Origin of the sequence: Streptomyces sp. NPDC002580, assembly GCF_042889485.1 — a bacterium.
GTDB lineage: Bacteria > Actinomycetota > Actinomycetes > Streptomycetales > Streptomycetaceae > Streptomyces.
Genome location: NZ_JBIAQZ010000007.1, coordinates 240114 through 297784, shown reverse-complemented (window position 1 = coordinate 297784; position 57671 = coordinate 240114). Strand labels below are relative to the sequence as shown.

Genomic DNA, 57671 nt, shown 5'->3' with positions numbered 1-57671 from the left:
GGACGGTCTCGCCGCCGGGTGCGCCGGCGGCGGGCGTACCGGCGCCGCGCGGCCGGGACGGCAGCGTGACGCGTCCGCAGCCCGCGTAGAGCGCGGCGAGCAGCGCGACGATCCACCAGGGGACCCGGAGGTGCGACAGGGGGGCGAGGCAGGCGACAGCCAGGAGAACGACACAGGCCACGTACGCACGGGCCCACGCCGGAACCGAACCCATCTCCTCGTACCTCCCCCGTCTCAGGCTCCGGAGCCTAGGGCGGGGCAGGTGGCGCGGGAACGGGTATGGCCCGATCCGCGGGCTCTGGGCCCGCGGATTAGCACGTTCGGGTGATTTACGGTCGGCCTGCGCCGGTCCTCACGGACATCGGCGGGCGCGGGAGGTCAGGACTCCTGGGCCGTCACGGTCACGTCGTGCTCGGGCACGGCCTGACCGGAGCGGATCAGATCGATGCGGCCCATGACCTTGGCCCGCAGATCGGTGGGCACGTCGTCATGGCCGCAGCACCGCTTGACCAGCTTCTTGACGGCCTGCTCGAGGCCGTACTTCTCCAGGCACGGGGAGCACTCCTCGAAGTGGACCTCGAACTTGGTGCAGTCCGCGTCCGGCATCTCATGATCGAGGAACTCGTAGAGATGGTCGAGTACCTCACTGCAATCCGTCTCGTGCGGCTCTCCGCAGCTCATGAGCCCGAGCCTTTCGCTTCGTTCGACTCTCCGGCGCCGGCGGGGACCAGCCCGCGGTCACGGGCGTAGTCCTCCAGCATGCCGCGCAGTTGGCGACGGCCCCGGTGCAGCCGGGACATCACCGTACCGATGGGTGTCCCCATGATGTCCGCGATCTCCTTGTACGCAAAGCCCTCTACGTCCGCGAGATAGACGGCGATGCGGAATTCCTCGGGGATCGCCTGCAGCGCTTCCTTGACGTCCGAGTCGGGCAGGTGGTCGAGCGCCTGCGACTCGGCGGAACGCAGCCCGGTCGACATGTGCGACTCGGCACGCGCCAGCTGCCAGTCCTCGATCTCCTCGGCCGCGCTGCGCTGGGGTTCACGCTGCTTCTTGCGGTACGAGTTGATGAAGGTGTTGGTGAGAATGCGGTACAGCCACGCCTTGAGGTTGGTGCCCTCGCGGAACTGGTGGAAGGACGCGTACGCCTTGGCGTACGTCTCCTGCACCAGGTCCTCGGCGTCGGCCGGGTTGCGCGTCATGCGCAGCGCGGCCGAGTACATCTGGTCGAGGAACTCGAGCGCGTCCCGCTCGAAGCGCGCGGTGCGTTCGGCGGATGTCTCCGCCGTCGCGTCGCTCGTGCCCCGGCCCTCGGGCTGCTCCGCCTGGCCGTTGTCGGTCCCTGCGTCGGTCCCAGTGACCGGACCCACCTCCTCCAGCGACGTAGCGAGACCGAGACCGGTCCCACTGGAATCGGAGGATAGACGACCTTCGGTCGGGGAGGGATGTACTTCTTGTCCGCCCGCCGCCCGAATCGGGGCGTTCTTGCCCGCGTGCAGCACCGTCCAGTCCAGGTCAGCGCGGCTGCTGCGCCTCGGGCAGAAGATCGAACCCATGCGGCGGACTTCCTCTCGTACCAACGGTGCAGCACGCTCCGTGCTGTCTGCTCGGCACAACAGAAGTCCCTGACTCTGCATTCCCGGGTGTCACCCGAGTGACGCGGCCCACCGCGCTACGCCGTCCGTGACGATCCGCAGCGCCTCCTCCTGACCGGGCCGGGCGCGCTTGGGGACGGCGAAGCCGTGATCGGCCCACGGCACCTCGATCAGCTCGTACGGGCCCGGCGGGAACTCCTCCGGCTTCCCGAACGGGTCGTTGCCGCCCTGGACGACGAGCGTGGGCACGCCCGCGCCGAGCAGTTCGGCGGCGCGGGACTTCTCCGGCCTGCCCGGGGGGTGCAGCGGAAAGCTCAGCGCGAGCACCGCCGCGGCGCCCAGCTCCACCGCGGTCCTGCACGCGACCCGGGCGCCCGCGCTGCGGCCCGCGGAGACCACGGGCAGCCCCTGCCGCTCCAGCGCCGGCCACAGGCCCCGCCATCCCACGTCCAGCGTCCTCGGCGCGGGTGCCATCTTCTTCCCCGCCACCCGCCAGGGCTGTTCGACGAGGGCGACGCTCACCCCGTGGGAGGGGAGCACCTCGGCGAGCGCCCGGAGATCCCGGGCCTCGATGCCGCCGCCCGCGCCATGGCTCACGGCGAGGACGAGCCGCGCCTTCGCCGAACGGTGCCAGGTGACGCGGGCGGTACCGGCGTCCGTCCCGATGGTCTCGACCACATCAGACTCGATCACATCAGAAGAGTGTGCCCTCCTCGGGCCCCTCCAGTTCGTTCAGCAGCTCCGGTCCGTTGTTGCGGACGTTGCTGACGGCCGTGGAGACGGGGAACGCGCGCATCAGTCCGGTGGGCGGCGGCGCGAGCAGGTCACGGACCTCGTCCGGGTCCGTGCGGGACGGATCGAGCCAGCTGTCCCAGCGGTCGGGGGTGAGCATCAGGGGCATCCGGGGGTGGATGTCGGCCAGCGAGCGCGGCCCCTCGGCGAGGGCCACCGCGAGCGGCGTCGCCTCCGCCTCCGTCGTGATGACCGAGCAGGTCGCCCACCAGGCCAGCGGGTGCTCGTCCGGAAGCGTCCGGTCCCGCCAGAACTCGTACAGTCCCGCCATCGCGAAGACCGAGCCGTCCGCCGGCGTCACGAAGTACGGCTGCTTGCGCGGCCGCTTCTTCCTGCCCTCGACCTCCAGCTCGCGTTCGGCGCCGCCGGTGACCCACTCGTAGTAGCCGTCGGCGGGGACGATGCAGCGCCGGGTGGCGAAGGCCCGGCGGTACGAGGGCTTCTCGTGCACCGTCTCGGCGCGGGCGTTGATCATCCGGGCGGCGCCCTCGGGCGTCTTGGCCCAGGACGGGACGAGTCCCCACTTGAGTCTGCGCAGCTGGCGAACCGGTCTCGGGCTGTCCGCGTCCTTCACAGGGCGGTCGAGGACGACGTAGACCTCCTTGGTCGGGGCCACGTTGTAGTCGGGTGCCAAGGTCTCCTCGGGATCCCACTTCTCGACCTCAAAGGTTGCTGCGAGATCCTCGGGTCCACGACTGGCTGCATACCGTCCGCACATACGTGCCACACTGCCAGATTCCGCGTCACGAGAGGGAGCCACCGCCGACAATGGACAGCACCGCATCGACCTCGCTGGCCTCGCTCGCCTCCCTCTGGGACGAGGTCTTCGGGAGCCAGCCCGACCCCGACCTGTGGGTGGTGATCGCCACCATGGTCGCGGCCCTCGCGGCGATCGTCCCGCACGGCGTCTGGCGCGTCTCCCGCAACGCGATCACCATCGCGCACGAGGGCGGCCACGGCCTGGTTGCGCTGCTCACCGGGCGCAGCCTCAGCGGCATCCGGCTGCACTCCGACACCAGTGGCCTCACCGTCAGCCGCGGCAAGCCGACCGGTCTCGGCATGATCCTGACGGCGGCGGCGGGCTACACCGCTCCCCCGCTGCTCGGGCTCGGCGGCGCCGCGCTGCTCGGCGCGGGTCACATCACCCTGCTGCTGTGGGTGGCCACGGCCCTGCTGATAGCCATGCTGGTGATGATCCGCAACGCGTACGGCGCGCTCACCGTGGTCATCACCGGCGGCACCTTCCTGCTCGTGTCCTGGCTCGCCGGACCCCAGGTGCAGGCCGCGTTCGCGTACGCCGTGGTGTGGTTCCTGCTCCTCGGCGGCGTCCGCCCGGCCTTCGAACTCCAGGCCAAGCGGACACGGGGCAACGCGGGCGACTCGGACGCGGACCAGCTGTCCCGGCTGACACACGTACCGGCCGGCCTGTGGCTGTTCCTCTTCCACGCCGTGTCGCTGTGCTCCCTGATGGGCGGCGGCCGGTGGCTGCTGGGGCTGTGAGCGACGGTTCACCGGGGGGCCGGGCCGCGGGCCGCGGCCGCCGCGGCTGAACGCCACGGCCCACGGGCCACCGGCCGTGAGCGAGGGACAGCCGGAGCGATCGGCCGCGGGCCACGGCCCGCTGAACCTCCGAACCGGGCGTGCCGCCGGGCCGCGCCTCGCCGAACGCCCGGTCGTGAGCGACGCGTCGACAGGGTGGGGGGCGCACTGGCCGCCGCCGGGCGCCACGGACCACCGGACCTCCGAACCGGGCAAATCGCCGAGGGGCCGCGCCTCGCCGATCGCCGCCTGTGGGTGGCGCGTGGCCGGGCGATGGGTCGCGGGCCGTCGCGTGGAGGGCACCGAGCCGTGCCGTGTACGTCCCGCGTGCTCCCGGGACACCTCCCGTGCGGCTCCCCCGGCGGGCGTCACCGACGGTGACGGACCCGCGGGCCGCCCGGCGCCCTGCCACTAAAGTGGGGCCCATGACCGCGAACCCCGCCCACACCGCCCTCTGGCCCGCCCCGCACGCAAGCGGAGCCGTCGACGCGACGGTTCACGTGCCGGGGTCCAAGTCGGTCACCAACCGCGCCCTCGTGCTCGCCGCGCTGGCCTCCGAGCCGGGCTGGCTGCGCCGCCCGCTGCGTTCGCGCGACACCCTGCTGATGGCCGGCGCGCTGCGCGCGATGGGCGTCGGCATCGAGGAGACGGTCGCCTCCAGCTCGACCGTCGCGGCCGGCCCGGAAGCCTCCGGCGAGGCCTGGCGGGTCATCCCCTCGGGCCTGCGCGGCCCGGCCACGATCGACGTCGGCAACGCGGGCACCGTGATGCGCTTCCTGCCCCCGGTCGCCGCGCTCGCCGACGGTCCCGTCCGTTTCGACGGCGACCCCCGGTCGTACGAGCGTCCGCTGCACGGCGTGATCGACGCGCTGCGCCTGCTCGGCGCCCGGATCGACGACGACAGCCGGGGCGCGCTGCCGCTCACGGTGCACGGCACCGGCGCCCTGGACGGCGGTCCGGTGGAGATCGACGCGTCCTCGTCCTCCCAGTTCGTCTCCGCCCTGCTGCTCTCCGCCCCGCGCTTCAACCAGGGCGTCGAGGTCCGGCACACCGGCTCGACCCTCCCCTCCATGCCGCACATCCGGATGACCGTGGACATGCTGCGCGCGGTCGGCGCCCAGGTGGACACGCCGGAGTCGGGCGGCGAGCCGAACGTCTGGCGGGTGACGCCGGGCGCGCTGCTCGGCCGCGACCTGATCATCGAGCCCGACCTGTCGAACGCCCAGCCGTTCCTGGCGGCGGCGCTGGTGACCGGCGGCAGGGTCGTCGTCCCCGACTGGCCGGCGCACACCACCCAGCCCGGTGACCGGCTGCGGGAGATCTTCACCGAGATGGGCGGCTCCTGCGAACTGACGGAGGCCGGACTGGAGTTCACCGGTTCGGGCGCGATCCACGGCATCGACGTGGACCTGGGCGAGGTCGGTGAGCTGACCCCGGGCATCGCGGCGGTCGCGGCCCTCGCCGACTCCCCCTCCACACTCCGGGGCGTGGCCCACCTGCGCCTGCACGAGACGGACCGGCTGGCCGCGCTCACCAAGGAGATCAACGAACTCGGCGGCGACGTCACCGAGACCGCGGACGGCCTGCACATCCGGCCGCGCCGGCTGCACGGCGGCATCTTCCACACGTACGACGACCACCGCATGGCGACGGCCGGCGCGATCCTCGGGCTGGCGGTGGAAGGCGTCCAGATCGAGAACGTGGCGACGACGGCGAAGACCCTGCCGGACTTCCCCGACCTGTGGACCGGAATGCTCGGGAACTGACGGGCGGACCTGGGATCATGCGGCGTTACAGCAAGAACACCGACGAGGACGACATCCGCCAGCGGCCGAACCGCAAGGGCAACCGTCCGCGTACGAACATCCGCCCCAAGCACGAGGAAGCCGTCGGGGGCATGGTCCTCACGGTCGACCGCGGCCGGCTGACCTGTCTCGTCGAGGGCCGCGTCGTGATGGCGATGAAGGCCCGCGAACTGGGCCGCAAGGCCGCCGTCGTCGGCGACCGGGTGGCCATCGTCGGCGACCTGTCCGGCGAGAAGGACACCCTCGCCCGCATCGTGCGCATCGAGCCGCGCGGTTCGGTGCTGCGCCGCACCGCCGACGACGACGATCCGTACGAGCGGGTGGTCGTGGCCAACGCCGACCAGCTCGCCATCGTCACCGCCCTCGCCGATCCCGAGCCGCGCCCCCGTCTGATCGACCGGTGTCTGGTGGCGGCCTTCGACGGCGGTCTGACCCCGCTGCTCGTGCTGACGAAGTCGGACCTGGCTCCGCCGGACAAGTTCCTGGAGCTGTACGGCGCGCTGGACATCCCGTACGTGGTGACCAGCCGCGAGGAGCTGCGCAGCGAGGCCGCCGCCGACCTGGTGCGCGAACAACTGGACGGCAGGATCACGGCGTTCGTCGGCCACTCGGGCGTCGGCAAGACGACCCTGGTGAACGCGTTGGTGCCGCCCGAACAGCGCCGGACGACCGGCCACGTCAACGCGGTCACCGGACGCGGCCGGCACACCACCACCTCCGCGCTGGCCCTGCCGCTGGCGGGCAGCGCCGGCGGCTGGGTCGTCGACACCCCGGGCGTCCGCTCGTTCGGCCTGAACCACGTCGATCCGTCCCGGGTCATCCACGCCTTCCCCGACCTCGAACCCGGTACCGAGGGCTGCCCCCGGGCGTGCAGCCACGACGAACCGGACTGCGCGCTGGACCAGTGGGTGACGGACGGTCACGCGGACCCGCAGCGGCTGTACTCGCTGCGTCGGCTGCTGGCCACCCGGGAGCGCCGCGACGGCGACTGAGGCCGCCCGCCGGGCCCCGGCGTGAGGGCGACCTGTGTCCCGGGTGTTTGCGCGCCCCCGCCGTCGGTAAGGGCTTCTCCCGGCCGGTGAATGCATAATCGCACCGAGCCGGATCGGGCCAGCCGAAGCAGTCGACGTGCGGACGTGGGAGGACAAGACATGGCGTGGCTGCTGGTCGTTGTGGCGGGACTGCTCGAAACCGGCTTCGCCGTCTGCCTGAAGCTCTCGCACGGCTTCACCAGACTCTGGCCCACGGTCGCCTTCTGCGTCTTCGCCCTAGGCAGCTTCGGTCTGCTGACCCTCTCGCTGAAGAAGCTCGACGTCGGTCCCGCCTACGCGGTGTGGACCGGCATCGGCGCGGCGGGTACCGCCATCTACGGCATGATCTTCCTCGACGACCTGGTCTCCGTCCTGAAGATCGTCTCGATCAGCCTGGTCATCATGGGCGTCATCGGGCTCCAGCTGTCCGGGTCGGCGCACTGAGCACGCGTCCCGGCGTCGGCCTCAGACCCCGAGTCGCAGGGGCGGCGCGAGCGCGGCCCTGACCAGCCCGGTGACCCCGCCCCGGGCAGGCGGCGCCACGATCCCCGACAGGGCGAGCCGGACCACCAGTTCGCAGGCCCGCGCGGCCTCGGGGGTGTCCGCCCTGGACATGACGAGAGCGGCGACCGCGCGGTCGCGGACGAGCGCCACGAAGTCGGCGGGCGAGGGCAGGGGCCCGTCCGCGCGCCGCTGCGCGGGCACCGCCGACGACGAGGGCACCGCCGACAGCGCGGGCGAGGGCAGCCGATCGCTCCAGCATCCGGTCAGCATCGCCCGCACGAGCGCGTTGCTGCGCGCCGCCGAGGCGGTCCACTCCGCGGCCGCGACCAACCGCTCCCGCGCGTCCGTGTGAGCGGCGAGCGCCCGGTCGACCCCGGCGAGATAGGCGTCGGCCTCCCGCCGTACGAGGGCACGCGCGAGTCCTTCCTTGCTCCCGAACTCGTTGTAGAGCGTCTGGCGCGACACCCCGGCCACGGCGGCCACGTCGACCATCCGCACGGCGGACCACGCCCGGCGCGCCAGCGCCGTGTAGGCGGCGTCCAAGAGGGATTCTCGGGCTGCGGGCACCATCGCCTCCCCGGGCGAGCGACTCTGCAGCCAGATTTGACTCGTGCGCGGGCACTGTCAAGGGTTCGCGGCGGCTTCCGGGTGGCGGGCACCCGAAAGCCGTACGCCGCCGGGAGCGGACCCGCGCCCCCGCGAGGTCGCCCCGGGACCCCGCCCGCGGCGGGAGCGGGCCGGCACCGGTCCGCTCCGGTCGGCGCCGCGATCATCCCCGGTCCTGTGTAGCCCCGTCCCGACGCGGGCAGATACGGTTCGGTCATGCCCGACTATCGCGATGACCTGCGCCTCGCCCATGTCCTGGCGGACGCCGCCGACGCCGCGACGATGGACCGGTTCAAGGCGCTCGACCTCAAGGTCGAGACCAAGCCGGACATGACCCCGGTGAGCGAGGCGGACAAGGCCGCCGAGGAACTCATCCGCGGTCATCTCCAGCGCGCCAGGCCGCGCGACGCGATCCTGGGCGAGGAGTACGGCATCGAGGGCACGGGCCCGCGCCGCTGGGTCATCGACCCGATCGACGGCACCAAGAACTACGTCCGCGGGGTCCCCGTCTGGGCCACGCTGATCTCCCTGATGGAGGCGGGCGAGGGCGGCTACCAGCCGGTCGTCGGCGTCGTCTCCGCCCCCGCGCTCGGCCGTCGCTGGTGGGCGGCGAAGGGCCACGGCGCGTTCACCGGCCGCAGCCTGTCCTCCGCGACCCGGCTGCGGGTCTCCAGCGTCTCGCGGATGTCCGACGCGTCCTTCGCGTACTCCTCGCTGTCCGGCTGGGAGGACCAGGGCCGTCTCGACGGTTTCCTCGACCTCACGAAAGCGGTCTGGCGCACCCGCGGTTACGGCGACTTCTGGCCGTACATGATGGTCGCCGAGGGCTCGGTGGACATCTGCGCCGAACCCGAGCTGTCGCTCTGGGACATGGCGGCGACCGCGATCGTGGTGACCGAGTCGGGCGGCTCCTTCACCGGCCTCGACGGCCGCCCCGGCCCGCACAGCGGCAACGCCGCCGCGTCGAACGGCCTCCTCCACGACGAGATGCTGGGCTATCTCAACCAGCGGTACTGAAGCGACTCCTGAGCGGTCCCGGCCGGTCCGGGACTGCTGAGTGCTCCTCGGGCGCCCCGAACTCGCGGCACACGCCCTCTTGTTGACCCTCTCTTTAACTGCGACCCTGAGAGCTCCCCCACTTGTGAACTTGTGAACCGCTTCTCTTTGCGCTCCGTCGAGGAGCCGGGGAGCCGGCGGATCACCAAGGAGGTGGCTCCAGCCCATGCTCGTCCGCGACGCCATGAGCACCGTGGTCCTCACCATCGGCCCGACACACACCCTCCGCCAGGCGGCCCGTCTGATGTCCGCGCGCCGGGTCGGCGCGGCGGTGGTCCTCGACGAGGACTCCTCCGGCCTCGGCATCCTCACCGAGCGCGACATCCTCAACTCCCTCGCCCACGGCCAGAACCCGGACACCGAGACCGCCTGCGGCCACACCACGACCGACGTCGTCTTCGCGGCGCCTTCCTGGACCCTGGAGGAGGCGGCGTCCGCGATGTCGCACGGCGGCTTCCGCCACCTGATCGTGCTCGACGGGAACGGCCCGGTCGGCATCGTCTCGGTCCGCGACATCATCCGCCGCTGGGCACCGGCACGCCAGAACGTGCCGGCCTGAGCACACGAGCGGGCCGGCTTCCCCGGGGCCACACCCCGGGGAAGCCGGCCCGCCGCCCGCCCCTCCAGACCGGCCCACCCTCGAGGGGCGTCGAGCCCGACCCGTGATCCACAACATCCAAGTCAAGACAGGTTCTAAATTAACACCCATTCAGGGTCCGGTTCGACGGCTGTTAGGGTGACCTGCATGAGTGACCTGCTGGAACGACTGCGCGAACGCGGATGGCGGCTGACCGCGCAGCGACGTGTCGTGGCCGAGGTCCTCGACGGCGAACACGTGCATCTGACAGCCGACGAGGTGCACGCCCTGGCCGTGGCCAAGCTGCCCGAGATCTCCCGGGCGACCGTCTACAACACGCTGGGTGAGCTGGTCTCGCTCCGCGAGGTGCTGGAAGTCGCCACGGACAAGCGCGCCAAGCGGTACGACCCGAACGCGCACCGTCCGCACCACCATCTGGTCTGCGCCCGGTGCGGCGCGATCCGCGACGTCCACCCGGCCGGCAACCCACTCGCCGATCTCCCCGAATCGGAGCGCTTCGGCTTCACGGTCTCCGACGTCGAGGTGACCTACCGGGGCGTCTGCCCGAACTGCGCCGCCGCGTAGCGCAGCCTCGGCGGCAGCACGAAAGCCCGCACCCGAGAGCCCCGGCCCGCCGAGCGCGCCCGGGGCTTTCCGCTGCCGGTCCCGCCGGCCACCCGCCACCGCCACCGCCCGCCACCGCCGCTACCCGCGGGCCACCGCACACGATTCGCTGTTCGCAGCCGCGTTCCGTGCCGGACCCCGGGAACGCACCGAGGGCCGGAACCCTTTCGGATTCCGGCCCTCGGCCTTCAGTAGCGGGGACAGGATTTGAACCTGCGACCTCTGGGTTATGAGCCCAGCGAGCTACCGAGCTGCTCCACCCCGCGTCGATGAACTGAACAGTACGTCAACTCCGTGGCCCGTGCAAATCCCTTGATCGACAGCGCCGGTCAGCGGCCCCGCGCGCCAGGCTGCGGTCTCCGGACGGAACGGGAGGCCGTGAGCGGGGACACGCCCTCCGCGGCGGAACCCGACCCGCTCAGCTCGTGGCGCGCCCCGGGGAGATCCCCACGCCCCGGGCCGCCGCCGTCACGCGGACAGTTCCTCCCGCAGCGCGTCCCGCAGCCGCGCCGCGCGCTCCGAGACCTCGGCGGGTCCCAGGCTCACGGCCCGGTCGGCCCACCGCTGCCCCTCCGCCAGCTCCCCGCGCCGCGCGTACACGAGGGCCAGCCGAAGCGCCGCCCGCCCGTGTCCCGCGTCGGCCGCGCGGGTCCACCACAGCGCCGCCTCCGGCTCGCTGCCCTCCCGGGCCAGCAGCAGCCCGAGGTTGAAGGCGCCGTTGCGCGACCCGGCCTCGGCGGCCTCCCGGTACCAACGGGCCGCCTCCACCACGTCGCCCCGCGCCGCGGCGAGCATCCCGACCCGCACCTGCGCACGCCGGTGTCCCTGGGACGCGGCCCGCTCGTACCACTCCTCGCACTCGCTCTTCTCCTGCGTGGGCTCGCCGAGTTCGTGCGCGGGCGCCGGTGGCCGCCGGGCGTCGAGCACGGCCGCGAGCCGGTAGGCGGCCTCGGCGCTGCCGCCTCCCGCGGCGCACCGCAGGTGCCGCTCGGCCGTCACCTCGTCGCCCTCCCGCAACCGCGCGATGGCGACCTGCAGCGCCGCCTCCGTGTGCCCGGCGGCGGCCGCCCGCTCGTACCAGCGCAGCGCCGCCGCGTCGTCGCCGTCGGTGGCGCGTCCGGCGTGCAGGATGCCGAGGTTGAACGCGGCGTCCACGCTCCCGGCCTCCGCGGCCTTGGAGAACCACGGCTCGGCACCGGCCGCGTCACCGACCTGGAGCAGCAGGATCGCCAGGGCGTTCGCGGCCTCCCGGTGACCGGCGTACGCGGCCCTGCGGTACCACTGTTCGGCCTGCGCGGTCCGGCCCTGCTCGGCGCAGAGCAGTCCGAGGTTGTACGCGCCGTTCACATCGCCCGCGTCCATCGCCTCGCGGTACCACCGCTCGGCGGTCTGCGTCTCACCACGCTCGGCGTGCAGTGCACCCAGCGCGTTGGCGGCGTTGCCGTCCCCGTCCTGCGCGGCCCGCAGCCACCAGACGGCGGCGCTCTCGGGGTCCCCGGCGTCGCGCAGCAGGAAGCCCAGCGCGCACGCGGCCCGCGCCTCCCCGTCCTTGGCGGACGTCAGATACCAGCGCCCGGCCTCCTTGAGATCGCCCCGCTTCTCCAGGATCGCCCCGAGATGCAGCGCGGCCCTGCGGTGCCCGCGCGCGGCGGCCTGCCGGTACCACTGCTCGGCGGCCTGCCCCGCGGCGCCGATGACGCCGTTGTCGGCGACGGCCTGGCCCGAGTCGAGCGCCTTCCGGTCGAGCGTGCGCGCCAGCCGGTACGCGGCCTCGCGGTGTCCGCGCTCGGCGGCGGCCCGCATCCACTGCTCGGCGCCCACGTCGCTGCGGTGCTCCAGCAGGTCGGCGAGCGCGTACGCGCCGAGGGCGTGGCCCTGTTCGGCGGACTGGCGCAGCCAGTACTCGGCGGCGGGCTCGTCACCGCGCTCGCGGTGGTGCCGGCCCAGCGCGTGCGCGGCAGCCGCGCTGCCGGCGACGGCCGCGATCCGCCACCATCCGGCGGCCTCGTCGGCGTACCCGCGCTGATAGAGGAGGACACCCAGGTTGTTGGCGGCCGCGCGGTCGCCGGCGGCGGTGGCCGCGCGCAGATGGGACTCGGCCGCGTCGAGATCGCCGCGGCGCAACAGCATGGCCCCGAGGACGCTCATCGCCTCGACGTCGCCGGCTTCGGCCGCCGACCACTGGCGCGCCTCCTCGGCAGCCTCACCGGTCTCGTCCCGGTCGGAAGGCTGTGTGAGATCCGCAGGCTGCTCAAAGTCGGCAGGCTGCGCAAACCGCCCTGTATCCAACAGAGTTGCCTTGTCCCCCATAACGTCCATCGTCGCACCACCTGCAACCTGGGTACACCTGGTATGCCGCAGCCAGTGAAGTCACTTCGGCGTTTTGTCGACATGCCCACAGAGAGACAAGTCAAACACAGATAGCCCAACTGCCCTCGCATGTCGCGGCACTTCACACGAGTCGCCAGGTCACCGGGGCGCTCCGGCGTGGCGCCGCACACGTCGAAGGCCCGGATCCATGATCTGGATCCGGGCCTTCGACTTCAGTAGCGGGGACAGGATTTGAACCTGCGACCTCTGGGTTATGAGCCCAGCGAGCTACCGAGCTGCTCCACCCCGCGCCGTTGTGTTGCAACCGTACCACGGCGCGGGGTGGCCTCTGATCAGCCGCTTCCCGAGCTCTTCTCGCTGCTCGGGCTGCTGCTGGGACTGCTGCTCGGGCCGTCGCCGTTGTCGGCGTCCTTGTCGGCCTTCTTGCCGTCGGCCGGCTCGTCGGTCTTGTCGGCGCTCTGGCTGCCACCGGCCTTCGACGCCTTCGCCTGCGCGTCCTCGGCCCGCTTCAGCGCGTCCTCAAGATCCTTCTGCGCTTCGCCGTACGCCTGCCAGTCGCCCTTCTTCAGTGCTTCCTGCCCCTGGTCGAAGGCCTTCTGGGCGTCGTCGAGCGCGTCCTGGACCGTCGGGTTGCTCGACGTGGGCGGGTTCTTCGTGCCCTCGTCGGGCGGTGGCGTGGTCGAACTCTCCGCCCCGAAGACCTTGTCGAGCGCCTGCCCGAGCGTGGGCTCGAAGGCCGTACTGCCGCCGTAGGTCACCAACACCTTGCGCAGCAACGGGTACTTGAGGTCGCCACCGCGTACGTAGACGGGCTCCACGTAGAGCAGTCCCCCGTCGAGCGGAACCGTCAGGAGGTTGCCGTACTCGACTTCCGAGTCGCCGCCCTTGAGGAGCCTGATGGACTCGGCGATGGCGGGCTCGGAGTTGAACTGGCTCTGCACCCGTTTCGGTCCGTCGACGGTTCTGCCCGTCGGCAGCTTCAGGACGCTGATCTTGCCGTAGTCCTCCGTTCCCGCTTCGGCGTTGACCGACACGAAGGCGCTGAGGTTGTCACGGCCGTTCGGTGTCATGGTCGTCGTCAGCGAGAAGGCCTGCGAGGTCTGCCCCGGCAGTTTCATGCTGAGGTAGTACGGCGGTACGGCGCTGCCCGAGTTGTTGGTCGGGTCGTCCGGGACCTGCCACACCTCGCTGCCGCTCAGGAACGTCTGCGCGTCCTTCACGTGGTAGCGGGTGAGCAGTTCGCGCTGGACCTTGAACAGGTCCTGCGGGTACCGCAGATGGTCCTCCAGCGAAGGCGAGATCGAATCCTTCGGCTTCACCGTGTTCGGGAACGCCTTCATCCAGGTCTTCAGGACCGGGTCCTCGGTGTCCCACTGGTAGAGCTTGACGTCGCCGGTGTACGCGTCGACGGTCGCCTTCACCGAGTTGCGGATGTAGTTGACCTGGTTCTGCTGGGCCACCACCGCACGCTGGTTGTTGGTCGCCGTCAGCGAGTCCGCCGTCGTGTCACCGAGCGTCGTACGGGAGGCGTACGGATACCCGTTGGTGGTGGTGTACGCGTCGACGATCCACTGGATCTTCCCGTCGACGACGGCCGGGTAGGCGTCGCCGTCGATGGTCAGCCAGGGGGCCACCGCCTCGACCCGCTCCTTGGGCGTGCGGTTGTAGAGGATCCGCGAACCCTCGCCGATGGCGCCCGAGTACATGATCTGCGGCTCGCCGAACGCCACGGCGTACGCGGCCCGGTTGACCGGGCTGGAGAGGCTGATGCCGCTCTTGCCCTTGTAACTGGTGGTCTTCTCACCGCTGTCGTCGGAGTAGTCGATCTCCTTCTGGGGACCGCCGACGATCGAGTACTGGGTGGTCTTCTCGCCGTAGTAGATCTGCTGCTGGTAATCGCCCAGGTCGCCCTTGGACGGCAGGTCGTACTCGGTGAAGAGCGGGCGGCCCTCGCTGTCGGCCGTGGTGCCCTTGGCCGCGACGACGCCGTACCCGTGCGTGTACCGGAAGTGGTCGTTGATCCAGTTGCTCTTCGGGATGCCCGCGAGGTTCAGCTCGCGCAGACCGAGGACGGTGTCCTGGTCCTTGCCGTCCTTCGTGTACCGGTCGACGTCCAGGTTGGACGGGAAGCCGTAGTAGTTCCGCACCTGCTGGAGCTGCTGGAAGGTCGGCGACACGATGTTCGGGTCCATCAGCCGGATGCTGGCGACCGTGTCGGCGTCGTCGCGGAGCTTGGCCTTGTCCGCGGTGTCGCTGGATCCCTTGTAGGGCACCACGTCGGTGCCGTCGATCCCGTACGCCTCACGGGTCGCCTTGAGGTTCTTCTCGACGTACGGCGATTCCTTGGCCTGCTCGTTCGGCTGGACCTGGAACTTCTGGACGATCGCGGGGTACAGACCGCCGATGAGGATCGCCGAGAGCACCATCAGGCCGAAGCCGATGACGGGCAGCTGCCAGGTACGCCGCCACAACGTGGCGAAGAAGAGCAGCGCGCAGATGACGGCGATGCAGAACAGGATCGTCTTGGCGGGCAGATAGGCGTTCGCGTCGACGTACCTCAGGCCCGTCCAGTTGCCGGTCGCCTTGAAGTCACTGGACTTCACCGCGAGCCCGTACCGGTCGAGCCAGTACGCGACCGCCTTGAGCGCGACGAAGATACCGAGGAGCACCGAGAGGTGCCCGGTGGCCGCGGCCGTGGCACGCGCTCCCGGACTGGTGATCCGCAGACCGCCGTACAGGTAGTGCGTGAGCGCGGCGGCGACCAGCGAGAGCACGGCGGCGGCGAAGCCGAAGCCGAGCAGGAAGCGGTACCAGGGCAGGTCGAAGGCGTAGAACGACACGTCGAGGTGGAACTGGGGGTCCTTCTGGTGGAAGGGCACTCCGTTCACCCACATGAGCCACGTACGCCACTGGCCCGAGGCGGACGCGCCGGCGATCAACCCCACCAGGGAGGTGATCGCGACCAGCAGCCAGCGCTTGTAGGGCGCGATGCCCATGCGGTACCGGTCGAGGCTCTGCTGCTCCATCGACATGGCGCTCAGCGGCGGGCGCAGCCGGTGGGCCAGCCAGATGTTGAAGCCCACCGCGGCCGCCATCAGCAGACCGAAGACGAAGAAGAGTCCGATCTTGGTCCACAGGGTGGTGGTGAAGACCGACGAGTAGTGGACCGAGCGGTACCACAGCCAGTCCGTCCAGAACCCCGCGAACATGACGAAGGTCATGGCCAGCACGGCCAGCACGCCCAGTGTCATGAGCAGGGCCCGGACGCGCCGGGACGGCCGGCCCACTCTGATCCGTGACCCCGTCGGGCCTCCGCCGCGGTCCGGCATCTGGAAAGCCAAGGTGCGCACCTCGAAGTCGCTGTCGATTCCGTCAGGCCCCCCGTGTCGGTGGACCGTCCGTAAGGCTCCGTGATCGAGGAGCCTCATCTATGCAACTTACTCACGCTTTACTCGGTTCCCGGATCCGGGTACGAACGAGGCAGGATTGTGACCATGTCCAACACTCCCATGGCAGCGAACCCCCTCACCCGGGCCGTACTCGAGATCGACGAGTACGCCTCGGGCCTCGGCTGGGACCAGCCCGCCCGCCTCTTCGCCCTCGTAGACACCGCACGCCTGCGGGTCCAGGAACCCGGCCTCGCCGCTCAACTCGGCCTGGAGAACGAGCAGGAGACCATCGGTCTCACCCCCGTCGAGCAGGACGAGATCCCTGCCGGCAAGCCGCTGGACGAGTTCCTCGGCACCATCGCCTGGCCGGACTCCGTGGTGGGCTGCGCGCTCACCGTGGAGCGGCTGATGCTGCCGCCGTCCGCGGAGGCCTCGGTCCCGGAGGGTCTCAGCGGCAAGAAGCTCACCAAGTGGGTCGCCGCGCACCCGGACCGTCAGGAGGTGCGGATGACGGTCGGAGTCCTGCGCGACGGCACCCGCGACTCGGCGCTGCGGCTGCGCGAGAAGGACGCACCGAAGGAGGTGCTCACGGGAGCGGATCTGGTCCCGGGCCTCGCGGAGGCGCTGTCGTCGACGTTCGCGGACTGATCCCGCGTACGGACGTGAAGGAGGGCGCTCCGCGTGACGCGGAGCGCCCCCTCACGGGCGACGGGTGTCCGTCAGCCCTTGGCCGTGCACTTCGGCAGGTCGGACGTCCGGCCCGCGCCGATGTCCTTGAGGGCGCTCATCGCGTCGTCGATGGTGTCGACCTTGACGAGCGTGAGCCCGCTCGGGGTGTCCTTGGCCGCGGCGGCGCAGTTGTCCTTGGGCGTCAGGAAGTACTGGGCGCCCTTGTCGCGCGCGCCGACGGTCTTCATCTCGATGCCGCCGATCGGGCCGACCTTGCCGCTGTCGTCGATGGTGCCGGTCCCGGCCACGAACTTGCCTCCGGTGAGGTTGCCCGGAGTGAGCTTGTCCACGATGCCGAGCGAGAACATCAGACCGGCACTCGGTCCTCCGACGTCGGCGAGCTTGATGTCGATCGTGAAGGGGAACGTGTGGTCGGTCCCGGCCGAGATCCCGACGATGGCACGGTCGCCGCCGCTGTCGTCGGACTTGGCCGTGGTGATCGTCACGTCCTTGGTCCCGGTCGCCGTGGTGTTCTCCTTCTCGGCGGCGGCCTGCTCCTTGGCGGGCGTGATCGTGAACACGACCTTCTCGCCGGGCTTGTGCTTGGTGACCAGCTTCGCGACGTCGTCGGGCGCCTTCACCTTCGCGCCGTCGACGGCCTTGATGACGTCACCGGCGTGCAGCCGTCCCTCGGACGGGGAGCCCTTGACGACCGTGGAGACGATCACCCAGGACTTCACCGGGATGCCCAGTTCCTTCAGAGCGGCCACCTTGGCGCTCTCCTGGGACTGGCTGAACTCCTCGGCGTTCTCCTGCGTCGACTGTTCCTCGGTCTTGCCGTCCGGGTACAGGGTGTCGTGCGGCACGACCTTGTTGTCGTGTGCCAGCCATCCGTACACAGCCTCGACGAGGTTCATGTTGTAGTCGGCGCTCGTGACCCGGACCGTGGTCATGTTCAGATGACCGGTCGTCGGGTAGGTCTTGCGGCCGGAGATCTGCAGCACCGGCTCGCCGTCGTGGTCACCCAGTGTGTTCACCGTGGGACCCGGTGACATCTCCGAGTACGGCACTTTGATGAACACTCCCGCGCACAGGAGCGCGATCAGGATGAGGGTGGAGGCGAGCATCGTCGCGGTGCGGCGTGGCATGGAACGACAGTACGGGACGGTGCTGTAAGCGCACCGTCGGGGCCGTCCGTACGTGGTGCGGTCCGGGTCCGCGCGGGAGACCCCACCGGGCGCCTCCCGCCGGTGTTCCCCGGGGCTCCGGACGAGGCCGTGCCGGAGCGGGCCCGTCACCTCGCGGAACGTCTCGGACGCCCCGGTCGTACGCCCGGGCACCACACATCACGGAGTCGGCCGGGACATCTCACGGTCCGGATCCTCACGGCCGGGGGTCTCCCTGACGGGAACCCCACCGGCCCGCGGCCCGATCGGCCGGAACCTCACCTCGCGTCGGAGTGGGACTTCTCCCGGACCTCGGTCCGTTCCATGGCCTCGCGGAAGCGCGTGTATCCAGCGAGCTCGACACCGTCTCCCGCGGCTTTGCGATTCCGGCCGGCCCAACTCCCCCACACTCCGGCACCGATCGCTGCCATCAACGGAATCATCAACCAGGCAAGCGCCGCCATGTCGACCTCCCAACCCCATGAGCGACCGCAACTGACTGATCAGCAGATTAACCATCCGCACTGTTAACGCTCACGGCAGGGCCCCGGTTACGCAACCGGAGGCCGGGCGGGGAATCGGCCGACCTCCGGCCGCGGGAAATCCCGTCGGTCTCAGCAGGCGCCGACCCATTCCTGCGAGCCGTCGGAGAACTTCTGGTGCTTCCAGATCGGCACCTCGTGCTTGAGATCGTCGATCAGCCTGCGACAGGCCTCGAAGGCCTCGCCCCGGTGCGCGCACGACACGGCGACGACGACGGCCAGGTCGCCGACGGCCAGGTCGCCGACCCGGTGGACCGCCGCCAGCGCCCGCACCGGATAGGCGGCGGCCACCTTCTCGGCGACCCGCCGCATCTCCGCCTCGGCAGTGGGGTGACACGAGTACCCCAGCTCCTCGACGTCGGCGCCGCCGTCGTGATTGCGTACGGTCCCCACGAACAACGCGGTCCCCCCGGCGGCGTCATCCCCGACGGCCTTGAAGACCTCGTCCAGGGAGAGCGGTTCGTCGCGGATCGCGAGCAGCCGGATCGGATCCCGCGCGGCCTGCTCACCCGGGTGGTCATAGGTAGGTGCCATGGCCCCATCGTGCCGCACCCCACCGACACCATGGAATGCGGCTTTCACCCGGCACGCGCGCGTGAGTCCATGGAGTCTCCCGCAGACCCGGTCCCCGCCGCCGCGAGCCCCCGTCAGCTCGGCCTGCGTTCGACGGCAGGGCCCGGGTCTCAGATACGGCGCCGGGCCTTGCGCGCCCGCCGTACCACCGCGGCCGCACCCAGCAGGGCCACCGTCGCGCCGGCCGCGCCCGCCGCGGTCGCGTCTTTGCGTCCCAGCCGTCGGCCGGCCACCGTGTGCCGCCCGGCGACCTCCTCCAGCAGCACCGCCAGAACCTCCTCGTTGTTCCACTTGGGCCGCCAGCCGGCGTCGTGCAGCCGGCTCCCGCTGACCACCCAGGGGTACATCGTGTAGGCGAGATCCCCCGCGGGCGAAGGGGTGAGCCCGATCCGGTGGAGCCGCGCGGCGGCGCCCAGCGCGACCGCGGACGGCAGCTCCATCCGCCGGATCCCGCTCAGCTCCTCCACCTCCTCCTGTCCGAGCCAGCCGTCGCAGCCGACGGCGAGCTCGCCCTCCACCTTCTCGAGCACCGCGTACTCCAGCGCGGCGCACAGGTCCTCGACGTGGCAGAACTGCCAGGCGGGCCTCGACCCGGCCACGACCAGCAGCCGGGGAGACTCGAAGTACCTGGTCAGCGCGGTGTCGGTGTCGCCGCCGACCAGCACCGCCGGCCGTACGACGGTCACGTTCAGTCCCGGATGGGCGCGCGGCGCGCGACGTGCGAGCCGCTCGATCTCCAGAAGGTCGCCCACACCCGTGGCCTCGGCCGTCGCCCTCAGCTCGGCGTCCTCGGAGAGGGGCAGCTCGTTGTCGGGCAGCGCCCCGTAGACCATCGCCGACGTGCACAGCACGACCCGGTGGACCCCGGCCGCCGCGGCGGCCGTGAGCACGGTCTGGGTCCCCCGGACGTTGTAGGCCGTCCGGGCCGCCGCGTCCGTCTCCAGATCGAGGTCGAGGGCCAGATGCACCACGACGTCCGCCCCGCGCAGCTTCTCGGCGATCGCCGGGTCCCGGACGTCCAGGATGTGCCACTGGGCCTCGGCGCACTCGCCGCGCCGCTCGTCGATCGCGACGACCTGCCGGATCTCCTCGCTGGCGGCCAGCCGCTCGGTGAGCAGCGCGCCCACACCGGCCGCGGCGCCGGTGACCGCGACGACGGGGCCGCGCGAGGCTGGGCTGGTTGAGTGGTTTCGCGCTGCGCGAACCTGCGGATCTGGGGAACTCACCGGGCGTCTCCAGCGGTTGTCTTCAGTAATGGACGCGTGTGACGCGTCCCTACCAGGTGGCATCCATCCTGCCGCAGGCGACGAGTCGGCGAAGCACCGAGGCCCGATCGGGTTCAGGTGTCTACGCTGGGTGGTGTTGTGGGCAGCCGCCGTCGGAAAGCACCGGCGGCCTTACCAGCCGAGGAATCCCGTGAGTGACACCCCATTCGGATTCGGCCTTCCGCCGGAGGAGCCGGACAACGGCGACGAGGGCAAGAAGAAGGACCAGCAGGGCGGCGGTGGCCAGGGACCGTTCGGTTTCGGGCCGTCCGGAGCCGGTGGCCCCGGAGCCGACAATCCGCTCGCAGCCATGTTCGGTTCCATGAACCCCAACGACCTGGGCGCCGCGTTCCAGCAACTGGGCCAGATGCTCTCGTACGAGGGTGGCCCGGTGAATTGGGACATGGCCAAGCAGATCGCCCGGCAGACGGTCTCCCAGGGCACCTCTGACGGCACCAAGGACGCGAGCATCGGCCCCGCCGAGCGAGTCGCGGTCGAAGAGGCCGTACGGCTGGCCGATCTGTGGCTGGACGACGCGACGTCCCTGCCGTCCGGCGCGGCCTCCGCCCTGGCGTGGAGCCGGGCGGAGTGGGTCGAGGCGACCCTGCCCGTGTGGAAGGAGCTCGTCGACCCGGTCGCCGAACGGGTCGGCGCGGCCATGGGCGACGTGCTGCCGGAGGAGATGCAGGCCATGGCCGGCCCGCTCATCGGCATGATGCGCTCCATGGGCGGCGCCATGTTCGGGACGCAGATCGGCCAGGCCGTGGGCGTGCTCGCGGGCGAGGTCGTCGGCTCGACCGACATCGGCCTGCCGCTCGGCCCGGTCGGCAAGGCCGCGCTGCTGCCGCTGAACATCGAGTCCTTCGGCAAGGACCTGAGCGTCCCCCAGGAGGAGGTGCGGCTGTACCTCGCCCTGCGCGAGGCAGCCCACCAGCGCCTCTTCGCGCACGTGCCGTGGCTGCGCTCCCACCTGTTCGGCGCCGTCGAGGGCTACGCGCGCGGGATCAAGGTCGACACCGCGAAGCTGGAGGACGTGGTCGGCCAGTTCGACCCGCAGAACCCGGAGGAGCTGCAGCAGGCACTCCAGCAGGGCATGTTCCAGCCCGAGGACACGCCCGAGCAGAAGGCGGCACTGGCCCGTCTGGAGACGGCGCTCGCGCTCGTCGAGGGCTGGGTGGACGCGGTGGTCCATTCGGCGGCCAAGCCGCGGCTCTCTTCGGCCGACGCGCTGCGCGAGACGCTGCGCCGCCGGCGCGCCACGGGCGGTCCGGCCGAGCAGACGTTCGCCACGCTGATCGGCCTTCAGCTGCGCCCGCGCCGACTGCGCGACGCCTCGCGCCTGTGGGCCTCCCTCACCGACGCGCACGGCGTGGACGGCCGGGACGGTCTGTGGGCCCACCCGGACATGCTGCCCACCGCGTCCGACCTGGACGACCCGGACGGCTTCGTGCACCGCGAGCAGTTGGACTTCTCCGAGATCGACAAGATGCTCGGCGAGGCCGCGAGCGGCGCCGCGCACGAAAAGCCGAACCTGAAGAAGGACCAGAGCACCGAGGACGGCGACTCCAAGACCACCGACAAGGGCGACGGCACCGAGTGAGCCTGTACGACGACGCGGTCCTCGTGCTGAAGAACCACGAGGGCCAGGACGAGCTGCGCCAGGTCTACCTCGACCACCTGGCCGCGCACCCGGACGGCCTGTGGAAGGCGTGTCACGCCGGGCACATCACGGCGAGCGCTCTGGTGGTCGACCCGCTGCGCGGCCGCGTCCTGCTCACCCTGCACCGCAAGCTCCAGATGTGGCTCCAGATGGGCGGGCACTGCGAACCGGGCGATGCGACCCTGGCCGACGCGGCCCTTAGGGAGGCGACCGAGGAGTCGGGCATCCCGGATCTGACCCTGGCGCCGGGCGGCCCCGTGACACTGGACCGGCACGCCATCCCGGCGCCGTGCCACTGGCATCTGGACGTCCAGTACGCCGCGCTCGCCCCGGCCGACGCCGTCGAGGCCATCAGCGACGAGTCCCTCGACCTGCGCTGGTTCGCGTACGACGAGGTGGCCGAGGTGGCCGACGCTTCGGTCGTACGTCTCGTGGAAGCGACCCGCGCACGGCTGTGACCGCCACGCACGGGATCGACGCGTAAGGGATCGACGCGTAAGGGATCGACGCGTAAGGGATCGACGCGTAAGGGATCGACGCGTAAGGGATCGACGCGTAAGGGGCGACCGCCTGGGCGGTCGCCCCTTACGTCAGCTCGCCGTCGCTGCTCGCCGGACCCTGATCACGTCCATGATCAGGTCAGTGATCATCGCTACCGGCGGACGGTCAGCTCCAGGCGTTGCCCTGGTTCTGCGCGTGGGCGCCGTGCTGGCCCATGCCGTACTGGGCACGCATCCCCTGGCCGATCGCCGCGTTCTGCGGCGGCAGCAGTTCGCTGGGCTGGATGAGCGCGTAGCCGGTGCCCATGAAGCTGAGCTCCCAGCCCTCGCCGGTGTTCCCGCGGCGCCGCCACACTCCGGAGGAGTGGGTCTGGGCCTGCATCTGCACGCGCAGACCGGTGGACCAGGCGACGATCGCGTCGGCATCGCAGTTGACGTACTTGTCCGGGGTGACCTGCATCATCAACGGCATCCCGGAGGTCATCAGCGCGACCTTGCCGCGTCCCGTGATGTTGAGCTGGTACTTGCCGGAGCCGGAGATGCCGTACTGGCTGTCCACCGCGATGACCTCGTGGTGCAGCCCGGAGTCCATCGCCAGCACGTAGCTGCTGTCGACGGTGAGGCCGTCCTGGTCCACGTCGAGCACATGCACGTGCTGACCGAGGTTGGCGAAGTAGACCGTGCCCTGCCCGTGGCAGCGCATCAGGTCGAGGCCCTCACCCGTGTGGGCACGCGCGCGGTGCTGGCTGTTGTTCTGGTACTCGGCGTCGAACTCGACGAGACCCTGGTACGCCACCATGGTGCCCTTGCGGGCGAGGATGTCGTCGTGGCCCTCCAGGACGACGCGCAGCATCTGCGAGTTCTGCAGGCTGTAGCGGTCCTGGGTCTGCTGCTCGTTGTAGCCGAAAAGCGGGCTCTGCATGATGTCCTGCTCCCCCTCAGCCCCGGACTCGGAGGCGGTCGGTGCTGTCCTCGCTGGGCTGGACGACGACGATGCCCGTCCCGGAGAACGCCATCTGGAACGCCTCGCCGCTGCCGCGTCCGATCAGCGACTGCGCCTTGAAGCTGCGCTTGCCCTTCACCTTGAGGTTCGGGGACCAGGCGACGAGCGCGTCCGGGTCGACGTACGTCTCGTCCTCACCGCCGCCGCAGTCGACGACGATCGGCTTGCCCCGGGACGTCAGCGCGACCCAGCCCTGACCGGAGATCTTGGTGTTCCACAGACCCTGGCCGGCGAACTTGGCGAGCCCCTTCACCCGCTCGACACCCCAGGTGAGGTGGGCGTCGAAGGCGAGCAGATTCGTCGCGTTGACGGAGATCGCGTCCCCGTTGAGGTTGATGACGACGACGTTCGCCCCGTAGTCGGCGAGGTAGAGCAGACCGTCGCCGGAGCACTTCATGAGGGGCGCGCCCTCGCCGGTCATCCAGTCGCGGGCGATCTGGCGTACGGCGGGCGGGTTGGGTTCGTACTGGACGAACCCTTCGTAGGCGACCATCGACCCCACGCGCGCGAGAAGGTCGTTCCCGGTCTGCAGGGCGACCTTCAGCATGTGATTGCCGTGGTTCTCCATGCGCGCGGTGACGGGTGCAGGGGCGAAGCCCGCGAGTGGCTGGTTCATGACGGGCTCCCTCAGACCTCGTACGGCTGGACGACGACGAAACTGCCCGGCGCGGCGCGGAACTGGAGGTTCACGCTCTCGCCGGTGTCGCCGGGGTAGGCGTTCCGGCGCATCCTCACCTGACTGGAGACGACCACCTGCGCGGCCGCGGACCAGGCCACGACGGCGTTGCAGTCGGCGAACGTCGTGGGGGTCACCGGCAGGACGACGGGCGCGCCGTGCGTCTTGACGACGATGGTGCCGGTCCCCTGGAACTGCATCGTGAACAGGGCGCCGCCGGGGATGCCGTGCCCCTCGATCCGGCGGACCTCGTACTGGAGGGACTCGTCGAAGGCGAGGACGTTCTCCGCGGAGACACAGATCGCGTCCCCCTGGAGCTCGATCGGGTGCACATGCGTGGCGTTCTCGGCGAAGAACACCTGGCCCTGGCCGGTGCAGCGCATCAGCTGCATCTCCTGGCCGGTCGCGTTGCCCACGATCCGGCCGGCGAACCCGGCGCCCTTGTAGCTGAAGTCGACCTTGCCCTGGTAGAGCACCATGCTGCCCTGCCGGGCGAGCACGGGCTGACCGCCGACGCCGAGGTCGACACGGATGAGCTTCTTGTTCTGCGGGGTCCACCGCTGGCCGGTGGGCGTCTCCTTGAAGGCCCCCAGCGCCGCGGCCACACCGGCCCCGCCCTGCGGGGCACCCTGGGGCGCGCCGTACGGGGAGGGAGCGCCGGGCTGACCCGGGTACTGCCCGGGTGCCTGGCCCGGGATCTGGCCGTACTGCGGCTGCTGGCCGTAGCCGGGAGGCGCCGTCGGGGGCTGCTGACCATAGCCGGGCGGCGCGGACGGAGGCTGCTGGCCGTAACCGGGCGGCATCGGAGCCGTCTGGCCGGGCGGCTGCTGACCGTAGCCGGGCGGCGGACCGGGCGGGCCGGGAGGACCGGGCGGCTGCGCGTACGGCGCGGGGCCCGGCGGGGTGTGCAACGGCCCCACGATCGTCGGGGCGGCGTGCACGGACGGCGCGGGCGCCTGCGCGGGCGGGGTCGCACCGGCCGGCGGCGCGAAGCCCTGCGCGGCGGGAGCCGGAGCGGCGACTGCGGGAGCGCCGAACACCGGCGGCGCGGTGGCCTGGGCCGGCGGCGCGAACGACGGGGCGGCGGACTGCGTCTGTGGGGCGGCGGGCGCCTCCTCGGCGACCTCGCCGCCGAAGTTCTTCAGCAGCGCGTCGAGGCCACCGTCGAAGCCCTGTCCCACGGCCGCGAACCGCCAGACGTCCTTGAGATAGAAGTCACCCAGCATCACGGCACGTTCGGTGGAGAACTCCGCTCCGCTGAACGTGTAGCGGGCCACCTCCTCGCCGCCCGCGACGACCCGGAGGTATCCCGGGGCGATCTGCGACATCTGTCCGGCGCCGTCGATCGTGGCGGTGAAGGACAGCTTCTGGATCTGTGCCGGAACACGGTCGAGGGTGACCCGGAAGGACTCCGTGTCCCCCGACTGGGCGCCCAGCAGCTGGATGGATTCCTCGGGGGACTTCGGCTGGTTGAAGAACACGAAGTACCGGTCGTCCGACAGCCGTTCGTCGGCGTCCAGACCGAAGCAACTGATGTCGAAGGTCAGTCCGGGGCCGGTGATCTGCACACCTACGTACAGATCTGTGCCCGCGGTGAGGTCACTGATCTTGGCCTTGTGGCCGCGTTGGAATTCCCTGGCCATGCGTAACGACCGTCCCCCATCCCGAAGCGAGTGCGTCGCGTCAGGCTAACCGCAAAGTCGGCAAGTGGACGATGCCGGTACAGACCCGGTACACAATCGCCCTCTCCGCGGCGGCCGGCGCTATTCGTCGCGCGCGGCCGCGAGGTGCGGCAGCCGGTCGGCCGCGACGACGCCTTCGAGATAGCCGCGAGCGCGCTCGGTGCGCGGATAGGCGTCGAGGAGCCGCCAGAAGCGCGGCCCGTGGCCGGGTACGAGCAGGTGGGCGAGCTCATGGAGGAGGACGTAGTCGATGACGTACTCGGGCATGCCCTGCAACCGGTGCGACAGACGGATGCTGCCCTCGGCGGGCGTGCACGAGCCCCAGCGGGTGTTCTGGTTGGTGACCCAGCGCACCGAAGAGGGCCGTGCCCGGCCTTCGAAGTAGTGGGCAGACAGCCGCTCGGCCCGTTCGGCGAGTTCGGCGTCGCCGAGCACCCGTTTGCTTTCCTGGGCGGCCAGTTTGTCGAGCATGACGGTCACCCAGCGCTGCTCCTCCGCCTCGGACATACGGGCGGGGATGAGCACGACGGTGCGATCGCCCTCGCGGTACGCGGAGACCGTTCTGCGCCGTCGGGCACTCCTGCGGACCTCGATCGCGCTCGCCCCCGAACCGCTCGGCGGCGGGCTCGTCGTGCTGCGCTGTGTTTTTGCGGCGCTGTGCAGTGGGTCGGCGGGCACGCCCCGACGTTACCCGTTGCACATGGGGGAAGTCCCGCCCCGGGACGGTTCGATGTCGATCCGCATCCCCCGCGCCTGATTTGTACGACGAACGATGCCGCCTGTGGACAACTTTCGGCGGGGTCCGGCGGGGCCCGGGCATGCTGGCATCCGGTCCGCGGTGCGAGAGATGTGCCACGGAGGTACGGGGACGAACTTCGGTCTACGGGGGTAGGTCATGCATCCGATCGTGAAGCCCGCGCTGCGGCGTGGCTGGCGGGATCTCAACACCGTGCAGTTCGGAATGGCGCCGGCGCACGCGATGGTGCTGGGCCCGATGGACACGGCGACAGGCAGTTTCCTCGACCTCCTCGACGGGACGCGGGGACTGCCGCTGCTGCGGGAACAGGGACGCGAGATGGGGCTGCCCGACGGCCATGTCGACGCGCTCGTGGACCGGCTGGCCCGGTCGGGCCTGCTGGACGACGCCACCGGAGGCGGCCCGGCCGCGGACGCGATGCGCGGGAGGAAGGAGGCCATGGACCGGCTGCGGTCCGACCTCGCCTCGCTCTCCCTCGTCACACCCGATCCGGGAGGGGCGGTCATGCGTCTGGCCGCCCGCCGTTGTCTGCGCGTGCAGGTCCGCGGCGCCGGCCGGGTGGGGGTCGTCCTGGCCTCGCTGCTCTCGGGCGCCGGTGTGGGCGAGGTCGAGGTCCGTGACCTCGGTCGCGTCGAGCCGTGGGACGTGGCGCCCGGCGGCCTTCCCGCCGAGTCCGTCGGCGAGCGACGGGAGGACGCCGCCCGCCGGGCGGTGCGCCGGGCGGCCCCCGACCGTCCTGCCCGCGCCTCTTCCAAGGAGGGGGAGGAGACCCGCGGACTGTCCCTGGTCGTCCTCGCGCCTCGGGACGGCCTCGGCGTCCACGCGCCGGACCCGGCGTCCACCGAGAGCCTGATCACCACGGGCACACCCCATCTCTACGCGGGGGTCGTCGAGGCGACCGGAGTCGTCGGCCCCTTGGTGCTGCCCGGCGAGACCGGTTGCGCGGGCTGTCTGGACCAGCGGCGCACCGACCGGGATCCGACCTGGCCACGCCTGGTCGCGCAGTGGCGTTCCGGGCGGCAGCGCAGGGTGGCGGCCTGCGACCTCGCCCTGGCCACGGCGGTCGCCGGACTCGCCGCGAGCCACGCGCTCGCCTTTCTGGACGGGGATCGTCCCGCCTGCGCGGGGGTCCGCTGGGAGACGTCGCTCCCTGGATGCGACTGGAACGCGAAGCCGGTCCGGGCCCATCCGGGCTGCCCCTGCGGCACCGCGGAGAAAACAAAAGAGGAGTGGGCCCCCGAGGAAGGCGGACCGCACGAGACAATGGCAGGGCAACAGCCGCACGCGACACGGCTTGCCGGCACCTGGAGGGCGCATGTCTGATCTTCCCCGGAAGGCAGTCACCCGTACTGCCAAACTGGCCGCGCTACCGCTCGGTTTCGCCGGGCGGGCGACCTGGGGACTCGGGAAGAGGATCGGCGGGATGTCCGCAGAGATCGTCGGCCGCGAGCTTCAGCAGCGCACGGCCGAGCAGCTCTTCAAAGTACTCGGGGAGCTGAAGGGCGGTGCGATGAAGTTCGGGCAGGCGCTGTCCGTCTTCGAGTCGGCGCTGCCCGAGGAGATCGCGGGCCCCTATCGCGCGGCGCTGACGAAACTCCAGGAAGCCGCGCCGCCCATGCCGACCAGCACGGTCCATTCCGTGCTGGAGGAGCGGCTCGGCGCGGACTGGGCCGAGCTGTTCATGGAGTTCGAGGACAAGCCGTCCGCGGCGGCCTCGATCGGCCAGGTGCACCGGGCGGTGTGGCACGACGGCCGTGAGGTCGCCGTCAAGGTGCAGTATCCGGGGGCGGGCGAGGCACTTCTGTCCGACCTCACCCAGCTCGGACGATTCGCCCGGCTTCTCGGTCCCCTGATTCCCGGTATGGACATCAAGCCGCTCATCGCGGAGCTGCGCGACCGGGTCTCCGAGGAGCTCGACTACGGCTTGGAGGCGCAGGCCCAGGCCGCGCACGCGGAGGAGTTCGCGGACGACCCGGACGTCCTGGTGCCGGCGGTGGTCCACCAGTGCGAGCAGGTCCTGGTGACCGAGTGGATCGACGGGATACCGCTGTCCGAGGTGATCACCGACGGCACGCTGGAGCAGCGGAACCGCGCCGGTCAGTTGCTGGCCCGCTTCCTGTTCTCGGGCCCCGCCCGCACCGGCCTGCTGCACGCCGATCCGCACCCGGGCAACTTCCGTCTCCTGCCGGACGAGAAGAGCGGCTGGCGTCTGGGCGTCCTGGACTTCGGCACGGTGGACCGGCTTCCCGGGGGCCTTCCCCAGCCGATAGGCGATTCCCTCCGCATGACCCTGGACGGTGACGCCGACTCGGTCTACGAACTGCTCCGCGAGGAAGGCTTCGTCAAGGAATCGATAGACCTCGAACCCGACGCGGTCCTGGACTACCTTCTGCCGATCATCGAACCGGCCCAGGCGGACGAGTTCACCTTCACCCGGGGCTGGATGCGCAGCCAGGCAGCCCGCATCGCCGACCCCCGTTCCCCCGCCCACCAGTTGGGCAGGCAGTTGAACCTCCCGCCGTCCTACCTCCTCATACACCGGGTGACGCTCAGCACCATCGGTGTCCTGTGCCAACTCGGCGCGACGGTCCGTCTGCGCGACGAACTGGAGGAGTGGCTGCCGGGGTTCGTCCCGGAAGACGAGTCGGCGGAGGGCGAGTTGGAGGACGGGGAGCTGGAAGAAGAGGCGTCGGCCGCCGAGGCCTGAGTCCACGGCACGGCCGCGCCCCGCGGGGGGACCGTCGCCGAACCGGGTGGCGAGCCCTCCGTCGAAGCGGTCTACCACCAGGCCGAGTCGAGACGGCCCTCGATCGATCTGAGGTTGCCGCGGGCGCAGTCGTCGCAGAAGTAGCGGCGGGTGCCGTTCTCGACGGAACAGGTCCAGGTCAGGACGGGGCCGTCGGCCGGTGTGCCGCAGAGGGCGCACACGATCTTCTGGGCTTCGCCCTCTTCGGACCGCGACACGGGGTCGGTGCTGTCACTGTCTTCGGGAAGACTCGTCACTCGGGCGACGATATCGCCGCGACCGGCGGTTGGCCCTGTACAACGCACCGCGGGGACCGGTCCGTTCGGACCGGTCCCCGGGGGATTCACGTCTGTGGCGGCCGCGGCCGCCACGGGTGTCGCGCCGAAGCGCGAGGTGTGGCGATTACTGCATGACCGCCATGGCCAGCGCGCGCCGAGCTCGCATCGAGGCGCGTTCGGCGCGGCGCTGCATGCGGCGAGCGGTGGCCAGGCGCACGGCCTGGCGTTCCTGCTCGGCCTGATGCAGTCGCTCTTGCATATGCGCACGAGCCAAGGCTTCTGGGATGAGTTGCATCTCTCGGGTCCTGTTCTGACGCGAGCCGTTCGCGCCGGTGGTGGTGAAGTCTGGGATCGCGGAGCCTGCGGGCTCGCTCGTGGACGGCTTCATCGGGGCCTGCTTCTTGGGGTCGTGCGTCAGGGGACGGTCGATCGTTCCTCGGATGTTCATGCCGCAACCGGGTTCTTGCGCGGGCGGCCACGCGGCCGCTTGCGGGCCACGACGACACCCTGGACGAACAGCTCGCCACCCCAGACGCCCCAGGGCTCACGCCGCTCCTTGGCGCCGGCGAGGCAGGCCTCGATCAGCGGGCAGGTGCGGCAGAGAGACTTGGCGTACTCGACGTCGGCCGGCGACTCGGCGAAGAAGACCTCCGGGTCGTAGGTACGGCAGGGGACGGGTACGCCGAGGTTCTCGATGGCGTCGTCGAGCGCGGTGAGCGCGGTGAGCGGGATCAAGGTGGAGTCCTCCGTGAGGCCGGGCGGGGAGATCGTTTCGGAAGGCGGTACGGACGGGGCGTGCGCTTCGAGTTGCACGGTTCGTCTTCCTCGTCTGGTCGTGCCGGCCGGGTTGGCCGGTTGGCGGCTGGTACCGGGTTCTTGTCTTGTCCCGAGGCCCCTTCGCTCTGCCGTCCCCGGTCGGGGACAAACAGAAGGGCCGCGGATCCCGGGTGGGGTTCCGCGGCCCTGAAGGCGCCGGCCTGATCGAATCAGGCTGGATCACTCCAGGGTTCAGGCCCACGGAAGGCCCACATCGTGTGCTGCTGCTTCGTCTGCTTCAGGAATCCGGCACCGGCCGCCGCGTAGGCGTAGGCATGTGCCTCTGCCACTACTGCCGCTTCCGGTGCCTGGGTCGGTCGCTCATCGCGCTCGCTGATCGGAAGAACCGCGAGGGACAGGGAGGACGCCAGCCGGACGGCAGGAATGCCGGACAGACCGGTGCCCAGGTTCGAGACGCCGAGCATGCACGTGGAGACGACGACCGAGAGATCGGTCATTTTCACGGTGTTGACGGGGCTGGTGTTGATGCTGATCACTGGAATCGCCTCCTCTCGGCGTCTTGGGGGACCGGTGCGAACCGGTCCGACGGCTATTAAGTACAGCACGGAACCAGGGCCTTGGAGAAGGCCGCTGCTGCCGTGGTTAAGAACCTATGGGGCTTGCTGGGGCATGCGCAAACTATTTTTTCGACGAGTTTGAATCAGTCGCCCTCGCCGTCTCCCTCGATCTCTCGGCCTGCGCAGATGGCCAGAACGTCAGCTCCGAAGCGGTTGAGTTTGCGCACGCCGACCCCGGGGATCCGCGCGAGCCCGCCCTCGTCGTCCGGCGCGGTCTCCGCGATCGCCATCAGCGTCTTGTCGGTGAAGACGCAGAACGCGGGCTGCCCCGTGCGCTGCGCCTGCACCGCACGCCACTCGCGCAGCCGCTCGTAGAGCCCCTCGTCCATGTCCGAAGGACAGTCCTCGCAGCGCATCAGCTTCATCTCGCCGGCGTCGGTGAGGGTGCGGCCGCAGACCCGGCAGCGCGCCGGGGTCCGGCTCGTGCGGCGCACGGCGGTGACGGCACTGCTTCCGGCGCCGCGCTCGATGCCTCCCGGGGAGACCCCGCCGCGACCCCGGCCCGCCGTGGCGACGGAGCCGGGACGCAGACCGTCCAGGAACCTGCTGGGGCGCCGACTCGCTCGGCCGCCGGGGGAACGGGACAGCGCCCAGGAGACGAAGAGGTGCTCCCTCGCACGGGTGACGCCGACGTACAAGAGGCGGCGTTCCTCCTCGACCTGCTCCTCGGTCTTCGCGTAGCTGATCGGCATCATGCCCTCGGCGACACCGACCAGGAAGACGACGTCCCACTCCAGTCCCTTGGCGGAGTGCAGGGAGGCCAGGGTGACGCCCTGCACGGTCGGGGCGTGCTGAGCGCTCGCGCGTTCGTCGAGCTCCGCCACCAGGTCGCCGAGCGTCGCACCGGGCCTGGCGGCCGCGAAGTCCTGCGCGAGGTTCACCAGAGCGGCCAGCGACTCCCAGCGCTCCCTGACCGCGCCGGAGCCCGCCGGGGGCTTGCTGGTCCAGCCCTCACCGGAGAGCACCGCTCTGACCTGCGAGGGCAGGTCGACGACATCGTCGAGCAGCGAGTCGTTGCCGCCGAAGCGGGCCGCGGCGCGCAGGGCCGAGCCCGCCTTGCGCACCTCGGGACGGTCGAAGAACCGCTCGGCGCCGCGCAGCTGGTAGGGCACACCGGCGTCGGCGAGGGCCTGTTCGTAGATCTCGGACTGGGAGTTCGTGCGGAACAGGATCGCGATCTCACCGGCGGGGACGCCCGAGGCGACGAGATCACGGATGCGGCGGGCGGCGCCCTCGGCCTCGGCGGGCTCGTCCGTGTACTCGGCGTAGACGGGATCGGCGCCCGGCGGTCGCTGGGAGATCAGCTCGAGGCGGTGGTCGGCGGCGCGTCCGCGGGCCTGGGAGAGCAGTCCGTTGGCGAGGTGGACGACCTGGGGCGAGGAGCGGTAGTCGCGGACCAGTTTGACGACGGTGGCTCCGGGGTGGCGGGTGCGGAAGTCGAGCAGGTGGTCCGGGGTGGCGCCGGTGAACGAGTAGATCGTCTGGCTGGCGTCACCGACCACGCAGAGGCTGTCCCGCTCACCGAGCCACAGCTCCAGAAGGCGTTGCTGGAGGGGGCTGACGTCCTGGTACTCGTCGACCACGAAGTGCTGGTACTGGGAGCGGACCTGTTCGGCGATGTCCCGGCGGTCCTGCAGGACCGCCACCGTCAGCAGCAGGACGTCCTCGAAGTCGATGACCGCCCGGTCCCGCTTGAGGTCCTCGTACGCCGAGTAGATCTTGGCGATCTCGGCCGGGTCCCGGGGGGCTTCCCGGCCGGCCCGGGCGGCGGCCGCGGGGTAGTCGGCGGGGACGGTCTGGGTGACCTTGGACCATTCGATCTCGCCGGTGACGTCCCGCAGCTCTCCCCGGTCGAGGCGGATGCGGCAGGCGGCCGCCGCGTCCGCGACGATCTGGACCTTGCGGTCCACGAGCCGGGGCAGGTTGCCACCGACGGCTTTCGGCCAGAAGTACTGGAGCTGGCGCAGCGCGGCGGAGTGGAAGGTGCGGGCCTGGACCCCTCCGGCGCCGAGCTGGCGCAGACGGCCGCGCATCTCGCCCGCGGCCCGGTTGGTGAAGGTGACCGCGAGCACGCTGGAGGGCTGGAGGATTCCCGCGCGCACTCCGTAGGCGATGCGGTGGGTGATCGCGCGGGTCTTGCCCGTGCCCGCACCGGCCAGTACACACACCGGACCGTGCAGGGCGGTGGCGACCTCGCGCTGCTCGGGGTCGAGCCCGTCGAGCACCGCGTCGGCCGTGTCCGGAACCTGCGGGAAGAGGGTGGAGTGCGTTGCTGCTGTCACCCCGCCATGCTGCCAGGTCGGCGGAGACGGATGGGCAGGTTGTCCACAGGGAGGCGCCTGCGATCGTACGAATGCGTCAGGCGTCACGTCCGCCCCGTGCGGCGAAGGTCGCTTCTCGGCCATTCCCCGGACGGCAGGCAGCCTCCTGTCGGCGTGGCCGCTCTTCTCTTGTGATGCTCGCCGCACCTGACGGCGGTGCGGCGAGCATCACGTCCCGGCCTGCCCCCTGAGACCCCCCGCGGGAATGGCGACCGGGCATGCTGCGTTCCACTGGCAGCGACCACGCACCCGAAGCCGTGAAGGAGCGCATGAGACATGCAGGGCACTGTGACGATGTACAGCACCACGTGGTGCGGCTACTGCCGTCGGCTCAAGAGCCAGATGGACCGCGAGGGCATCACGTACAACGAGATCAACATCGAGCAGGACCCGCAGTCCGCGGCGTTCGTCGAGAAGGCGAACGGCGGTAACCAGACGGTGCCCACCGTGCTCGTGGTATCCGCCAACGGCGGTGGCGAGGTCGTCATGACGAACCCCAGCCTCGCCCAGGTGAAGCAGGCCCTCACCGCCTGAACCCCCTCACGGTAATGGCCAGGCCCCCTCCAGCGAGCCGCTGGAGGGGGCCTGGCCATACGTGGGGCGTCTTCGCGTCGTGCTGCCCGGCGCGGGGGCCCACCCGGGCCCTCGCGGGACCCGTCAGGCGAGGTGCCCCCGCGTCGGCAGGGGCTTGCCGTACCAGAGTTCGATCAGGCGGGCTGCGATCGAGATCCCGTAGGGCGGAAGCACCTCCCCGGACTCGAAGGCCGTCCGCAGCTCGTCCCGGGAGAACCAGCGGGCTTCCTCGATCTCCTCGCCGTCGACGGTGATCTCCCCCGAGGTGGCGCGGGCCCTGAAGCCCAGCATCAGGCTGGAGGGGAACGGCCAGGGCTGGCTGGCGACGTAGTCGACCTCGCCGACGGTGACACCCACCTCCTCGAAGACCTCGCGGCGCACGGACTGCTCGATCGACTCACCTGGTTCGACGAAGCCCGCCAGGGTGGAGAAGCGGCCTTCGGGCCAGTGCACCTGGCGGCCGAGCAGGATGCGGTCCTCGTCGTCCGTGACGGCCATGATCACGGCCGGGTCGGTGCGCGGGTAGTGCTCGGCACCGCAGGCGGGGCAGCGACGGATGTGACCGGCGGCCGCGATGACCGTGCGCTCACCGCAGCGGGAGCAGAAGCGGTGCAGCCGCTGCCAGTTCTCCAGCGCGACCGCGTGGACCATCAGGCCGGCGTCGCGCGGGGACAGCAGGAGGCCGGCCTCGCGCAGGCCCGCCGGGCGGGCGGACTGGTCCATGCGGCCGGGAAGGGCGTCCTTCTGGAGCGCGAAGTAGCTCACCCCGTCGTCGTCCGTGCCCAGGAAGTAGCGGTGCGCCTCGGTGAGCGGGGCCTCGAACGAGGGTGTCATCAGCAGTTCGGTGCTGCCGTCGGCGATCTCGTCGATGAGCACCTGACCGCCGGAGACCACGAAGACACGGGTCGTGGGATGGCTCCAGGCCGCCGCCAGCCAGGCCTCGTCGAGCCGGTGATGGGCGGCCCGGTCGATGCCGCTCGACGCGGTGAGCGAGATGGGACGGTCGGCACTGTGGTCGGTCCAGGTGGTCACGGGTGCTTCCAACTCCCCCGGTGGAACGGTTATTTCGGCGGGCGGTTCAGGAGGACGGGCGTGCGGTGCGCTCTTGAGGGTGCGGCTCGGCTTGTTCAGTGTGTCTCGCGCCAGTTCTCGGCCAGGTCGCCCCAGAGGTAGGCCGTCGTCTCGACACCCTTCATGAGGAGGTCGAGTTCGACCTTCTCGTCGGGGGCGTGCCAGCCGTCGGAGGGAACGGAGATGCCCAGGAAGAGCACGGGGGCTCCCAGGACTTCCTGGAGGTCGGCCGCCGGTCCCGAGCCGCCCTCGCGGGTGTAGCGGATCGGCTGCTCGAAGGCGCGGCCCATGGCGCGGACGACGGACTGCAGGGCCGGGTGGTCCAGTGGCGTCAGGCAGGGGCGCGTGGCCGCGCCGAACGTGATCTCGTGCCGGATGCCGTCGGGCACCTGCTCGGCCGCCCAGGCGCGTACGGCCTTCTCGATGTGGTCGGCGTCCTGTCCGGCGACCAGCCGGAAAGAGAGCTTCACCAGGGCCGAGGACGGGATGATCGTTTTGCTTCCGGGGCCCTGGTAGCCACCGCCGATGCCGTTCACCTCGGCGGTCGGGCGGGCCCAGACGCGCTCCAGGGTGGTGTAGCCGGCCTCTCCGTGGGTGGCCGTCGACTTGGCCGTGCGCAGCCACCGCTCCTCGTCGAAGGGCAGCTCGGCGAAGAGCGCGCGCTCGTGGTCGGTGAGTCCGGTGACGCCTTCGTAGAAGCCGGGTACGGCCACGCGCGCGTGATCGTCGTGGAGGGCGGCGACCAGGCGGGCCGCGGCGGTGGCCGGGTTGGGCACGGCGCCGCCGAACGATCCGGAGTGGATGTCCTGCTCGGGGCCGCGCAGCTCGATCTCGCACTCGGCCAGGCCGCGCATGCCCGTGCACACGGTCGGGGTGTCCTCGGACCACATGCCGGTGTCGGAGACGATCACGGCGTCGGCGGCGAGCCGCTCCGCGCGTTCTTCGACGAGGTCCCGGAAGTGCGGGGAGCCGGATTCCTCCTCGCCCTCGATCAGCAGCTTGAGGTGCACGGCCGGGGTGGTGCGCCCGGTGGCGGCGAGGTGGGCCCGGACCCCGAGTGTGTGGAAGAACACCTGGCCCTTGTCGTCGGCGGCACCGCGCGCGTGGAGGCGGTTGCCGCGGATCACCGGTTCGAAGGGTTCGGTGGCCCAGCCGTCCGCGCGGTCGGCCGGCTGCACGTCGTGGTGTCCGTAGACGAGGACCGTGGGCGCGCCGGGGTCCTCGGAGGGCCACTCGGCGAAGACGGCCGGGGCTCCCGCGGTGGGCCAGACCTCGCTGGTCGGGAACCCGGTCTCCCGGAGTTTGGCGGCGAGCCAGTCGGCGCTGCGTGCCACGTCTGCCGCGTGGTCGGGCTGAGCGGAGACCGAGGGGATGCGCAGCCATTCCACGAGGTCGTCGAGGAAGGCGGTCCGGTGGGTCTCGATGTACGTGCGGACGGTGCTGACGGCGCTGTCAACGGGCTTGCTCATGTTCATGAGCCTATCCGCCCACGGAGACGTGCTCGTCCGGCGGTTCTCCGGGAGCCTCGTGCCGAGGACGGGCCGGGTCCTCGGTGAGGAGCCGTTCCAGCGCGGGACGGTCCGCGAGGTCGTCCGGCCGTACGACCTCGCCGCCACGGACGTACAGGAACACGGCGGTGACGGATTCCAGGGGCACACCCTGCTGCTCGGCCCAGGCGAGCCGGTACAGCGCGAGCTGGAGCGGGTCGGCGGTGCGGCCGTGGCCGGTCTTCCAGTCGACGATCTCGTACGTCGTCCTGTCTCCGTCGTCCTTCCGGTACACGGCGTCGATCCGGCCGCGGACGACCCGTCCGGCGATCGCGAGCTGGAAGGGCGCCTCGACCCGGTAGGGGGTGCGGTGCGCGTAGGGAGTGCGTTCGAAGGCGGCCTTGAGGGCTTCCAGGTCGCGTTCGTCGGCGATCTCCGCCTCGCCGCCGGGCAGTTCCTCGGGCTCCAGCATCGGCAGCCGCAGCTCCTCGAAGCGGGACTCCACCCAGGCGTGGAAGCGCGTGCCCCGGCGGGCGGCGGGCTGCGGGGGGCGTGGCATGGGGCGCGCGAGTTCTTGGGCGAAACCGTCCGGGTCCTCGGCCAGGCGCAGCAGTTGGGTGGCGGTGAGCGACGGCGGCAGGGGTACGTCGGTGACGGTCGCGCGGGCGCGCAGGAGTTCCCCGGTCAGCGCGTCCAGGTCGCGGTCCCAGGAGGCGAGGGTGCGGGCCTCTTCGGGCGTGAGGCGTCCGCTCGCGGCCTCCCGGGGGTGCGGGCGGGCGGCCGGCGCGGGGCCCTGGGCCTGGTGCGGAATGGTCGGGTGCCCGCTCACGCGGCCGGCCGAGCGGCCTTCCGGCGGGTCCGTCGTCCAGGAGTCCCAGTCGGCGTCGTCGTCCTCGGGCGGGGCGGTCCCCGCGAGGTCGCCCTCCACGAAGGCGTCCTCGGGGAAGTCACCTCCGGAGAGGTCGTCCTCGGGAAAGTCGCCCTCTTCATAGGGCGGGATGTCGTCCTCCGGCGGGGGCGGCCACTCCGGATCGTCGTACGAGGCCGGGTCGTGGGTGGCCGCGGGCCGGCGCCCGTCGGCCCTCCGGTGGGTCTGCCGGTCCTCCTGGTGGTCGTCCTGCTGCTGGGACGCGACACGCTCCAGGTGGGCGAGTACGGTCTCGGCCGCCGCGCGGCGCCGGGCGAGGGCCGTGTCGTCGAGCGGAAGCGGCCAGGCGTGGTCCGCGGCCGCCTCGTGCAGCGCCGGGTTCTCGTCGTCCTCCGCCGGTTCGTCCGCCCAGACCTCGATCTCGCCGTGCCCGGCCGCGCAGTGGTCGTACAGGGCGTGCAGGAAATCCGAGGGACCGCGCGGCCGCTTCTGGGAGGGACCCCACCAGTGACCGGATCCGAGCAGGAGCGAACGGGGACGGGTGAACGTGACATAGCCCAGGCGCAGTTCCTCGGTGCGCTGGTGCTCCTTCATGGCCTCGTGGAAGGCCTTGATGCCCTTGGCGTCCCAGGTGGCGATGTCGGGCAGCGTGTCGGCGTCGCCGCGCAGTCCGTGCGGCAGGACCTTGCCCTGGGCGGTCCACTTCTCGCGGCCCTGGGCGCTCGGGAAGGTGCCCGTGACCAGGCCGGGGACGGCCACGACGTCCCACTCCAGGCCCTTGGACTTGTGGGCGGTGAGCACCTTGACGGTGTTCTCGCCGCCGGGCAGGGCGTTGTCCAGGCCCTTCTCGTACTGCGCGGCGGTGCGCAGGAATCCGAGGAAGGCAAGGAGGGTCGCCTCGCCGTCGCCCGAGGCGAAGGACGCCGCGACGTCCAGGAAGTTCGAGAGGGTCTCGCGGCGGCGGGCGGCCAGGGCGTGCGGGGACGCGGACAGCTCGACCTCGAGGCCGGTGACGGCGAGCACCCGGTGCAGGACGTCCATCAGCGGGTCGGCGAGGGAGCGGCGCAGGTCGCGCAGCTCGGCGGCGAGCCGCGCGAACCGCACGCGCGCGTCCGGCGAGAACGGCAGTCCGTCGTCGTCCCCCGCGGCCTCGAAGGGGGTGTCCAGGAACGTGTCGAGGGCGTCCGCGAGCGATATCACCTCGGCGGGGTCGACCCCTTCGACGGCCGCGGCGAGCCGGCGGTCCGGATCGTCGTCGGTCCGCGCGTGCGCGTGGGACACGAGCAGTCGTGCGCGGCGTCCGAGGAGGGCGAGGTCGCGCGGGCCGATGCGCCAGCGCGGGCCGGTGAGCAGCCGGACGAGGGAGGCGTTCGCGCCGGGGTCCTGGAGGACCTCGCAGACGGCGACGAGATCGGCCACCTCGGGCAGGTGCAGGAGACCGGAGAGGCCCACCACCTCGACGGGGATGTCGCGGGCGACGAGCGCTCCCTGGATCTCGGCGAAGTCGGTGGCGGTGCGGCACAGGACGGCGATCTCGGCGGGTGCCTTCCCCGTGCGCACGAGGTGGGCGATCGAGTCGGCGAGCCAGCCGATCTCCTCGGCGTGGGTGGGCAGCAGCGCGCAGCGCACCAGACCGTCCCACTCGGCTCCGGGGGCGGGCCGCAGGGCCTCCACGCCCGCGTGCATGGCGCGCAGCGGCTCCGCGAGGCCGTTGGCGAGGTCGAGGAGGCGGCCGCCGCTGCGGCGGTTCTCACTGAGCGACTGGCGGGTCGCGGGGCGGCCGTCGGGGCGGGCGAAGTGCTCGGGGAAGTCGTCGAGGTTGGCCACGGAGGCGCCGCGCCAGCCGTAGATCGCCTGGCAGGGGTCGCCGACCGCGGTCACGGGGTGCCCGGTGCCCTGGCCGAACAGTCCGGCGAGCAGGACGCGCTGGGCCACCGAGGTGTCCTGGTACTCGTCCAGCAGGACGACCCGGAACTCGTCGCGCAGGATCTGCCCGACCTCGGGCCGGGTGCGGGCCAGGGTGGCCGAGAGGGCGATCTGGTCGCCGAAGTCGAGGAGGTCGCGTTCGCGCTTGGCCGCTCGGTAGCGGCCCACGAGTTCGGCGAGCTCGATCCGGGCGGCGGCGGCCTCGGGGACCTTGCGCAGATCCGCGTTGGTGAGCCTGGCGCTCTCCAGGGTGCGCAGGAGTTCGGCGTCGAAGGCGCGCAGGTCCTCCGCCCGTACGAGGTGTTCGGAGAGTTCGGAGTCGAGGGTCAGAAGGTCCCCGACGAGGTCCGGGAAGGAGCGGGTGAGCGCCGGATACGGGCCCGGCGACTCGCGCAGCACGCGGGCGGCGAGCTGGTAGCGGGTGGCGTCGGCGAGCAGGCGGGAGGTCGGTTCGAGCCCGATGCGCAGGCCGTGGTCGGTGAGGAGACGACCCGCGAAGGCGTGGTACGTGGAGATGACCGGCTCGCCCGGGGGGTTGTCGGGGTCGATCACGTCCGGGTCGGTGACGCCCGCCTTGACGAGCGCCTTGCGGACCCGCTCGGCGAGTTCACCCGCGGCCTTGTTGGTGAACGTCAGACCGAGGACCTGCTCGGGGGCCACCTGTCCGGTGCCGACCAACCACACCACCCGCGCCGCCATCACGGTGGTCTTGCCCGAACCGGCTCCGGCCACGATCACCTGCGGGGCGGGCGGCGCGGTGATGCAGTCCGTCTGCTCCGGGGTGAACGGGATGCCCAGGAGCTCCTTGAGCTGCTCGGGGTGGGTGATGGGGGCGGGCATGCCGCAGAGGCTAGCGGCGCCTGCTGACAGCGGTGGCCACATCCACGCCAGGGACGGAAGAACCGCTGGTCAGCACGTGTGGTGCCGTACGTCACGTCGGTGACATCACGCCGTCGGGACCCGCAGGAGCCACCGTCCCGTGTCCGCTCCGGAACGCGTCACTCGATCACCTGCCGTCCCTCGGGCCGCGCACTGCAGGACGCCTGGAACGAGCAGTGCGCACAGTGTTGTCCCGTCGACGGCGAGAACCGCTCGTCGAGGACCTTGCCGGCGGCGTTCGCCAGCAGGTCGCCGACCCATTCGCCTTCCAAGGGCTCCTGCGCCTGCACCTTGGGGAGCGCCTCGCCGCCGTTCTTCTTCGCGGCCGGTTGCCTCAGCTGGACGAGTTCGGCGCCGCCCGGTTCGGGGCGCACGCCCTCGAAGACGCCGTCGACCGCGCCTTCACCGACGGCGAGCTGGTAGACGGCGAGCTGCGGGTGGTGGGTCACCTCGGCGGCGGTCGGCGCGTGTTTGCCGGTCTTGAAGTCGACCACGTAGGCGCGGCCTTCGGCATCCGCCTCGACGCGGTCCATGGAGCCTCGGATGCGCACCTCGTAGGAGCCCGCCTCAAGGGTCACGTCGAAGTCGTGCTCGCTGGCCACCGGCGTCCGGCCGGTGCGGTCCATCACGTGCCACTCCAGGAAGCGTTCGAGCGCCACGCGCGCGTGCTCCTTCTCCTGCGCGGACTTCCAGGGCGCGTCGAAGGCGAGCGCGTTCCACACGGAGTCGAGGCGTTCCATGAGGACGGCGAGGTCGGCGGGGGTGCGTCCGGAGGCGACCTCGTCGGCGAGGACGTGCACCACGTTGCCGAAGCCCTGGGCGGCCGTCGCGGGCGCGTCGGCCTTCACCTCCCGCCCCAGGAACCACTGCAGGGCGCAGGTGTTGGCGAGCTGGTCGAGGGCGCTTCCGGAGAGCACGACGGGCTGGTCGCGGTCGCGCAGCGGAACCTTGCTCTCCGTCGGCTCGTACATGCCCCACCAGCGGTAGGGGTGCGCCGAGGGGACCAGCGGGCGGCCGTCGTCGTCGGCGAGCGCCGCGAGCCGGGCGAGGCGGTGGGCCGCGGCCTGCCTGAGGGCGTCCGAGACGCGCGGGTCGACCGTGGTGGCCCGCAGCTCGGCGACCAGGGCGGCGACGGACAGGGGGCGGCGCGGGCGGCCGGTCACGTCCTTGGGTTCCACACCCAGTTCGGTGAGGAACCGGGAGGGCTGGTCGCCGTCGTCGGCCGGTGCCTTCACGGCGGTCACGACGAGGCGTTCACGCGCGCGTGTGGCGGCCACGTAGAAGAGCCTGCGCTCCTCGGAGAGAAGTGCCCCTGGTGTGAGCGGCTCCGCGAGCCCGTCCCGCCCGATGCGGTCGGCCTCCAGCAGGGAGCCACGGCGGCGCAGGTCCGGCCACAGGCCCTCCTGGACGCCCGCGACGATCACGAGGCGCCATTCCAGGCCCTTGGAGCGGTGTGCCGTCATCAGGCGTACGGCATCGGGGCGGACCGCCCTGCGGGTGAGCGTGTCGGCGGCGATGTCCTCGGCGTCGACCTCCTCCAGGAAGTTCAGGGCGCCCCGGCCTCCGGTGCGCTCCTCCGCGCGCCCGGCGGTCGCGAACAGCGCGCACACGGCGTCGAGGTCCCGGTCGGCGTTGCGGCCGGCCGCGCCGCCGCGCCGGGCCGCCCGCTCCAGCCGCTGGGGCCACGGTGTGCCGTCCCACAGGTCCCAGAGGGCCTCCTCGGCCGTCCCGCCGCCCGCGAGACGCTCACGCGCCTTGCGCAGCAGCGCGCCGAGGCGCTGGGCGCCTCGGGCGTACGCCGGATCGTGCGCGACGAGCCGCTCGGGTTCGGCCAGCGCGCGGGCCAGCAGGACGTCGGACGGCGGCGGTACGAGGTTGCCGGCGGCGCGCTCCTCCTCGCGCAGCGCCCTCCCCAGGCGCCGCAGGTCGGCGGCGTCCATGCTCGCGAGCGGCGAGGCGAGGAGGGTGAGGGCCGTCTCGATGTCGAGCCAGGACGTGACGTGCGGGTCGGGAGCGTCCTCGTGCGGGTCGGTGTCCTGGGGCGGGTCGACGTCTTCGGGAACCCCTGAGAGCCCGGTGTCTCCGAGGGGCTCCGGGGTGTCATCGCCTTCGGGGGCGGTGGGGACGTCGGTGCTCTCCGGCACGTCGGCACCCTCGGCGCCCTTGGAAGCCTCGGTCGTCTGGGCCGCTTCGGTGCTCTCCGGCACGTCGGCACCTTCGGAGGTCTCGGTCTCCTCCGGCACATCGGTGACGTCGACGCCTTCGGCGTCAGCCGTGGCAGCGGAGTCATCCGTGGCAGCGGTGGCGGCGGCAGGTGTCCCGGTGGGGTCGGCGAGGGGCGCCCCGTCCGTACCCGACTCGGCCCGGGCCACCGCCCGCAGGGCCGTGAGCAGCGGCGCGACCGCCGGTTCGTGCCGCAGGGGCAGATCGTCGCCGTCGATGTCGAGGGGCACGCCGGCGGAGGTGAGGGCCCGCCGGATCGTGGGGATCGTCCGGGAGCCGGCGCGTACCAGGACGGCCATCTCGTTCCAGGCGACACCGTCCTCCAGGTGGGCGCGGCGCAGGAGGTCCGCGATGTTGTCGAGCTCCGTGCCGGACGTCGGGTACGTGTAGACCTCGGTCTGTCCCCCGCCCCGCACCGGGGACAGTTCACGGTGTGCGCGCACCTTCTCCGCCGGCAGGCGGGTCAGCGGCATGCGCTGGGTGAGGCGGCGGGTGGCGTCCAGCAGGACGGCACCCGAGCGGCGGGAGGTCCCGAGGACCTCGACGGGAGCGGGGCGCCCGTTCGCGCGCGGGAAGACGTCGGGGAAGTCCAGGATGCCGTTCACGTCGGCGCCGCGGAAGGCGTAGATGGACTGGTCGGGGTCGCCGAAGGCGACGAGGGTGCGCCCACCGCCGGCCAGGGCGCGCAGCAGCCGCACCTGCGCGGGGTCGGTGTCCTGGTACTCGTCCACGTAGACGGCGTCGTACTGCGTGGCGAGCCGCTCCGCGACCTCGGGGCGCCTGGCGAGGAGCACCGCGCGGTGGACCAGTTCCGCATAGTCCAGAACGCCCTGCATGTCGAGGACGTCCAGGTACTCGGCGAGGAAGGCCGCAGCCGCGCCCCAGTCCGGGCGGCCGATACGCCGCGCGAAGGCCTCCAGGGCGTCGGGGCCGAGTCCCAGCTCCCGGCTGCGGGCCAGGACCGCGCGCACCTCGTCGGCGAAGCCGCGGGTGGTCAGACACGCACGCAGCTCGTCCGGCCAGCGCACATGGGCGAGGCCCAGCCGCTCGAGGTCGGGCTGGCCCGCGAGCAGTCCGCGCACCGCCACGTCCTGCTCGGGGCCGGACAGCAGCCGCAGGGGCTCCACGAACAGGTCGTTGTCCTGGTGGGCGCGGACCAGCGCGTAACAGAAGGAGTGGAACGTGGTGGCCCGGGGAGCGCGGGCCGCCCCTATGCGCAGTGCCATGCGGTCGCGCAGCTCGACGGCCGCCTTGCGGCTGAACGTGAGCACCAGAACGCGTTCCGGGGCACCGCCGCGGGCGATCCTGGCGGCCACGGATTCGACGAGTGTGGTCGTCTTGCCGGTCCCGGGGCCGGCGAGCACGAGCAGCGGACCGCCCCGGTGGTCAACCACCGCGCGCTGCGCCGCGTCAAGACGAGGGGGATCCACCTGGGCCGGCGGAGTGCGCACCAGCCGGTACGCACCACGGGTCCCCTGGCGCACCGGGGGGTGCGTCAGACGCCTGGTGGAAGAAGTGGAGCTCACGTGGTTCGCCGGTCCTGGTGGTCGTGCTGGTTGGCGGACTGCCGCGCGTGGAAGGCGGTGGCCGCGGGATGAGAGGGAAGCGCGCCGACGACGGTACGCCGGTACGGTTCACGGAAGGAGGGCTTCCGATTCTTCCCTCACGTCCCGTGCGTCCCCCGATTCACGAACGCACGGGATGTCACGGATGTGCCTCGTTTCCCTCGGACGGGCTCCAGTCTCCCCTTCCGCCCCGTGAATACCGGAAGCTGTCAGGTGTGACCTTCCGCGCGTTCACCGCCGTCCCACCGCGCCCGTCTCATGTCGACACGTGGCAGATGCCCCTCGGAGGCCCGGCTCGCCTCCCTCAGAGGCGTCCCCTCGGCACGGTGGTGAGCCAGCGCCTCCAGCTCGTGGCCGGGCAGCAGCACACCGTCCGCGCGGATGACACGCCACCACGGAACCGCTCCTCCGTAGAGGGCCATCACCCGGCCCACCTGGCGCGGCCCGCCCTCCCCCAGCCATTCGGCGACATCGCCGTACGTCATGACGCGCCCGGGCGGGATCAGCTCGGCGACGTCGAGGACCCGCTCCGCGTACTCCGGCAGGGCGTCCGCCGGAAGGCTCTCCTCGCTCATCCGCCCCATCCTGCCGCACCCCACCGACAACGGGGCCCGGCGACCGCCGCGCGCGCCACCCGCCCCGAAGCCGCACCCGGGACGGATCGCACACCCGGCATTTGCACCCTGATACCCCCGTGTGTCGGTCGGGCATGCCACCATCGTGCGGGCGGTGACTGGTGATACGAGATCAAGAAGAGACGATGAGGCAGCAGGGCGTGCACCCCGAAGACGCGGAGGGCACCTCCGATGCCTCGTCGCGCCCGGACACCGGAGACGTCGACGAGAAGGACATGGACGGCCACGCGAAAGCGTCAGCTGCCGTGACAGGCGAGACAGCCGCCGAGGACTCCCCTCCGGAGGCCGGTCCGGCCTCCGCTCCGACCCGCGGCGCTGACAAGCGGCAGGCCGGAAGCGACGCCGACTGCACCGACGAGGCGCACGCCGACGAGGTCGAAGGCGACGAACCGCTGCTCCCCGCGCGCGTGCACCGCCCGTCCGATCTGATGCGGCTCCTGGTCGGCGTTCTCGCGATCGTGGTGCTGCTCTCCATCGCCGCCTTCGCGCACGGCACCACCTCCGGCCTCGAACAGGACATCAACAAGGGCACCGGGCAGGCACCCGATCTGCTGATCAAGATCGCGGGACTGGCGTCGAGCATCGCCATCCTCCTGGTGCCGGTCGCCTTCGCCATCGAGCGACTGATCAAGCGCGACGGACTGCGCATCGCCGACGGCGTCCTCGCCGCGGTCCTCGCGCACGGGGTGACACTCGCCACGGACCTCTGGGTCGCGAAGGGTGCCCCGAGCTCCATCCAGGAGGCACTCACCCAGCCGTCGCCGGGTGACATCCACGCTCTCACCGACCCCGTACACGGCTATCTCGCACCGGTCATCGCCTATATGACGGCCGTCGGCATGTCCCGCAGACCGCGCTGGCGCGGGGTCCTCTGGGTCGTGCTGCTCCTCGACGCCTTCTCCATGCTCGTGACCGGCTACACGACCCCGTTCTCGATCATCCTGACGGTGCTGATCGGCTGGACCGTCGCCTACGGGACGCTGTACGCGGTCGGTTCACCGAACGTGCGGCCCACCGGGCGGACGCTGATGGCGGGTCTTCGGCACGTCGGCTTCCACCCGGTCAGCGCGGCCCGCGAGGAGACGCCGGAGGCCGTGGAGAGCGGCGACCGCGGCCGCCGCTACTTCGTGACCCTGGAGGACGGTCCGCCGCTGGACGTCACGGTCGTCGACCGCGAGCAGCAGGCGCAGGGCTTCTTCTACCGCGTCTGGCGCCGTCTGACGCTGCGCGGCATCACCACACGTCGCAGCCTGCAGTCACTGCGCCAGGCCCTGGAACAGGAAGCCCTCCTCGCGTACGCGGCCATCGCGGCCGGCGCCAACGCGCCCAAGCTGATCGCGACCTCCGAGCTGGGTCCGGACGCCGTCATGCTCGTGTACGAGCACACCGGCGGCCACACCCTCGACTCACTGCCCGACGAGCTCGTCACCGACGAACTGCTGCGCGACACCTGGCACCAGGTGCAGGCGCTGCAGTCGCGGCGCATCGCGCACCGCCGGCTGGCGGGCGACGCGATTCTGGTGGATCGTTCCGGCACGGTGATCCTCACCGATCTGCGCGGCGGCGAGATCGCGGCGGGCGACCTGCTGCTGCGCATGGACATCGCCCAGCTGGTGACCACCCTGGGGCTGCGCGTGGGTGCCGAGCGGGCGGTCGCTTCGGCGGTCGGCGTGCTCGGCCCGGACGCGGTCGCGGACTGTCTGCCCCTGCTCCAGCCCATCGCGCTGACCCGCTCCACGCGCGCGACGCTGCGCCGACTCGCCCGGGAGCGCGCGCAGCGCGAACGCGACGCGGTGCTCGAGGCCTCGCAGCAGGCCAAGCTCGCCCGCGCCGAGGAGGCGAGGGAAGCCTCCGCGCCCGTACCGGAGAAGCCCGGGAAGAAGGCGGTGCGCGCGGAGCAGCGCGCCGAGAAACGGGCGATCGACGAGGCTCTCGACGGGGCGCGCGAGGAGGATCTGCTCACCCAGATCCGCCACCAGGTGCTCCTGATCAGACCGCAGGCGCCCGTCGAACCTGCCCGTCTGGAACGGGTCCGGCCCCGCACGCTCCTGAGCGTCATCGCCGGAGCGATCGGCGCGTACTTCCTGCTGACGCAGCTCACCCACATCGAGTTCGGGACCCTCTTCGACAACGCCGAGTGGGGCTGGGTCGCCGCAGCCGCCCTGTTCTCCGCCCTCAGCTACTTCGCGGCGGCGATGAGCCTGCTCGGCTTCGTGCCCGAGCGGGTGCCGTTCATGCGGACCGCCGCGGCGCAGGTCGCCGGTTCGTTCGTGAAGATCGTGGCACCCGCCGCGGTCGGCGGCGTCGCCCTCAACACCCGCTTCCTCCAGCGTGCCGGTGTGCGGCCCGGGCTCGCGGTGGCGAGCGTCGGCGCGTCGCAGCTGTTCGGACTCGGCTGCCACATCCTGATGCTGCTGTCCTTCGGCTATCTGACCGGTACGGAGAAGACTCCGTCGCTGTCACCGTCCCGCACGGTCATCGCCGGTCTGCTGACGGTCGCCGTGCTCGTCCTCGTCGTGACATCGGTACCGCTGCTGCGCAAATTCGTCTCCACGCGCGTGCGGTCGCTGTTCGCCGGCGTCGTGCCGCGCATGCTCGACGTGCTGCAGCGACCGCAGAAGCTCATCACCGGCATCGGCGGCATGCTGCTGCTGACCGCCTGCTTCGTGATGTGCCTGGACGCGTCCATCCGCGCGTTCGGCAACGAGGAGACGACCACGCTCAGCCTCGCCAGCGTCGCCGTCGTGTTCCTGGCCGGCAACGCGCTGGGTTCGGCGGCTCCGACCCCGGGCGGGGTCGGAGCGGTCGAGGCGACCCTCACCGTGGGTCTGATCGCCGTAGGACTCCCCAAGGAGGTCGCGGCGCCCGCGGTGCTGCTCTACCGGCTGCTCACCCTGTGGATCCCGGTGCTGCCGGGCTGGCTGTTCTTCAACCATCTGACACGCAAGGGCGCCCTCTAGGGTCCGCGCGAGGTCCGTCCCGTACACGCGCCGTCCAGGCGCGGACCCGCTTCCCCGTCCCTACAGCCCGTCTCCACAGCCCGTCCTCACCACCCGGGCACGAGCCTCTCCGTGCCCTCACCCACACGGCTTCGTGCCCCGGGCGCCCCGGCCCGCGCGCCCGCAGGATGGGGAACATGCCGAACCCGCCCCAGCCGCGCGCCGCTGCCCTCGCCGCCACCGCCGTCCTGCTGGCCTCGTGGCTGTCCGGCTGCGGTGGAGACGCCGAGCATCCGGAGCTGACGGCGCAGAAGCTGAGCTGGAAGGCGTGCCCGGCGCCGTCCGAGGCCGAGGGCGGCGGCAGCGCCCCCTCACCGCTGCCGGGCGGTACGGAGTGGCAGTGCGCCACCTTGAAGGCCCCGCTCGACTGGGCCGACCCCAAGGGCGCCACGATCGGACTCGCGCTGATCCGGGCGAGGACGAGCGGCGCCCAGGACCAGCGCATCGGCTCGCTCGTCTTCAACTTCGGCGGCCCCGGCGGTTCTGGTGTCAGCACCCTGCCCGCCTTCGGTCAGGACTACGCCGCCCTGCGCACCCGCTACGACCTGGTGAGTTTCGACCCGCGCGGCGTCGGCCGCAGCGCGGGCGTGAAGTGCGAGAACGACCAGCAGCTCGACGAGTACTTCCAGCAGGACGCCACACCCGACGACGCCGCCGAACGACAGGAGTTCCTGCGGAACACCAAGGACTTCAACGCGGCGTGCGACAAGAACTCCGGCCGGGTCCTCCCCCATGTGCGCACCACGGACGCGGCCCGCGACATGGACTTGATGCGGCAGGTGCTCGGCGACGACAAGCTGCACTACTTCGGCATCTCGTACGGCACCGAACTGGGCGGGGTCTACGCCCACTTGTTCCCCAAGAAGGTGGGCCGCGCCGTCTTCGACGGGGTCGTCGACCCGACGCAGAACCCGGAACAGAGCGCACTGGGACAGGCCAAGGGCTTCCAGCTCGCGCTCGACAACTTCGCCGAGGACTGCGCCTCGAAGGTGGAGGACTGCCCCATCGGCGACACCGCGGCGGACGTCGAGGAACGCATCGCCGAACTGCTGAAGGACCTCGAGACCAAGCCGATCCCCGGTGTCTTCCCGCGCGAACTCACCCAGACCGCCGCGACCGGCGGCATCGCGCAGGCGCTGTACTCCAAGGACTTCTGGGAGTTCCTGACGGAAGGACTTCAGCAGGCGTACGGCGGTGACGGCAGAGACCTGATGCTGCTGTCGGACTCGTTGAACGGGCGCAGCGAGAACGGCCAGTACAGCAACCTGGTACCGGCGAACGTCTCCATCAACTGCGCGGACGACAAGCCGCGTTACACCGCGGACCAGGTGCAGTCGAAGGTGCCGGAGTTCCGGACCGCCTCCCCGCTCTTCGGCGATTATCTGGCCTGGGGCATGGCCAGTTGCACCGACTGGGCCGTGGCGGGCGCCGCCGACCACCCGGACGTCAGCGCCCCCGGCGCCGCACCGATCCTCGTCGTCGGCAACACCGGCGACCCCGCCACCCCGTACGAGGGCGCTCGGGCGATGGTGAACGCCCTCGGCGAGGGCGTCGGCGTCGAGCTGACGTACAAGGGGCAGGGACACGGGGCGTACGACAGCAAGAACAAATGCGTGCAGGGTGCGGTGAACGGCTATCTGCTGCGCGGTGCCGTACCGCGGGACGGAACCGTCTGCTCCTAGAAAAATGCAGGTCAGAGCGTTATCCACAGGCCTCGGCGGTGGTCGGCGACCGCCGCCTACTATGGCCTGCAGGTGATCCGCGAACTCGGGCGGACCCACGGGCAGGGGGACGCTCATGACACGTTTCGCACGATGGACGGCGGTCGCCGCCGCCGCGTTGCTGGTGGCCGGCTGCGGCGGGGGCTCGTCCGGTGACGGCACGGGCGACGGGAAGAACGGCGACGCGCCGCCGTCGGCCACCGCGCCGTCCGGCCACGGGTCGCCGGGCCTGCCCGCCTCGCTCACCTCGCAGAAGCTCGACTGGGGCCGCTGCGAAGCGACTTCGGACGCCCCCGCACCGGGGAGCGGCTGGCAGTGCGCGACGCTCGCGGTGCCGCTGGACTACGCGAAGCCGGACGGCGGGACGATCGACCTCGCGCTCATCCGCTCGAAGTCGACCGGCGGCCAGGACAAGCGCATCGGTTCCCTCCTGTTCAACTTCGGTGGCCCGGGCGGCTCGGGCGTCTCCACGCTGCCTTGGTACGAGAGCACCGTCGACTCGCTGCACGACCGGTACGACCTGGTGAGCTGGGATCCGCGCGGGGTGGCCGCCAGCGAGGGCATCCGGTGCCGCGGGGACAAGGCGCTCCAGGCCTCGGAGTCGGTGGACTCCACACCGGACGACGCGGCCGAGGAGGCGGCGTACTTCAAGGACGCCGCGGATTTCGGCAAGGGCTGCGCGAAGGCCGCCGGCAAACTGATCACCCACGTCTCCACGACCGACACCGCCCGCGACATGGACCTGATGCGCCAGGTCCTCGGCGACCGTCGCATGCACTACTTCGGCATCTCGTACGGCACCGAACTGGGCGGCGTGTACGCCCACTTGTTCCCGGGGAACGTGGGCCGCCTGGTGCTGGACGCGGTCGTCGACCCGAGCGCCGACAGCGTGGGCCACGCCAAGAACCAGACCCTGGGTTTCCAGCGGGCCCTGGACGACTACCTCAAGTCCACCGGCCAGGACCCGGAGCGGGGTTCCCGGAAGATCGCGGACCTGCTGAAGCGGATCGACGCCGCGCCACTCCCCACCAGGAGCGGGCGAAAGCTCAGCCAGTCGCTGGCCGTCACCGGCATCGCGCTGCCGCTCTACAGCCAAACGCGCTGGCCGAACCTCACCGACGCCCTCAAGAAGGCCGAGCACGGGGACGGTTCAGCCCTGCTGGCGCTGGCCGACGACTACAACGAACGTGACGCCTCGGGGCACTACGGCACCTCCGCGCACGCCCAACGGGTCATATCGTGCTTGGACGACAAGCAGCGCCCGACTCCCGAGGAGACGAAGAGGCGACTGCCGGAGTTCGAGAGGATCTCCCCCGTGTTCGGGGACTTCATGGGCTGGGACACGGCGGGCTGGTGCCACGACTGGCCGACAGCCGGTCAGTACGACAGCCCCGAGGTGAGCGCGCCGGGAGCCCCACCCGTCCTGATCGTGGGCAACACCGGGGACCCGGCCACACCCTACGAGGGGGCCCGCAGGATGGCGGACGAGCTCGGCAAGGGCGTGGGCGTGGAACTCACCTGGAAGGGCGAGGGACATGGCGCCTACGGGAAGGGGAGCGACTGTGTCGACTCGACCGTCGACGACTACCTGCTGGACGGAACGCCACCGAAGGACGGCAAGGCCTGTTCATGACGACGGCGGGGGTCTCGCGAACACCTGGTTCGCGAAACCCCCGCCGGCGAGAGAGCGGGTCGGTCAGCCGGTCAGTACACCGGCTTGTCGGGCTCGATCTGGTGGACCCAGCCGATGACACCGCCGCCGACGTGCACCGCGTCGGAGAAACCGGCGGACTTCAGGACGGCGAGGACCTCCGCGCTGCGGACACCCGTCTTGCAGTGCAGGACGATCTTCTTGTCCTGCGGCAGGCTCTCCAGGGCGGTGCCCATGAGGAACTCGCCCTTCGGGATCAGCTTGGCGCCGGGGATCGAGACGATCTCGTACTCGTTGATCTCGCGGACGTCGATGATCTCGATGTTCTCGCCGTCGTCGATCCACTCCTTGAGCTGCTTGGGAGTGATCGTCGATCCGGCGGCCGCCTCCTGCGCCTCCTCGGAGACGACGCCGCAGAAGGCCTCGTAGTCGATGAGTTCGGTGACGGTCGGGTTCTCGCCGCAGACCGCGCAGTCCGGGTCCTTGCGGACCTTGACCTGGCGGTACTGCATCTCCAGGGCGTCGTAGATCATCAGGCGGCCGACGAGCGGCTCACCGATGCCCGCGAGGAGCTTGATCGCCTCGTTGACCTGGATGGAGCCGATGGACGCGCACAGCACGCCGAGGACACCACCCTCGGCGCAGGAGGGGACCATGCCGGGCGGCGGGGGCTCCGGGTACAGGCAGCGGTAGCACGGCCCGTGCTCGGACCAGAAGACGGAGGCCTGGCCGTCGAAGCGGTAGATCGAGCCCCACACGTACGGCTTGTCGAGCAGCACGCACGCGTCGTTGACCAGGTAGCGGGTCGCGAAGTTGTCCGTGCCGTCGACGATCAGGTCGTACTGGCTGAAGATGTCCATCACGTTCTCGGCCTCGAGCCGCTCTTCGTGAAGGACCACGTTCACGTACGGGTTGATGCCCAGTACGGAATCGCGCGCGGACGCGGCCTTGGAACGGCCGATGTCCGCCTGGCTGTGGATGATCTGGCGCTGCAGGTTCGACTCGTCGACCTCGTCGAACTCCACGATGCCGAGCGTGCCGACGCCCGCCGCGGCCAGGTACATCAGCGCCGGCGATCCGAGGCCGCCGGCGCCCACACACAGCACCTTGGCGTTCTTCAGCCGCTTCTGCCCGTCCATGCCCACATCGGGGATGATCAGGTGGCGGGAGTACCTGCGGACCTCGTCTACGGTGAGCTCAGAGGCTGGCTCGACCAGGGGTGGCAGCGACACGGGGACTCCGTTGGTCGGTCAATCACTACAGTTGTTCTCCCCGTAACACTGCCACGCCCTTCTTCATTCCGAGACACCCGTTCCGATCCGCGAGACGATCTCGTCCCAGTAGCCGGGCATCGCCTCCCAGGGGTCGGCCGTCCCGCCGTGGTCCGAGCGGTCGGTGAAGTAGATCGTCGAGGCGCCCTGCCACCGCGCGATGCGCAGTGCCTCGTCCAGATGTCCTCGCGGCACACCGTGCACGAAGTGACAGAAGCGCTCGGAGGGATAGTCGGCGGTCCACTCCGCGACCTGCGACCAGCGGTAGTCGGTCCAGGGGCCCGAGAAGGTGACCAGTTGGTCGGCGTTCTCGGCGTATCCCGGGTACGGGTGGGTGCCGTGGCCCAGCACGATGTGGGCGCCGTCGCGGAGTTCCCGGAGCGAGGCGACCGTGCGGCGGGTCTCGGGGAGCGAGGCGCGTTCGCCGGGACACCGGTCGAGGAGGAACCCGTCGGCCTGGTACCAGTCGAGGTGGCGCCGGGCGTCGGAGATCACCTCGCCGAAGGGCCGCGCTCCGTAGGCGCTGTCCAGGAGTCCCAGCACGCGGACCCCCGCGTTGCGCAACCGTCCGGTGGCTTCCAGGCAGCGCGGGTCGGGGCGGGCGCCGGGACCCTTGTCCACGTTCAGGACGACCCAGTGCAAGGGGGTGCCGGGGCGGGTGAGTTCGTCCCACTCCAGGGGAGCGACGAGGGGGTGCGCATATCCGGGGATGCCGAAGCCGAGTCCGAGATCGGTGCTCGCGCTGCCGGTCGCGGTGCTGGTCAGATACGACACGCCGCCTCCATCCAGATGTCGGCGAGGGACTCCTCGAGGTTGATCCGGGGCCGCCAGCCGAGCCGGTCGCGTGCGGTGCGCACGTCGGCCTGCTGCCAGCTGCCGCAGCCGTCCGGATAGGGGTACGCGACCGGGGCCACGTGATCGGGTTCGGGGCGGGGGTGACCGATGGACGGCCTCATCGACGGACCGGACGGGCCGGAAAGGCCGGGCGGTCCGGGCGGTCCGTCGAGTTCGTGCAGGGTGCCGCTGTAGCCGGCCACGCGCGCGAGGACGGCGGCGGCGTCACGGAGGCGCACGGCACGGCCCGAGCCGATGTTGATCACGCCCTGCGCCGCGGAGAGGGAGGCCGCGTGGACGGCACGGGCCACGTCACGGACGTCGATGAAGTCGCGTTGGACGCCGAGACCGCCGAGTTTGAGCTCCCCGTCGCTGGCCTGCATGGCCCGGCGCAGCGCTTCGGCGAGCCGGCCGAGCGGGGATCCGGCGGGGGTGCCGGGTCCCGCGGGCGAGAAGACGCGGAGCACGACGGCGTCCAGGCCGGAGCCGAGGACGAGTTCGGTCGCGGCGAGCTTGCTCACTCCGTAGGGACCGCCCGGGCGCGGCACGGCGTCCTCCGCGGTGGACGAGCCCTGCTGGCTGGGCCCGTACTCGGCGCCGCAGCCGATCTGGACGAGCCGGGCCCCGCAGCCGCTGCGTCGCAGCGCTTCGCAGACGGTGGCGACGGCGACGGTGTTGTGCCGGGTCAGTTCGCGGGCGCCGCCCCGGGTGGCGCCCGCGCAGTTGATGACGACTCCGGGGTGTACCGCGTCCAGGAAGCGGGTCAGCGCGCCGGGGCTGCCCGAGGCGAGGTCGAACCGTACGTCGGCGTCGTCGCCCCGGCCGAGCGCGGTGAGCTGCACGGCCGGGTCGGCCAGCAGTCTGTCGGCGACGAAACGCCCGAGGTAGCCGTTGGCTCCGATCAGCAGGACCCTCATCGGGCGGCTCCCGGGGCGGATTCTCCGGTTCGGGAGGTGATCATCTGGCTGTCTCCTTCGAGGTGATGCCGTAGGTCGGGAGAGGGCCCGCGGTGTCGGCCCCGCGGGAGAAAGGGGCCCGGATCCGGGAAACAGACCCGGACGCCGGGGAGGAGGCACGCCGATGGAGGGCGTCCCGGACGTGGGGACCCGGCCGATCGCGGAACCGGGCGCGGTGCGTCGAGACGCCGGGGCTCGCCGTACCGGACTCCGGGCGGCGGCGTGCCGGGACTCGGTGTGCCGGACTCCGGGCGGGCGTCGGCGTGCGGCACCCGGTCCGGGAGATCGCCGGGCTCGAGGCGTCGGCGCACGCATCGCCGCGTCGCTGAGCCAGGCTCAGCACGTCCGGGTGCCGGGGCGCGGTGCGCCGGACTTCGGGGGTCGGCGTACCGGACCCGGTCCATGAAGGCGCCGGACTCGGGGTATCCGGCTCGACGCTTTGCGGAGCCGGTCTCCGCACGTCCGGGCGGCACCGGGACCCGTGTCGAGGCCAGGCGGGCCAGGGCCAGGCATGTCAGAGCCAGGCGTGTCACGGTGCCGGGCCCCGTCCGGGAGATCGCCGGGGTCAAGGTGTCCGTGCGCGGATCGGGGCTCATCGGGCCTCGCAGGGTGGGGCGTGGGCCGAGGCGCGGGTCAGTGTGCGGGTCGCGCGGACGAGCAGGGCCAGCGCGCCGACCCCGCACACGAGGGCCGGAACCGCGCCCGGTCCTCCCGCTCCGGCGAGGCTGTCGACAGGGGTGGCAAGGAACGAGCAGCCGGGCAGCCGCGCGGCGAAGACCATGGCGAGGGCGGCTGCCTCGGCGGCGCCCGCGCCGGCGAGTGCGATGGCCGGGGCCCTCGTGAAGCCGCGCACCGTCAGCAGTCGGGCGAGCAGGAGCAGGGCGCCGAGGGCACCGGCTCCCGCGTACCCGGGTGATTCGTCCAGGACCGTCCCGCACAGCGCGAGCAGCCCGCCCAGCGCGCACACGAACAGGCCGAACGCGCCCAGGAGCAGGGGTCGTACGGCTGCGGCGAACTCCGCCAGGCCGCGGCTGCCGTTCAGTCGGTGACGGGCGCGGACGACGAACAGGTGAGCGCACCAGGCGGCCGGGGCGCAGGCCAGGGCGAGGGCCAGCACCGGCGCGGTGGCCAACGGCCAGGGGCCGTCGGGACGGCCGTCGAGGCTGGCGCTCAGCAGTCCGTCGCCGACGAGGGCGTACGCCGTGAGCCAGCAGGTCCAGGCGCGTGTGGCGCTCGTCGTGCGGTGCCGGGTGCTCAGGGGGCCGCGGCGCAGGGCGACATACAGGCCCAGCGTCATGGCCAGGGCTCCGAACGCGGCGACGGCGAGCCGCGACTGCCCGTCGGTGAGTCGCAGCCCGGCGACGACCACCGCGCCCACGGCGCCCGGAACCAGGGCGAGCACCGCCCAGTAGGCGCGGTTGCCGGGTTGCCCCGGCGTCTCGGCGCGGGGCGCGTGCTCGCCGTCGCGCGAGGCGCGTGCGTACAGCTCCTCGGCGAGCGAGAAGACGTCCCGGTGCCGGAAACGCGCGGCGGTCCGGTCGGTCATCCCGTGCGCTTCCAGTCCCGCCGCGATCTCCAGCGGGTCCACGGCCCGGTCGCAGAGTTCGCGGTGCCGGTGCATCAGCGCTTTCACGGGGTCCGCCGCTCCGCGACGCCCGCTGACCTCGGCCGCGCCGCGGACACCGTCGGCGGCGCGGACGGCATGAGGCCCACGCGAGCCGGCGGCGGCACGAACGCCCGCGTCGGCCCCGTCATCGGCATGGGCGGCGGCGTCGACCCCATCGGCGGCGCGGTCGGCATGAGGCCCGCGCGAGCCGCGAGCGGCACGGGAGCCGATGTCGACACCGTCATCGGCACGGACGGCAGGGGAGCCTGCGCCGATCCCGGCCTCGGCTCCGGCGTCCCCCGTCTCCCGGGGACGTGGCCGGTCCTGTGCGTCCAGGGTGTCGAGCGGGTCGTCGAGCCCGCTCGGGGCGCCCGGTCCGCCGCATTCGATCGTCACGCGCCCTCCCCCACTGAAGCCGCGACCGGCACGGGAACGGGCACGGTCGCTCGTACCGGTGCGCCCTCCGCCCAGCGCGGTCGACCCGCGCTCATGAGGCGGGGCTCGGTCCAACGGCCGGGCACATGGGCCTCGGCGGGGACTCCGAAGGGCAACGGCTCCCCTTCACCGTCCACCAGTACCCGACTCACGGGGGAGTGAGAGACGATCTCGAGGTAAATGCCGTGAAATGCCGCGATGTTCTGCTCGACGGTGAAGAGTTCGAGGGCGCGTGCGCGGGCTGCCGCGCCCAGGCGCTCACGGCGCTCGGGGTCGCGCAGCAGGGCCACGCACGCTTCTGCGAGCGCCCGCGGATTGCGCGGGGGCACGACCAGCCCCGTACCGCCGATGACCTCGACGACCGCGCCCGCGTCCGTGGAGACGGTGGCCCGGCCGCAGAGCATGGCCTCGACGAGACTCACCGGGAAGCCCTCGACCACGCTGGAGAGGACGACGAGGGCGCCACCGGCGTAGGCCTCCGCGAGGCTCGGGATCTCCGGGCCCCCGATCTCCTCGAAGGCCACCGGGTTCTCGCCGACTGCGTGCGCGCCCTCGGCCTCGTCGGGAAAGAGTTGCGCGGCCAGTGCCTTGCAGTGGGCCAGATAGGTCACACCGTCGGGGCCGCCGGCGGGGGCGCCGACGATCCGCAGCCGGGTCTTCGGCTCCGCCTTGCGGATCTCGGCGAAGGCGTGCAGCAGGGAGATCAGGTCCTTGGCCGGTTCGACACGGCCGACCCAGACGAGCGTGTCGGGGTCCGCGGCCCGGCTGCCCTCCACCCCCTCCCCCACGTCCGCGAAGCGCGCGGCCTCCATTCCGGGGTGCACGGTGCGCAGCTTGGCGCGGTCGGCGCCGCAGCGTTCCTGCCAACGGCGCGCGTGGGTGTTGCCCGGCGTGATGAGCGTGGCCGCGCGGTAGACCTCGGTGGCGAGCCCGCCGTGGAACGCGGCGAGGAGCGCCCGGACGGCGGGGGCCTCCCCGAGGGTCGCGGCGGCCAGGTAGTGCGCCCGCAACTGCACTCCGTACTCGGTCACCAGCAGCGGAACGCCGAAGAAGTGCCGGGCGAGGAGGCCGGGCAGCGCCGCCCCTCCTCCGGCCGCGGCGTGACACAGGTCCGCCGAGCCGAGCAGGTCGTCCTCGTACCAGTCCAGCGAGAGGGGGCGGAGGGCGCGCTCGATGTGCGCGGCGACGGTGAGCAGGTCGGGGACGCGCGCGGTGCGAGCCGAGCGGAGTGCTCCGGGTGCGCGACAGGCGCGTTCCAGGGCACGCACCGCGCTCTCGGAGCGCAGGGCGCCGACCAGTCCGGCCTCGTCGCGGGCGAGTTCGGCCAGGCCGTACAGCGCCCCGGCGAAACGGTCCGCCTGGAGGCTCACGGAGGCCGCCGTGTCCCCCGCGGCCTCCGTACCGCCCACGGCCTCCCTACCGCCCGCCTCCGGCCCCGCGCACACCGCCGCCGCGAGTTCTCCGTACGCCTCGGAGAACCGCCGCCGGGCCCGGCGGCCGTGGACCACCCCGTCGCTCGGCGCGGTCCACAGTGGTGCCGTGCGGACGCGGCCGACCTGGGGCGGCAGCCGGATCCAGCCCTCGTCCTCCTGGCGCTCGGTGCGGCTGAGCGCGTAGATGTCGAACTCGTGCTGCCCGAGCCCTCGTACGAGCCGGTCGCACCAGAGTCCGGCGTCACCGCCCACATACGGGTAGCCACCCTCCGTCAACAGTCCGATCCGCACGATCACACCCCCGATCTCCCGTATGAGGAGCCGCCGTTGACCCGGCGGCTCGCAGCGGGACGAACGTATGCGGACAAGGCGGTGGGGGGGGGGGCGGGGGGGGGACGCGCGCCCCCCCCGGGGGGGGCGGGCCCGACCAAACCACCAAAACCGGGCGGTTGGCGCG

At 71.6% G+C, this 57671-nt stretch carries 47 protein-coding genes and 2 tRNA genes (1 of these 49 only partly in view); 16 read left to right on the top strand and 33 right to left on the bottom strand.

Annotated elements, in window-relative coordinates; translation table 11 throughout:
• The 5 genes from ACFYW7_RS22900 to ACFYW7_RS22880 form a co-directional block, all read right to left on the bottom strand.
• On the bottom strand, window positions 1-214 hold the 5' end (the start) of the coding sequence (locus ACFYW7_RS22900; RefSeq protein WP_389505173.1) for an HD-GYP domain-containing protein. Its footprint begins 1166 nt before the window's first position; 214 of the gene's 1380 nt are visible here — the first part of the coding sequence; it begins with the start codon at window positions 212-214; its stop codon lies beyond the left edge, outside the window.
• A 164-nt stretch (window positions 215-378) separates the two neighbouring features.
• Complete coding sequence (gene rsrA / locus ACFYW7_RS22895) at window positions 379-681, bottom strand: mycothiol system anti-sigma-R factor (protein WP_389505170.1); 303 nt, start codon at window positions 679-681, stop codon at window positions 379-381.
• Window positions 678-1370, bottom strand: a complete 693-nt coding sequence (sigR, locus tag ACFYW7_RS22890) for an RNA polymerase sigma factor SigR (RefSeq protein WP_389505167.1) — start codon at window positions 1368-1370, stop codon at window positions 678-680. The genes rsrA and sigR overlap by 4 nt, the downstream gene beginning before the upstream one ends.
• Before the next feature lie 276 nt (window positions 1371-1646).
• Window positions 1647-2285 (bottom strand): alpha/beta family hydrolase, encoded by a 639-nt coding sequence (locus ACFYW7_RS22885; RefSeq protein ID WP_389505580.1) that lies wholly within the window; start codon window positions 2283-2285, stop codon window positions 1647-1649.
• 4 nt (window positions 2286-2289) lie between these two features.
• Entirely contained in the window at window positions 2290-3105 is an 816-nt protein-coding gene (locus ACFYW7_RS22880; protein ID WP_389505165.1) for an SOS response-associated peptidase, read from the bottom strand.
• Between the two features lie 50 nt (window positions 3106-3155).
• Here ACFYW7_RS22880 and ACFYW7_RS22875 point away from each other — a divergent pair, with 50 nt between their 5' ends.
• From ACFYW7_RS22875 to ACFYW7_RS22860, 4 genes are all read left to right on the top strand, one after another.
• Entirely contained in the window at window positions 3156-3887 is a 732-nt protein-coding gene (locus ACFYW7_RS22875) for a M50 family metallopeptidase (protein WP_389505163.1), read from the top strand.
• 464 nt (window positions 3888-4351) lie between these two features.
• Window positions 4352-5692, top strand: coding sequence for a 3-phosphoshikimate 1-carboxyvinyltransferase (gene aroA, locus ACFYW7_RS22870; RefSeq protein WP_389505161.1), 1341 nt, complete (start codon window positions 4352-4354; stop codon window positions 5690-5692).
• 17 nt (window positions 5693-5709) lie between these two features.
• Window positions 5710-6723 (top strand): ribosome small subunit-dependent GTPase A, encoded by a 1014-nt coding sequence (rsgA, locus tag ACFYW7_RS22865; protein ID WP_389505159.1) that lies wholly within the window; start codon window positions 5710-5712, stop codon window positions 6721-6723.
• A gap of 159 nt (window positions 6724-6882) precedes the next feature.
• Window positions 6883-7206 carry a DMT family transporter gene (locus ACFYW7_RS22860; protein WP_389505157.1) on the top strand — a complete coding sequence of 108 codons (324 nt, stop codon included), beginning with the start codon at window positions 6883-6885 and terminating at the stop codon, window positions 7204-7206.
• Window positions 7207-7227: 21 nt separating this feature from the next.
• Here the strand turns inward: ACFYW7_RS22860 and ACFYW7_RS22855 are convergent, their stop codons facing one another.
• A complete protein-coding gene (locus ACFYW7_RS22855; protein WP_389505155.1) occupies window positions 7228-7836 on the bottom strand; it encodes a TetR/AcrR family transcriptional regulator in 609 nt (202 codons plus the stop codon).
• Between the two features lie 252 nt (window positions 7837-8088).
• On the opposite strand from ACFYW7_RS22855, the gene hisN reads away from it, so the two are divergent.
• The 3 genes from hisN (at window position 8089) to ACFYW7_RS22840 (ending at window position 10090) form a co-directional block, all read left to right on the top strand.
• Window positions 8089-8889: a histidinol-phosphatase gene (gene hisN, locus ACFYW7_RS22850; RefSeq protein ID WP_389505153.1), complete on the top strand. Its 801-nt coding sequence runs from the start codon at window positions 8089-8091 to the stop codon at window positions 8887-8889.
• Window positions 8890-9094: 205 nt separating this feature from the next.
• Entirely contained in the window at window positions 9095-9487 is a 393-nt protein-coding gene (locus ACFYW7_RS22845) for a cyclic nucleotide-binding/CBS domain-containing protein (RefSeq protein WP_389505151.1), read from the top strand.
• 186 nt (window positions 9488-9673) lie between these two features.
• Complete coding sequence (locus ACFYW7_RS22840; protein WP_389505149.1) at window positions 9674-10090, top strand: Fur family transcriptional regulator; 417 nt, start codon at window positions 9674-9676, stop codon at window positions 10088-10090.
• Window positions 10091-10321: 231 nt separating this feature from the next.
• Here the strand turns inward: ACFYW7_RS22840 and ACFYW7_RS22835 are convergent.
• The 4 genes from ACFYW7_RS22835 to ACFYW7_RS22820 all read right to left on the bottom strand — a co-directional run bounded on the left by ACFYW7_RS22835 (window position 10322) and on the right by ACFYW7_RS22820 (window position 15789).
• Window positions 10322-10395, bottom strand: a tRNA-Met gene (locus ACFYW7_RS22835).
• A 202-nt stretch (window positions 10396-10597) separates the two neighbouring features.
• A complete protein-coding gene (locus ACFYW7_RS22830; RefSeq protein ID WP_389505147.1) occupies window positions 10598-12448 on the bottom strand; it encodes a tetratricopeptide repeat protein in 1851 nt (616 codons plus the stop codon).
• 228 nt (window positions 12449-12676) lie between these two features.
• Window positions 12677-12750 (bottom strand) — tRNA-Met (locus ACFYW7_RS22825).
• 42 nt (window positions 12751-12792) lie between these two features.
• Complete coding sequence (locus tag ACFYW7_RS22820) at window positions 12793-15789, bottom strand: UPF0182 family protein (protein ID WP_389505578.1); 2997 nt, start codon at window positions 15787-15789, stop codon at window positions 12793-12795.
• Window positions 15790-15954: 165 nt separating this feature from the next.
• Between ACFYW7_RS22820 and ACFYW7_RS22815 the strand changes: the two genes are divergently transcribed.
• A complete protein-coding gene (locus ACFYW7_RS22815) occupies window positions 15955-16497 on the top strand; it encodes a PPA1309 family protein (protein WP_389505145.1) in 543 nt (180 codons plus the stop codon).
• 71 nt (window positions 16498-16568) lie between these two features.
• Here the strand turns inward: ACFYW7_RS22815 and ACFYW7_RS22810 are convergent, their stop codons facing one another.
• From ACFYW7_RS22810 to ACFYW7_RS22795, 4 genes are all read right to left on the bottom strand, one after another.
• Window positions 16569-17666 carry a PDZ domain-containing protein gene (locus tag ACFYW7_RS22810; RefSeq protein ID WP_389505143.1) on the bottom strand — a complete coding sequence of 366 codons (1098 nt, stop codon included), beginning with the start codon at window positions 17664-17666 and terminating at the stop codon, window positions 16569-16571.
• A 296-nt stretch (window positions 17667-17962) separates the two neighbouring features.
• The gene (locus tag ACFYW7_RS22805) at window positions 17963-18148 is read right to left on the bottom strand and encodes a hypothetical protein (RefSeq protein ID WP_389505141.1); all 186 of its coding nucleotides are present in this window, start codon (window positions 18146-18148) and stop codon (window positions 17963-17965) included.
• 150 nt (window positions 18149-18298) lie between these two features.
• Window positions 18299-18760, bottom strand: a complete 462-nt coding sequence (locus ACFYW7_RS22800; protein ID WP_389505139.1) for a molybdenum cofactor biosynthesis protein MoaE — start codon at window positions 18758-18760, stop codon at window positions 18299-18301.
• A gap of 149 nt (window positions 18761-18909) precedes the next feature.
• Window positions 18910-20025: an SDR family oxidoreductase gene (locus ACFYW7_RS22795; RefSeq protein WP_389505137.1), complete on the bottom strand. Its 1116-nt coding sequence runs from the start codon at window positions 20023-20025 to the stop codon at window positions 18910-18912.
• 190 nt (window positions 20026-20215) lie between these two features.
• Between ACFYW7_RS22795 and ACFYW7_RS22790 the strand changes: the two genes are divergently transcribed.
• Window positions 20216-21664, top strand: coding sequence for a zinc-dependent metalloprotease (locus ACFYW7_RS22790; RefSeq protein ID WP_389505135.1), 1449 nt, complete (start codon window positions 20216-20218; stop codon window positions 21662-21664).
• Window positions 21661-22182, top strand: coding sequence for an NUDIX hydrolase (locus ACFYW7_RS22785; RefSeq protein ID WP_389505133.1), 522 nt, complete (start codon window positions 21661-21663; stop codon window positions 22180-22182). Before ACFYW7_RS22790 ends, ACFYW7_RS22785 begins: the two co-directional genes overlap by 4 nt.
• A 208-nt stretch (window positions 22183-22390) precedes the next feature.
• On the opposite strand, the gene ACFYW7_RS22780 is transcribed toward ACFYW7_RS22785, so the two are convergent.
• The 4 genes from ACFYW7_RS22780 to ACFYW7_RS22765 form a co-directional block, all read right to left on the bottom strand.
• Entirely contained in the window at window positions 22391-23146 is a 756-nt protein-coding gene (locus ACFYW7_RS22780; RefSeq protein ID WP_389505131.1) for an AIM24 family protein, read from the bottom strand.
• Window positions 23147-23162: 16 nt separating this feature from the next.
• The gene (locus ACFYW7_RS22775; protein ID WP_389505129.1) at window positions 23163-23843 is read right to left on the bottom strand and encodes an AIM24 family protein; all 681 of its coding nucleotides are present in this window, start codon (window positions 23841-23843) and stop codon (window positions 23163-23165) included.
• An 11-nt stretch (window positions 23844-23854) separates the two neighbouring features.
• Window positions 23855-25546, bottom strand: coding sequence for a TerD family protein (locus tag ACFYW7_RS22770; RefSeq protein ID WP_389505127.1), 1692 nt, complete (start codon window positions 25544-25546; stop codon window positions 23855-23857).
• 120 nt (window positions 25547-25666) lie between these two features.
• Window positions 25667-26263 carry a M48 family metallopeptidase gene (locus ACFYW7_RS22765; protein ID WP_389505125.1) on the bottom strand — a complete coding sequence of 199 codons (597 nt, stop codon included), beginning with the start codon at window positions 26261-26263 and terminating at the stop codon, window positions 25667-25669.
• A gap of 217 nt (window positions 26264-26480) precedes the next feature.
• Here ACFYW7_RS22765 and ACFYW7_RS22760 point away from each other — a divergent pair, with 217 nt between their 5' ends.
• Window positions 26481-27665, top strand: a complete 1185-nt coding sequence (locus ACFYW7_RS22760; protein ID WP_389505123.1) for a TOMM precursor leader peptide-binding protein — start codon at window positions 26481-26483, stop codon at window positions 27663-27665.
• The gene (locus ACFYW7_RS22755; protein ID WP_389505121.1) at window positions 27658-29049 is read left to right on the top strand and encodes an ABC1 kinase family protein; all 1392 of its coding nucleotides are present in this window, start codon (window positions 27658-27660) and stop codon (window positions 29047-29049) included. The genes ACFYW7_RS22760 and ACFYW7_RS22755 overlap by 8 nt, the downstream gene beginning before the upstream one ends.
• 71 nt (window positions 29050-29120) lie before the next feature.
• On the opposite strand, the gene ACFYW7_RS22750 is transcribed toward ACFYW7_RS22755, so the two are convergent.
• The 5 genes from ACFYW7_RS22750 to ACFYW7_RS22730 form a co-directional block, all read right to left on the bottom strand.
• Window positions 29121-29345 (bottom strand): hypothetical protein, encoded by a 225-nt coding sequence (locus ACFYW7_RS22750; protein WP_389505119.1) that lies wholly within the window; start codon window positions 29343-29345, stop codon window positions 29121-29123.
• Between the two features lie 145 nt (window positions 29346-29490).
• Window positions 29491-29814 carry a hypothetical protein gene (locus ACFYW7_RS22745; RefSeq protein ID WP_389505116.1) on the bottom strand — a complete coding sequence of 108 codons (324 nt, stop codon included), beginning with the start codon at window positions 29812-29814 and terminating at the stop codon, window positions 29491-29493.
• The gene (locus tag ACFYW7_RS22740; protein WP_389505114.1) at window positions 29811-30179 is read right to left on the bottom strand and encodes a WhiB family transcriptional regulator; all 369 of its coding nucleotides are present in this window, start codon (window positions 30177-30179) and stop codon (window positions 29811-29813) included. The genes ACFYW7_RS22745 and ACFYW7_RS22740 overlap by 4 nt, the downstream gene beginning before the upstream one ends.
• Before the next feature lie 173 nt (window positions 30180-30352).
• Complete coding sequence (locus tag ACFYW7_RS22735) at window positions 30353-30679, bottom strand: hypothetical protein (RefSeq protein WP_389505112.1); 327 nt, start codon at window positions 30677-30679, stop codon at window positions 30353-30355.
• A 164-nt stretch (window positions 30680-30843) separates the two neighbouring features.
• Window positions 30844-33042 (bottom strand): ATP-dependent DNA helicase UvrD2, encoded by a 2199-nt coding sequence (locus tag ACFYW7_RS22730; protein WP_389505110.1) that lies wholly within the window; start codon window positions 33040-33042, stop codon window positions 30844-30846.
• 315 nt (window positions 33043-33357) lie between these two features.
• Between ACFYW7_RS22730 and ACFYW7_RS22725 the strand changes: the two genes are divergently transcribed.
• Window positions 33358-33615, top strand: a complete 258-nt coding sequence (locus tag ACFYW7_RS22725; RefSeq protein ID WP_389505108.1) for a glutaredoxin family protein — start codon at window positions 33358-33360, stop codon at window positions 33613-33615.
• 123 nt (window positions 33616-33738) lie between these two features.
• Here the strand turns inward: ACFYW7_RS22725 and nudC are convergent, their stop codons facing one another.
• The 5 genes from nudC to ACFYW7_RS22700 form a co-directional block, all read right to left on the bottom strand.
• Entirely contained in the window at window positions 33739-34686 is a 948-nt protein-coding gene (nudC, locus tag ACFYW7_RS22720; protein ID WP_389505106.1) for an NAD(+) diphosphatase, read from the bottom strand.
• Between the two features lie 95 nt (window positions 34687-34781).
• Window positions 34782-36200, bottom strand: a complete 1419-nt coding sequence (locus ACFYW7_RS22715; RefSeq protein ID WP_389505104.1) for a dipeptidase — start codon at window positions 36198-36200, stop codon at window positions 34782-34784.
• 4 nt (window positions 36201-36204) lie between these two features.
• Window positions 36205-39846, bottom strand: coding sequence for a UvrD-helicase domain-containing protein (locus ACFYW7_RS22710; protein WP_389505102.1), 3642 nt, complete (start codon window positions 39844-39846; stop codon window positions 36205-36207).
• Window positions 39847-40004: 158 nt separating this feature from the next.
• A complete protein-coding gene (locus tag ACFYW7_RS22705) occupies window positions 40005-43634 on the bottom strand; it encodes a UvrD-helicase domain-containing protein (RefSeq protein WP_389505100.1) in 3630 nt (1209 codons plus the stop codon).
• Between the two features lie 248 nt (window positions 43635-43882).
• Entirely contained in the window at window positions 43883-44248 is a 366-nt protein-coding gene (locus ACFYW7_RS22700) for an MGMT family protein (RefSeq protein WP_389505098.1), read from the bottom strand.
• A gap of 185 nt (window positions 44249-44433) precedes the next feature.
• Between ACFYW7_RS22700 and ACFYW7_RS22695 the strand changes: the two genes are divergently transcribed.
• The 3 genes from ACFYW7_RS22695 to ACFYW7_RS22685 all read left to right on the top strand — a co-directional run bounded on the left by ACFYW7_RS22695 (window position 44434) and on the right by ACFYW7_RS22685 (window position 50661).
• Entirely contained in the window at window positions 44434-47268 is a 2835-nt protein-coding gene (locus ACFYW7_RS22695; protein ID WP_389505096.1) for a lysylphosphatidylglycerol synthase domain-containing protein, read from the top strand.
• Window positions 47269-47444: 176 nt separating this feature from the next.
• Window positions 47445-48989, top strand: coding sequence for an alpha/beta hydrolase (locus ACFYW7_RS22690; protein WP_389505094.1), 1545 nt, complete (start codon window positions 47445-47447; stop codon window positions 48987-48989).
• Between the two features lie 115 nt (window positions 48990-49104).
• Window positions 49105-50661: an alpha/beta hydrolase gene (locus ACFYW7_RS22685; protein ID WP_389505092.1), complete on the top strand. Its 1557-nt coding sequence runs from the start codon at window positions 49105-49107 to the stop codon at window positions 50659-50661.
• A gap of 71 nt (window positions 50662-50732) precedes the next feature.
• Here the strand turns inward: ACFYW7_RS22685 and moeZ are convergent, their stop codons facing one another.
• The 5 genes from moeZ to ACFYW7_RS22660 form a co-directional block, all read right to left on the bottom strand.
• Entirely contained in the window at window positions 50733-51911 is a 1179-nt protein-coding gene (gene moeZ / locus ACFYW7_RS22680) for an adenylyltransferase/sulfurtransferase MoeZ (protein WP_389505090.1), read from the bottom strand.
• 63 nt (window positions 51912-51974) lie between these two features.
• On the bottom strand, window positions 51975-52724 hold the full coding sequence (locus tag ACFYW7_RS22675; RefSeq protein WP_389505088.1) for a spherulation-specific family 4 protein: 750 nt from the start codon (window positions 52722-52724) through the stop codon (window positions 51975-51977).
• Complete coding sequence (locus ACFYW7_RS22670; RefSeq protein ID WP_389505086.1) at window positions 52712-53701, bottom strand: NAD-dependent epimerase/dehydratase family protein; 990 nt, start codon at window positions 53699-53701, stop codon at window positions 52712-52714. The genes ACFYW7_RS22675 and ACFYW7_RS22670 overlap by 13 nt, the downstream gene beginning before the upstream one ends.
• A 631-nt stretch (window positions 53702-54332) precedes the next feature.
• Window positions 54333-55742 (bottom strand): hypothetical protein, encoded by a 1410-nt coding sequence (locus ACFYW7_RS22665; protein ID WP_389505084.1) that lies wholly within the window; start codon window positions 55740-55742, stop codon window positions 54333-54335.
• Entirely contained in the window at window positions 55739-57505 is a 1767-nt protein-coding gene (locus ACFYW7_RS22660) for a DUF3492 domain-containing protein (RefSeq protein ID WP_389505576.1), read from the bottom strand. Before ACFYW7_RS22660 ends, ACFYW7_RS22665 begins: the two co-directional genes overlap by 4 nt.
• Window positions 57506-57671 lie beyond the last annotated feature (166 nt).

What these genes read in the sequence shown, in the direction of transcription:
- ACFYW7_RS22805 (WP_389505141.1), bottom strand. Translation starts at nt 18,148, where the DNA reads ATGGCGGCGCTTGCCTGGTTGATGATTCCGTTGATGGCAGCGATCGGT.
- ACFYW7_RS22710 (WP_389505102.1), bottom strand. Translation starts at nt 39,846, where the DNA reads ATGCCCGCCCCCATCACCCACCCCGAGCAGCTCAAGGAGCTCCTGGGC.
- ACFYW7_RS22715 (WP_389505104.1), bottom strand. Translation starts at nt 36,200, where the DNA reads ATGAACATGAGCAAGCCCGTTGACAGCGCCGTCAGCACCGTCCGCACG.
- ACFYW7_RS22760 (WP_389505123.1), top strand. Translation starts at nt 26,481, where the DNA reads ATGCATCCGATCGTGAAGCCCGCGCTGCGGCGTGGCTGGCGGGATCTC.
- ACFYW7_RS22860 (WP_389505157.1), top strand. Translation starts at nt 6,883, where the DNA reads ATGGCGTGGCTGCTGGTCGTTGTGGCGGGACTGCTCGAAACCGGCTTC.
- ACFYW7_RS22810 (WP_389505143.1), bottom strand. Translation starts at nt 17,666, where the DNA reads ATGCCACGCCGCACCGCGACGATGCTCGCCTCCACCCTCATCCTGATC.
- ACFYW7_RS22670 (WP_389505086.1), bottom strand. Translation starts at nt 53,701, where the DNA reads ATGAGGGTCCTGCTGATCGGAGCCAACGGCTACCTCGGGCGTTTCGTC.
- ACFYW7_RS22700 (WP_389505098.1), bottom strand. Translation starts at nt 44,248, where the DNA reads ATGAGCGAGGAGAGCCTTCCGGCGGACGCCCTGCCGGAGTACGCGGAG.
- ACFYW7_RS22830 (WP_389505147.1), bottom strand. Translation starts at nt 12,448, where the DNA reads ATGGACGTTATGGGGGACAAGGCAACTCTGTTGGATACAGGGCGGTTT.
- ACFYW7_RS22690 (WP_389505094.1), top strand. Translation starts at nt 47,445, where the DNA reads ATGCCGAACCCGCCCCAGCCGCGCGCCGCTGCCCTCGCCGCCACCGCC.
- ACFYW7_RS22820 (WP_389505578.1), bottom strand. Translation starts at nt 15,789, where the DNA reads ATGCCGGACCGCGGCGGAGGCCCGACGGGGTCACGGATCAGAGTGGGC.
- ACFYW7_RS22800 (WP_389505139.1), bottom strand. Translation starts at nt 18,760, where the DNA reads ATGGCACCTACCTATGACCACCCGGGTGAGCAGGCCGCGCGGGATCCG.
- ACFYW7_RS22755 (WP_389505121.1), top strand. Translation starts at nt 27,658, where the DNA reads ATGTCTGATCTTCCCCGGAAGGCAGTCACCCGTACTGCCAAACTGGCC.
- ACFYW7_RS22815 (WP_389505145.1), top strand. Translation starts at nt 15,955, where the DNA reads ATGTCCAACACTCCCATGGCAGCGAACCCCCTCACCCGGGCCGTACTC.
- ACFYW7_RS22780 (WP_389505131.1), bottom strand. Translation starts at nt 23,146, where the DNA reads ATGCAGAGCCCGCTTTTCGGCTACAACGAGCAGCAGACCCAGGACCGC.
- hisN (WP_389505153.1), top strand. Translation starts at nt 8,089, where the DNA reads ATGCCCGACTATCGCGATGACCTGCGCCTCGCCCATGTCCTGGCGGAC.
- ACFYW7_RS22855 (WP_389505155.1), bottom strand. Translation starts at nt 7,836, where the DNA reads ATGGTGCCCGCAGCCCGAGAATCCCTCTTGGACGCCGCCTACACGGCG.
- aroA (WP_389505161.1), top strand. Translation starts at nt 4,352, where the DNA reads ATGACCGCGAACCCCGCCCACACCGCCCTCTGGCCCGCCCCGCACGCA.
- rsgA (WP_389505159.1), top strand. Translation starts at nt 5,710, where the DNA reads ATGCGGCGTTACAGCAAGAACACCGACGAGGACGACATCCGCCAGCGG.
- ACFYW7_RS22695 (WP_389505096.1), top strand. Translation starts at nt 44,434, where the DNA reads ATGAGGCAGCAGGGCGTGCACCCCGAAGACGCGGAGGGCACCTCCGAT.
- ACFYW7_RS22775 (WP_389505129.1), bottom strand. Translation starts at nt 23,843, where the DNA reads ATGAACCAGCCACTCGCGGGCTTCGCCCCTGCACCCGTCACCGCGCGC.
- ACFYW7_RS22840 (WP_389505149.1), top strand. Translation starts at nt 9,674, where the DNA reads ATGAGTGACCTGCTGGAACGACTGCGCGAACGCGGATGGCGGCTGACC.
- ACFYW7_RS22745 (WP_389505116.1), bottom strand. Translation starts at nt 29,814, where the DNA reads ATGAACATCCGAGGAACGATCGACCGTCCCCTGACGCACGACCCCAAG.
- ACFYW7_RS22880 (WP_389505165.1), bottom strand. Translation starts at nt 3,105, where the DNA reads ATGTGCGGACGGTATGCAGCCAGTCGTGGACCCGAGGATCTCGCAGCA.
- ACFYW7_RS22770 (WP_389505127.1), bottom strand. Translation starts at nt 25,546, where the DNA reads ATGGCCAGGGAATTCCAACGCGGCCACAAGGCCAAGATCAGTGACCTC.
- ACFYW7_RS22845 (WP_389505151.1), top strand. Translation starts at nt 9,095, where the DNA reads ATGCTCGTCCGCGACGCCATGAGCACCGTGGTCCTCACCATCGGCCCG.
- ACFYW7_RS22875 (WP_389505163.1), top strand. Translation starts at nt 3,156, where the DNA reads ATGGACAGCACCGCATCGACCTCGCTGGCCTCGCTCGCCTCCCTCTGG.
- rsrA (WP_389505170.1), bottom strand. Translation starts at nt 681, where the DNA reads ATGAGCTGCGGAGAGCCGCACGAGACGGATTGCAGTGAGGTACTCGAC.
- ACFYW7_RS22725 (WP_389505108.1), top strand. Translation starts at nt 33,358, where the DNA reads ATGCAGGGCACTGTGACGATGTACAGCACCACGTGGTGCGGCTACTGC.
- ACFYW7_RS22685 (WP_389505092.1), top strand. Translation starts at nt 49,105, where the DNA reads ATGACACGTTTCGCACGATGGACGGCGGTCGCCGCCGCCGCGTTGCTG.